The 57,671-nt window shown below is 70.3% G+C and carries 46 protein-coding genes and 1 other RNA gene (1 of these 47 running past the window's edge); 22 read left to right on the top strand and 25 right to left on the bottom strand.

Annotation, left to right across the window (positions count from 1 at the left end; translation table 11 throughout):
- On the top strand, positions 1–1,969 hold the 3' portion of the coding sequence (locus AC559T_RS12115; protein WP_498868758.1) for an MMPL family transporter. The gene continues 290 nt to the left of window position 1, outside the view; only the last 1,969 of its 2,259 coding nucleotides appear in the window; its start codon lies beyond the left edge, outside the window; its stop codon occupies positions 1,967–1,969.
- Positions 1,970–2,143: 174 nt separating this feature from the next.
- On the opposite strand, the gene AC559T_RS12110 is transcribed toward AC559T_RS12115, so the two are convergent.
- On the bottom strand, positions 2,144–3,484 hold the full coding sequence (locus AC559T_RS12110) for an aspartate aminotransferase family protein (protein ID WP_498868783.1): 1,341 nt from the start codon (positions 3,482–3,484) through the stop codon (positions 2,144–2,146).
- Positions 3,485–3,667: 183 nt separating this feature from the next.
- Here AC559T_RS12110 and AC559T_RS12105 point away from each other — a divergent pair, with 183 nt between their 5' ends.
- A complete protein-coding gene (locus AC559T_RS12105) occupies positions 3,668–4,861 on the top strand; it encodes a glycerate kinase (RefSeq protein ID WP_498868757.1) in 1,194 nt (397 codons plus the stop codon).
- Between the two features lie 82 nt (positions 4,862–4,943).
- A complete protein-coding gene (locus AC559T_RS12100; protein ID WP_498868756.1) occupies positions 4,944–5,120 on the top strand; it encodes an FxSxx-COOH-like cyclophane-containing RiPP peptide in 177 nt (58 codons plus the stop codon).
- An 82-nt stretch (positions 5,121–5,202) separates the two neighbouring features.
- Here the strand turns inward: AC559T_RS12100 and fxsT (AC559T_RS12095) are convergent, their stop codons facing one another.
- Together fxsT (AC559T_RS12095) and AC559T_RS12090 are read right to left on the bottom strand one after the other, a co-directional pair.
- Entirely contained in the window at positions 5,203–9,132 is a 3,930-nt protein-coding gene (gene fxsT, locus AC559T_RS12095) for an FxSxx-COOH system tetratricopeptide repeat protein (RefSeq protein WP_498868755.1), read from the bottom strand.
- Between the two features lie 3 nt (positions 9,133–9,135).
- The gene (locus tag AC559T_RS12090) at positions 9,136–10,572 is read right to left on the bottom strand and encodes a TIR-like protein FxsC (RefSeq protein WP_498868754.1); all 1,437 of its coding nucleotides are present in this window, start codon (positions 10,570–10,572) and stop codon (positions 9,136–9,138) included.
- Positions 10,573–11,373: 801 nt separating this feature from the next.
- Here AC559T_RS12090 and AC559T_RS12085 point away from each other — a divergent pair.
- Together AC559T_RS12085 and AC559T_RS12080 are read left to right on the top strand one after the other, a co-directional pair.
- On the top strand, positions 11,374–12,618 hold the full coding sequence (locus tag AC559T_RS12085; protein WP_498868753.1) for an FxsB family cyclophane-forming radical SAM/SPASM peptide maturase: 1,245 nt from the start codon (positions 11,374–11,376) through the stop codon (positions 12,616–12,618).
- Positions 12,608–14,452: an HEXXH motif domain-containing protein gene (locus tag AC559T_RS12080; protein ID WP_498868752.1), complete on the top strand. Its 1,845-nt coding sequence runs from the start codon at positions 12,608–12,610 to the stop codon at positions 14,450–14,452. Before AC559T_RS12085 ends, AC559T_RS12080 begins: the two co-directional genes overlap by 11 nt.
- Before the next feature lie 45 nt (positions 14,453–14,497).
- Here AC559T_RS12080 and fxsT (AC559T_RS12075) read toward each other — a convergent pair whose 3' ends face one another.
- Positions 14,498–17,002: an FxSxx-COOH system tetratricopeptide repeat protein gene (gene fxsT / locus AC559T_RS12075; protein WP_498868751.1), complete on the bottom strand. Its 2,505-nt coding sequence runs from the start codon at positions 17,000–17,002 to the stop codon at positions 14,498–14,500.
- Positions 17,003–18,177: 1,175 nt separating this feature from the next.
- On the opposite strand from fxsT (AC559T_RS12075), the gene AC559T_RS12070 reads away from it, so the two are divergent.
- The gene (locus tag AC559T_RS12070) at positions 18,178–20,289 is read left to right on the top strand and encodes an nSTAND1 domain-containing NTPase (protein WP_498868750.1); all 2,112 of its coding nucleotides are present in this window, start codon (positions 18,178–18,180) and stop codon (positions 20,287–20,289) included.
- 105 nt (positions 20,290–20,394) lie between these two features.
- Here AC559T_RS12070 and AC559T_RS12065 read toward each other — a convergent pair whose 3' ends face one another.
- From AC559T_RS12065 to AC559T_RS12050, 4 genes are all read right to left on the bottom strand, one after another.
- Positions 20,395–21,456 carry a TIGR03842 family LLM class F420-dependent oxidoreductase gene (locus tag AC559T_RS12065; protein ID WP_498868749.1) on the bottom strand — a complete coding sequence of 354 codons (1,062 nt, stop codon included), beginning with the start codon at positions 21,454–21,456 and terminating at the stop codon, positions 20,395–20,397.
- A gap of 79 nt (positions 21,457–21,535) precedes the next feature.
- Positions 21,536–22,975 carry a dihydropyrimidinase gene (hydA, locus tag AC559T_RS12060; protein WP_498868748.1) on the bottom strand — a complete coding sequence of 480 codons (1,440 nt, stop codon included), beginning with the start codon at positions 22,973–22,975 and terminating at the stop codon, positions 21,536–21,538.
- A 70-nt stretch (positions 22,976–23,045) separates the two neighbouring features.
- Positions 23,046–23,885: a nitrilase-related carbon-nitrogen hydrolase gene (locus AC559T_RS12055; RefSeq protein WP_071060368.1), complete on the bottom strand. Its 840-nt coding sequence runs from the start codon at positions 23,883–23,885 to the stop codon at positions 23,046–23,048.
- 195 nt (positions 23,886–24,080) lie between these two features.
- Positions 24,081–24,884: an NUDIX domain-containing protein gene (locus AC559T_RS12050; protein WP_235015086.1), complete on the bottom strand. Its 804-nt coding sequence runs from the start codon at positions 24,882–24,884 to the stop codon at positions 24,081–24,083.
- A 288-nt stretch (positions 24,885–25,172) separates the two neighbouring features.
- Between AC559T_RS12050 and AC559T_RS12045 the strand changes: the two genes are divergently transcribed.
- The 3 genes from AC559T_RS12045 to AC559T_RS12035 all read left to right on the top strand — a co-directional run bounded on the left by AC559T_RS12045 (position 25,173) and on the right by AC559T_RS12035 (position 27,302).
- A complete protein-coding gene (locus tag AC559T_RS12045) occupies positions 25,173–26,060 on the top strand; it encodes a pseudouridine synthase (protein ID WP_498868782.1) in 888 nt (295 codons plus the stop codon).
- A gap of 224 nt (positions 26,061–26,284) precedes the next feature.
- A complete protein-coding gene (locus AC559T_RS12040; protein ID WP_498868747.1) occupies positions 26,285–26,998 on the top strand; it encodes a 3'-5' exonuclease in 714 nt (237 codons plus the stop codon).
- Positions 26,999–27,032: 34 nt separating this feature from the next.
- Positions 27,033–27,302, top strand: coding sequence for a hypothetical protein (locus AC559T_RS12035; RefSeq protein ID WP_498868746.1), 270 nt, complete (start codon positions 27,033–27,035; stop codon positions 27,300–27,302).
- Here the strand turns inward: AC559T_RS12035 and AC559T_RS12030 are convergent.
- The gene (locus AC559T_RS12030; RefSeq protein WP_131626575.1) at positions 27,286–28,047 is read right to left on the bottom strand and encodes a TetR/AcrR family transcriptional regulator; all 762 of its coding nucleotides are present in this window, start codon (positions 28,045–28,047) and stop codon (positions 27,286–27,288) included. The two genes, AC559T_RS12035 and AC559T_RS12030, sit on opposite strands and share 17 nt — an antisense overlap.
- 85 nt (positions 28,048–28,132) lie before the next feature.
- On the opposite strand from AC559T_RS12030, the gene AC559T_RS12025 reads away from it, so the two are divergent.
- Positions 28,133–28,540: a VOC family protein gene (locus tag AC559T_RS12025; protein WP_112109311.1), complete on the top strand. Its 408-nt coding sequence runs from the start codon at positions 28,133–28,135 to the stop codon at positions 28,538–28,540.
- Between the two features lie 121 nt (positions 28,541–28,661).
- Here the strand turns inward: AC559T_RS12025 and AC559T_RS12020 are convergent, their stop codons facing one another.
- From AC559T_RS12020 to AC559T_RS12010, 3 genes are read right to left on the bottom strand one after another with little or no spacing between them, the layout of a single operon-like run.
- Positions 28,662–29,699, bottom strand: coding sequence for a HEAT repeat domain-containing protein (locus tag AC559T_RS12020; RefSeq protein WP_498868745.1), 1,038 nt, complete (start codon positions 29,697–29,699; stop codon positions 28,662–28,664).
- Positions 29,693–30,520, bottom strand: coding sequence for a HEAT repeat domain-containing protein (locus AC559T_RS12015; RefSeq protein WP_498868744.1), 828 nt, complete (start codon positions 30,518–30,520; stop codon positions 29,693–29,695). Before AC559T_RS12015 ends, AC559T_RS12020 begins: the two co-directional genes overlap by 7 nt.
- Positions 30,521–30,578: 58 nt before the next feature.
- Positions 30,579–31,001: a winged helix-turn-helix transcriptional regulator gene (locus tag AC559T_RS12010; protein ID WP_498868743.1), complete on the bottom strand. Its 423-nt coding sequence runs from the start codon at positions 30,999–31,001 to the stop codon at positions 30,579–30,581.
- Here AC559T_RS12010 and AC559T_RS12005 point away from each other — a divergent pair.
- The 4 genes from AC559T_RS12005 (at position 30,988) to AC559T_RS11990 (ending at position 36,268) form a co-directional block, all read left to right on the top strand.
- Entirely contained in the window at positions 30,988–32,016 is a 1,029-nt protein-coding gene (locus tag AC559T_RS12005) for an NAD(P)-dependent oxidoreductase (RefSeq protein ID WP_498868742.1), read from the top strand. The two genes, AC559T_RS12010 and AC559T_RS12005, sit on opposite strands and share 14 nt — an antisense overlap.
- Positions 32,013–32,708, top strand: coding sequence for an NAD(P)-binding domain-containing protein (locus AC559T_RS12000; RefSeq protein WP_498868741.1), 696 nt, complete (start codon positions 32,013–32,015; stop codon positions 32,706–32,708). The genes AC559T_RS12005 and AC559T_RS12000 overlap by 4 nt, the downstream gene beginning before the upstream one ends.
- A gap of 362 nt (positions 32,709–33,070) precedes the next feature.
- On the top strand, positions 33,071–33,823 hold the full coding sequence (locus AC559T_RS11995; protein ID WP_498868740.1) for a hypothetical protein: 753 nt from the start codon (positions 33,071–33,073) through the stop codon (positions 33,821–33,823).
- Positions 33,824–33,997: 174 nt separating this feature from the next.
- Positions 33,998–36,268, top strand: coding sequence for a TerD family protein (locus tag AC559T_RS11990; protein ID WP_498868739.1), 2,271 nt, complete (start codon positions 33,998–34,000; stop codon positions 36,266–36,268).
- Positions 36,269–36,357: 89 nt separating this feature from the next.
- On the opposite strand, the gene AC559T_RS11985 is transcribed toward AC559T_RS11990, so the two are convergent.
- Both AC559T_RS11985 and AC559T_RS11980 read right to left on the bottom strand, forming a co-directional pair.
- Positions 36,358–37,032, bottom strand: a complete 675-nt coding sequence (locus tag AC559T_RS11985; protein ID WP_498868738.1) for a toll/interleukin-1 receptor domain-containing protein — start codon at positions 37,030–37,032, stop codon at positions 36,358–36,360.
- 181 nt (positions 37,033–37,213) lie between these two features.
- Entirely contained in the window at positions 37,214–37,456 is a 243-nt protein-coding gene (locus AC559T_RS11980) for a hypothetical protein (protein ID WP_498868737.1), read from the bottom strand.
- Between the two features lie 135 nt (positions 37,457–37,591).
- Here AC559T_RS11980 and AC559T_RS11975 point away from each other — a divergent pair, with 135 nt between their 5' ends.
- Both AC559T_RS11975 and AC559T_RS11970 read left to right on the top strand, forming a co-directional pair.
- Positions 37,592–39,205: a hypothetical protein gene (locus AC559T_RS11975; protein WP_498868736.1), complete on the top strand. Its 1,614-nt coding sequence runs from the start codon at positions 37,592–37,594 to the stop codon at positions 39,203–39,205.
- Positions 39,206–39,245: 40 nt separating this feature from the next.
- A complete protein-coding gene (locus AC559T_RS11970) occupies positions 39,246–40,553 on the top strand; it encodes a hypothetical protein (protein ID WP_498868735.1) in 1,308 nt (435 codons plus the stop codon).
- A 681-nt stretch (positions 40,554–41,234) separates the two neighbouring features.
- Here the strand turns inward: AC559T_RS11970 and ssrA are convergent.
- Positions 41,235–41,608: a transfer-messenger RNA gene (ssrA, locus tag AC559T_RS11965) on the bottom strand.
- A 321-nt stretch (positions 41,609–41,929) separates the two neighbouring features.
- Between ssrA and AC559T_RS11960 the strand changes: the two genes are divergently transcribed.
- Entirely contained in the window at positions 41,930–42,397 is a 468-nt protein-coding gene (locus AC559T_RS11960) for a VOC family protein (RefSeq protein WP_071060361.1), read from the top strand.
- A gap of 204 nt (positions 42,398–42,601) precedes the next feature.
- Here the strand turns inward: AC559T_RS11960 and AC559T_RS11955 are convergent, their stop codons facing one another.
- The 4 genes from AC559T_RS11955 to ftsE form a co-directional block, all read right to left on the bottom strand.
- The gene (locus AC559T_RS11955) at positions 42,602–44,065 is read right to left on the bottom strand and encodes a THUMP-like domain-containing protein (RefSeq protein ID WP_498868734.1); all 1,464 of its coding nucleotides are present in this window, start codon (positions 44,063–44,065) and stop codon (positions 42,602–42,604) included.
- Positions 44,058–44,534 (bottom strand): SsrA-binding protein SmpB, encoded by a 477-nt coding sequence (gene smpB / locus AC559T_RS11950; RefSeq protein WP_071060358.1) that lies wholly within the window; start codon positions 44,532–44,534, stop codon positions 44,058–44,060. Before smpB ends, AC559T_RS11955 begins: the two co-directional genes overlap by 8 nt.
- Positions 44,535–44,611: 77 nt before the next feature.
- Positions 44,612–45,484, bottom strand: a complete 873-nt coding sequence (gene ftsX / locus AC559T_RS11945) for a permease-like cell division protein FtsX (protein WP_020463238.1) — start codon at positions 45,482–45,484, stop codon at positions 44,612–44,614.
- A complete protein-coding gene (gene ftsE, locus AC559T_RS11940; RefSeq protein WP_020463239.1) occupies positions 45,484–46,230 on the bottom strand; it encodes a cell division ATP-binding protein FtsE in 747 nt (248 codons plus the stop codon). Before ftsE ends, ftsX begins: the two co-directional genes overlap by 1 nt.
- A 226-nt stretch (positions 46,231–46,456) precedes the next feature.
- Here ftsE and AC559T_RS11935 point away from each other — a divergent pair, with 226 nt between their 5' ends.
- The 3 genes from AC559T_RS11935 to AC559T_RS11925 all read left to right on the top strand — a co-directional run bounded on the left by AC559T_RS11935 (position 46,457) and on the right by AC559T_RS11925 (position 48,631).
- Positions 46,457–46,639 carry a hypothetical protein gene (locus tag AC559T_RS11935; RefSeq protein ID WP_020463240.1) on the top strand — a complete coding sequence of 61 codons (183 nt, stop codon included), beginning with the start codon at positions 46,457–46,459 and terminating at the stop codon, positions 46,637–46,639.
- A gap of 193 nt (positions 46,640–46,832) precedes the next feature.
- Entirely contained in the window at positions 46,833–47,999 is a 1,167-nt protein-coding gene (locus tag AC559T_RS11930; RefSeq protein ID WP_498868733.1) for a PQQ-dependent sugar dehydrogenase, read from the top strand.
- On the top strand, positions 47,996–48,631 hold the full coding sequence (locus AC559T_RS11925; RefSeq protein WP_498868732.1) for an AAA family ATPase: 636 nt from the start codon (positions 47,996–47,998) through the stop codon (positions 48,629–48,631). Before AC559T_RS11930 ends, AC559T_RS11925 begins: the two co-directional genes overlap by 4 nt.
- Positions 48,632–48,638: 7 nt before the next feature.
- Here AC559T_RS11925 and cobA read toward each other — a convergent pair whose 3' ends face one another.
- The 3 genes from cobA to AC559T_RS11910 form a co-directional block, all read right to left on the bottom strand.
- Positions 48,639–49,454, bottom strand: a complete 816-nt coding sequence (cobA, locus tag AC559T_RS11920) for a uroporphyrinogen-III C-methyltransferase (protein WP_071060355.1) — start codon at positions 49,452–49,454, stop codon at positions 48,639–48,641.
- A 115-nt stretch (positions 49,455–49,569) separates the two neighbouring features.
- On the bottom strand, positions 49,570–49,830 hold the full coding sequence (locus AC559T_RS11915; RefSeq protein WP_498868731.1) for a hypothetical protein: 261 nt from the start codon (positions 49,828–49,830) through the stop codon (positions 49,570–49,572).
- Positions 49,814–50,548 carry a polysaccharide deacetylase family protein gene (locus AC559T_RS11910; RefSeq protein ID WP_373693963.1) on the bottom strand — a complete coding sequence of 245 codons (735 nt, stop codon included), beginning with the start codon at positions 50,546–50,548 and terminating at the stop codon, positions 49,814–49,816. Before AC559T_RS11910 ends, AC559T_RS11915 begins: the two co-directional genes overlap by 17 nt.
- Before the next feature lie 10 nt (positions 50,549–50,558).
- Between AC559T_RS11910 and AC559T_RS11905 the strand changes: the two genes are divergently transcribed.
- Complete coding sequence (locus AC559T_RS11905) at positions 50,559–50,714, top strand: hypothetical protein (RefSeq protein WP_241831266.1); 156 nt, start codon at positions 50,559–50,561, stop codon at positions 50,712–50,714.
- Between the two features lie 406 nt (positions 50,715–51,120).
- Here the strand turns inward: AC559T_RS11905 and prfB are convergent, their stop codons facing one another.
- A complete protein-coding gene (gene prfB, locus AC559T_RS11900; RefSeq protein ID WP_071060442.1) occupies positions 51,121–52,221 on the bottom strand; it encodes a peptide chain release factor 2 in 1,101 nt (366 codons plus the stop codon).
- 1,178 nt (positions 52,222–53,399) lie between these two features.
- Between prfB and AC559T_RS11895 the strand changes: the two genes are divergently transcribed.
- A complete protein-coding gene (locus tag AC559T_RS11895) occupies positions 53,400–54,527 on the top strand; it encodes a hypothetical protein (RefSeq protein ID WP_498868730.1) in 1,128 nt (375 codons plus the stop codon).
- Positions 54,528–54,595: 68 nt separating this feature from the next.
- Here the strand turns inward: AC559T_RS11895 and AC559T_RS11890 are convergent, their stop codons facing one another.
- On the bottom strand, positions 54,596–55,045 hold the full coding sequence (locus AC559T_RS11890) for a pilus assembly protein TadG-related protein (protein ID WP_112104743.1): 450 nt from the start codon (positions 55,043–55,045) through the stop codon (positions 54,596–54,598).
- 220 nt (positions 55,046–55,265) lie between these two features.
- Positions 55,266–57,671 (bottom strand): molybdopterin-dependent oxidoreductase (locus AC559T_RS11885; protein ID WP_498868729.1); only part of this gene is annotated, 2,406 nt, incomplete at its 5' end.

Here is a 57,671-nt window from a genome sequence, read left to right as displayed (position 1 = left end):
GCCCCACGTCGCCGAGGTGGTCAGCCCGTTCACCGCCGACGGCGAGGGCCAGACCAACCCCGACGGCACCACCGCCTTCGCGACCGTCGCGCTCGACCTGCCCGGCAACGAGCTGCCCCTCGACGACATCGAGCGCCTGGTCGACACGGCCCGCTCCTATGACTCCGGCGCGCTGCAGGTCGAGCTCACCGGGCAGGTCGTCGCGATCGTCGAGCAGCCGCAGCAGAGCGCGAGCGAGCTCATCGGCGTCGTCGCCGCCGCGGTCATCCTCTTCCTCGCCTTCGGCTCCCTGCTCGCGGTGACCCTGCCCCTGATCACCGCCATCATGGCGCTCGGGGTCGGCATGGCCCTCATCGTCCAGGTCTCGCACCTGACGACCGTCGCCGAGTTCAGCACCATGCTCGCGACGCTGATCGGCCTCGGCGTCGGCATCGACTACGCGCTGTTCATCGTGAACCGCCACCGCATCGGCCTGCGCGCCGGCCGCACGCCGGAGGAGTCCGCGGTCACCGCGGTCAACACCTCCGGCCGCGCCGTGATCTTCGCCGGCATGACGGTCTGCATCGCGCTGCTGGGCCTGTTCGCACTGGGGGTGACCTTCCTCTACGGGGTCGCCCTCGCCGCGGCCCTGACCGTCGCGATGACGATGCTCGCCTCGGTCACCCTGCTGCCCGCCCTGCTCGGCTTCTACGGGTCGAAGGTGCTCAGCCGCCGGCAGCGGCGCCGGATGGCCGAGCACGGCCCCGAGCCGGAGCAGCCCTCGGGATTCTGGTGGCGGTGGGCCAAGGGTGTGGAGCGCCGCCCGGCGGTGCTCGCGGTGCTCAGCGCCGGCGTGATCGTCCTGATCGCGATCCCGTTCCTGTCGCTGCGGCTCGGCTCGTCCGACCTCGGGAACGGCGCCGACACCAAGACCAGCAAGCGCGGCTACGACCTGCTCGCCGACGGCTTCGGCCCCGGCTTCAACGGCCCGTTCATGCTGGTCACCGAAATCAACTCGCCGGCTGACCTGCAGACCATGAACCAGGCTGTCGAGGCGGCCCGCAAGGCGGAGGGTGTCGCCTCGGTGACCCCGCCGCGCCAGAGCCCGAACGGCCACGCCGCGATCGCCACGCTCTACCCGACGACGAGCCCGCAGGCGGCCGAGACCGCCACCCTGCTCGACCGGTTGCGCGACGACGTCATCCCGGCGGCCACCGGGGGCGCCGCCTCACCGGTCTACGTCGGCGGCATCACCGCGGTCTTCGAGGACTTCTCCGGAGTGCTGTCGAGCAAGCTGCCGCTGTTCATCGGGATCGTCGTGGTCCTCGCGTTCCTGCTGCTGGTCGTGGTCTTCCGCAGCCTGCTCATTCCGCTGACGGCCTCGCTGATGAACCTGCTGGCGGTGGGCGCGGCGTTCGGCGCCGTGGTGGCCGTGTTCCAGTGGGGCTGGCTGTCGGACCTGCTCGGCATCAGCCCCGGGCCGATCGAGTCGTTCCTTCCGGTCATGCTCTTCGCGATCCTGTTCGGGCTTTCCATGGACTACGAGGTGTTCCTGGTCAGCCGCATGCACGAGGAGTGGACGGTCCGGCGGGACAACCGCATCGCGGTCTCCCTGGGCCAGGCCGAGACGGGCCGCGTCATTTCCGCCGCAGGCGCAATCATGACCCTGGTGTTCGCCTCGTTCATTCTCGGCGACGACCGCGTCATCAAGCTGTTCGGCCTCGGCCTGGCGCTCGCCATCCTGCTGGACGCGTTCCTCATCCGCACGGTTCTGGTGCCGGCCCTCATGCACCTGTTCGGCCGTGCGAACTGGTGGCTGCCGAAGGGCCTCGACCGGGTCCTGCCACGGGTCTCCGTCGAGTCCGCGGAGGACATCGAGGAGATCCGCCACACGCCGCTGCCCGCGGACGCGGTCGGTGACACCGTTCCCGCGCAGCCGCACGGCCCCGCCGACGGCCGGGACGCCACCGAGCCCGAGCGCGCCCACTAGGCGGTCGAGCCGGCTCGCTGGTTCCGAGTCGGCTCGGTGGTCCTGATTCCCAGCCGGTGCCCGGTCTGGTTCGCCCTCCGACAGAGGCGGACCAGGCCGGGCATCCGCCGTTCAGAGCCCGGCCGGCTCCGCCTCCGTCCTCGGCCGACCGATGCCCCGGTCACCGGGCACCGGTCACCCGGTGTAGTAGCCGTCCGCGACGGTCAGGGCCTCGTCCAGGATCGACAGACCGAGCGAGACGTCCTCGGGACCGGTGGCGCACGGCGGCACCACATGCACCCGGTTGAAATGGATGAACGGCCACAGGCCGCGTTCCCGGCAGGCCGCCGTCACAGCCGCCATCGGCGCGGCCGCGGCACCCGTCGCGTTGAACGGAACCAACGGTTCCCGGGTAACCCGGTCACGGACTAGCTCGACCGCCCAGAACACCCCGAGCCCGCGCACCTCACCCACACTGGGATGCCGCTCGGCGATTTTCGCCAGCTGCGGCCCGATGACCTCGGACCCGAGCGCGCGGGCCCGACCGAGAACATCCTCGGATTCAAAGGCTTTTATGGACGCCACCGCCGCCGCGCACGCGAGCAGATGCCCCGAATAGGTCAGCCCGCCGGGATACGGCCGCCGCGCGAACAGGTCCGCGATCCGCTGGGAGATAATCACCCCGCCGAGCGGCACATAACCCGAGTTGACGCCCTTCGCGAAGCAGATCAGATCAGGCACCACATTCCAGTGGTCGATCGCGAACCATTCCCCGCACCGCCCGAAACCCGACATAACCTCGTCGGCGATCAGCAGAATCCCGTGCGCGTCACACAGCTCCCGGACGCCGGCGAGATACCCGTCCGGCGGCACCAGGATCCCGTTCGTCCCGACGACCGGTTCGAGGATCACCGCGGCGATCGACGACGGCCCCTCCAGCTCGATCACCTCGGCGAGGTGCGCGAGCGCCCGTTCCCCCTCCTGAGCCGCGTCGGCGGCGTGGAACGACGAACGGTACGGATAGGGGCCGAAGAAGTGCACCACACCGGGGATACCCGGTTCGCTCGCCCAGCGCCGGGGCTCCCCGGTCAGCGTGATCGAACCGCCGGTCGAACCGTGGTACGACCGGTAGGCGGCGAGGATCTTGTTCCGCCCGGTGGCGAGCCGGGCCAGCCGCACGGCGTTCTCCGTCGCCTCCGCACCCCCGGTGGTGAAGAACACCTGGTCCAGATCGCCGGGAGCGCGCTCGGCGATCAGCCGCGCCGCCTCCGAGCGCACGGCGTGGGCGTGCTGTGGCCCGACCGTGGTCAGCTCCCGGGCCTGCGCCACGATCGCCTCGACCACCGCCGGATGCTGGTGACCGATGTTGGCGTTCACCAGCTGGGAGGAGAAGTCGAGGTACCGCTTGCCGCCCTCGTCCCAGAACCAGCTCCCCTCGGCCCCCGCGACCACGAGGGGGTGCGACGTCTCCTGCGCCGCCCAGGAGTAGAACACGTGCTCGCGGTTCTCCGTGTGGGCCGCGTTCGCCTGCGTCATCATCGTCTCCCTGTCTGCGGACCGACCCGGCTCGCGGCGGCCGTCCCCCGCGCCAACTGCCAGGCAGTATTTCCCGCCACCAGCCCGATTTCCCGCCACCAGCACAGCCCGGCCCAGCCCTTCCCCGCCTGGCCGGACCGCTCACGGCAGGCGATCATCGGTCCAAGCCCTTCCCGGAGTGTCATGATCTCCTCACCTGACGCGGTGCCCGGCCCGCCCACCGCGCCATCCGGCGGCCCGCTGCGGATCGTCATCGCGCCCGACTCCTTCAAGGGCTCGCTCTCAGCCACGGAGGCGGCGACCGCGCTGGCCCGAGGCTGGCGCACGGTACGCCCGGACGATGTCGTGCTCACCGTGCCGATCGCCGACGGCGGTGAGGGCACGCTCGACGTCTTCACCGCGGCCGTCCCGGAAGCCGTCAGGAACACACTGGACGTCACCGGCCCCGACGGCCGGCGGGTGACCGCCGGGTGGCTCGCGCTGCCCGGCGGGACAGCAGTGGTCGAGCTGGCCCAGGCGAGCGGCCTTCCCCTCATGGCGGACCTGGACCCGCTGGGCGCCCACACCGTCGGGCTCGGCGAGACCATCGCCGCCGCCCTCGACGCGGGCAGCCGCCGCATCCTCGTGGCCCTCGGCGGCTCCGCGTCCACGGACGGCGGGACCGGCCTGCTGACCGCGCTCGGCGCCCGCTTCCTCGACGCCGCCGGCCGTCCGCTGTCCCCCGGCGGCGGAAGCCTCCGCTCGCTGACCGCAGTGGATCTGACCGGCCTGCACGCCGTTCCTCCCGACAGCGTCCGCTGCCTGGTGGACGTCGACGCGCCCCTGCTGGGGCCGACCGGAGCCGCCGCCGTGTTCGGACCGCAAAAGGGCGCCGGGGCGGCGGAGATCACCCTCCTTGACGCGGGCCTGGCCCGGCTGGTCGAAATCATGGAGCAGGCTGGCGCGCCGACGGGCCTCGCCACGCTGCCCGGCGCCGGCGCGGCGGGCGGCACCGCCTACGGGCTCGCGGCCGCCCTGGGCGCTGCGCTGGTACCCGGCGCAGCCACCATCGCCGACCAGGCCGGGCTGCCGGCCGCCCTTGCCGGCGCGGACCTGCTGATCACCGGCGAGGGTCGTTTCGACCACACGTCCCTGGCCGGGAAGGTGGTCGGCGCGGTGTCTGCATTGGCAGCCGGCGCCAGGCTGCCCCTAGTGGTGGTCGCTGGTCAGATCGCCGCCCGCCCGCCGGCGGGCGGTGACGCACTCGCGCTCGCCGACCTCGCCGGCGGGAAGGCCGCGGCGATGGCTCATCCCGTCCATTGGCTGGAGCAGGCGGGCGTTCTCCTCGCTCGGCGTAACTCGGACGGCGTGACGAGAGCGGTAATCCGGCAGCCGTAGGCTTCGTTCTGGCGCAGGGGACCCCCGGACCAGGCGCGGTATCCACGTGATTCGAGCCGGAACGGACGGAAGCGAGCAAGACATGGGCGACGGACCGATCGAGATCGAGTCGGCACTGCCCGACCTCTGCGGTCTTGATCTAGACGCTCTCGACAGTCTCGAGATCCCAGCCCTCACCCGTGCCACCGAACGACTCCGGAAGGAGGCGGTCGGTCCGGACAAGTCCTGGGCCGGATTCTCCTCGAGCGCCCAGGTGTAGGCCCGTGCAGCGGGCGGTCACGATCCGTTCCCCGGCAGGGGTCAGGATGTCTTCTCCGCGTCCCCGTGATCCGGGAAGGCGCTCACGAGGGAGGAGGGTCGATGTCTAGGTCGACCCTCCTGCCCTGCCGGAGCACCACGACGACGGGATGCTCCGCGCCCAGTCTCTCCCCGAGCTGACGAAGCAGGCCAGACCGCTGGGCCCGCACGTTCTCGGCATCCCCGCTTCGCTGCTCGTCCGCCGTTAGATTCACCGCGGCGATCAGCGCCACCGGATGGTCCTCCCCCAGCTTGGCCTGCAGGACGTTCCACGCCTCCTGGTCGAGTTCGCGGGCGGCGGCGATCCGCCCGGCGTCGGCATGGCAGTTCGCCACATTCATCGAGCAGAAGATCGTGTAGGGGTGCGTGGCCGAAAGCGACGATCGCAGGCCGTCCAGCGTCTGCTGACCCAGCGCCTCGGCGACCGCCCCTTCCCCGCACCGACGGCTGGCCATTACCAGGCTGTTCGCAGCGGCCAGCGTGTAGATGTTCCGGTCGCCCAGTCTGGACCGGGCCCGCCGGTGGGTCTCATCCGCCAGCCGCCGCGCGGCCGCGATCTCGCCGACCTGTAGGAGGACGCCGACCAGGCAGGTCGCGACGGCAAGCGCCTCTGGCTGCCCGGGGTCAGCGTGGGCACGGCACCTCGCGTGCGCATCCTCCGCGATCTCCCGAGCGCGGCCTGGGTGGCCGGCCCAACGGAGCGACACGGCGTAGTTCGACATTGTCCGCAGCCGGTCCAGGTGATCGTCGCCCAGCGCCTCGCGAGACCATTCGAGCGCGCCTTCAAGGAGTGCCAGCGAGGCCGGGTACCTCCCGTTCTCTCGAAGGTCCCGGGCATAACTCTCCAGGTACAGGAGCGCCGGGACGTCGTAGTCCCCCATGAGCCTGCGGTGGCGCTCGTAGACCTCCTCGCTCATCTCGAGCGCCAGCTTGAAATCACCCAGGAAACGCAGAGACACGGCCAGGTTGTTCGCGGCGTCAAGCGTCTCCGCGTTGTCGAGCCCGGCTGTCTCCCGGTAGCGGGCGTAGGTGTCCTCATCGAGCATCCGGGCCGTCTCGTAGTCCCCGACGCCGCGGTAGTCACCGCCCAGCGCCATCGCGGCGCGCAGGCTGAGCGGATGGTTGGGGCCGAGGAGGAGGATCAGCCGCTCCCGCGCGCGGAGGTCGAGCACCCGGGCCTGTTCGGCGTCGCCGAGCGCCCGGTGGCTGTCCGCCAGGTCCAGGGCGAGTTCCAGCGTGCGCTCGTCGTCGTCCCCGAAGCGCTCTCGCCACAGGACGAGCGTCCTGCTCGCGAGATCACGGCAACCGCTGTGATCACGCTGCAGGTACAGACATCGCACCTGGTTACGGATGAGGCGGGAGACGTCCTCGCCGCGAGCGGTCGGCGCCCGGGTGGGTTCCAGGTGCGGGCGGATCAGGGCGTAGCGCTTCCAGTGCTCGGGATCGTCCGGGTTCCCCGGATCGGCGGCCGCGAGGATCGCGTACACCCGGGCCCGGACGCCGGCCCGTTCGGTGGGGGTCAGCTCGTCGCGTATCGCGGTCTGCACGAGGCGATGCATCATCAGGCTTCGGTCGGTGGAGTTCACCCGCGCGAGCGCGTGCTCGCTGATCTGCCGCACGGCCTCGGCCAGCGTGAGGTCGTCCCGCAGCGTCTGGTCCGTGACGTCGGCGAGAACGGCCAGGCCGTCCCCCGCGAACAGCTCGAGGCTGATCGGTTCCGGCCCGAAGAAGGCGCAGAGCTGTGCCAGCCGGGCCGACGTGGGGGCGCGGGAACGCAGCCGCTCCATCGACAGCAGCCAGGTCATGGCTACCGGCCGAGGGTAGGTCGGGACCTCACCCTCAAGCAGCAGCGGGCCCGGGCTGCTCTCAAGCAGCTGCAGGTAGCGCTCCGCCGGCATCCCGGTCTCCGCATGCCAGGCGCCGGCGTGCTCGAGCGCGAGGGGAAGGTCGCCCAGCGCCTCGGCGAGCCGGGTCGCGACCTCGGTCGTCAGCGCCGGCGAGCTCCGCTGGAGCAGCTCGATGCTTTCGTCCCGGTTGAACACGTCAATCTCCACCGGGGACTGCCGACCTCGCCAGCGCTGGTTACGGGACGTAACGACCACATGCCCGGAGCCGTTCGGAATCAGGGGGAGGATCTCGTCCGGGGTGTCCGCGTTGTCGAACACGAGGAGCCAGCGCCGGTACGGCACTCCCTTGCGCAGGGCATCGACCAGGCTGTCCACCGGATCCCGCCCCTGCCGGACGGGCAGGCCGAGGGTGTGGGCGAGTCGGGTCATGTCACTGCGCGCCAGCGCCGCCTGATCGCATCCGATCCAGCAGACGAGGTCGTAGGTGGAACCGAAGCGGAAGACGTACTCGGCGGCGACCTGGGTCTTGCCCACGCCGGCGAGCCCCTGCAGGACCAGGGTGTGGGCCGCGGGCTTGTCGGCACCCACGAAACGGTTCCGCATGTCCATCAGCAGCGCGTCCCGGCCGACGAACATCGGGTTCCGCGCGGGCACCCCCTCCCAGACTGCCGGGGGGGAGCCGGGATAGCGGACATCGGTCGCGTCCGCCGGCCGCGTTCGGGTGGTGACCGCCAGGCGGGACGGACGACCGGCCGCGGTCACCAGGGCTCGGCGGGCCGGCGCCTCGGCAAGCCCCACGAGATCCGCGTGGTCACGCGCGGCGCCCTCCGGCGGCAGGCGGACCTCCTCGACCCGGACCGGGACGAGCAGGCGCTGGGCCCCGTCCGGATCGAAGGTCAGGCTGCGCCGCCACCGTTCCATCGCCTCGGCCGAATGGAGGTAGGCGGCCGACACGATCGCCACCATGCGCCGGATCGGCTCCGGCTCCGTGCCGTCCTTCCAACCGGCCCCGGGCTGACCGATCTGTTCAAGGATCACCTGGAACCCGGCCGTCTCGAGCTCGGCGGCGACCCACTCCGCCCAGGGGCGGTCGGTCGAGGCGTGGCTGACGACCATGTCAGTCGGGATCGACACCCTCGAACGCTCGAAAACCGCGAGAGTGCTCCGGCGCCGGGACTCGTCCTGCGGGGGAAGCGCGGCGACCACGCCGTCAGTCAGGTAGGACGCCAGTCGCTCGTACGCGGCCAGCAGGGTGCCCTCCTGGAGCGGCCGGTCCCCGAAGACGGCGAGGATCTCCTCATACGCGTAATAGGGCTTGTAGGGGATCTCGACGTCACCCCAGTAATGCTCTTTCGTACGTTCATCGAAGTCGCGCAGGAAAGGATCGAATGCCACCCGCGCGACATCACGACCGAGCTCGAGTTTTCGCTGCTCGCCGTCTTCGACCCGCATCGGGACCGGCAGCTGAAGAATCTCGCGCCCCTCCTTGTGCGCCGCAATGGAGCGGGAGACGGCGACCGCACCCTCGATGCTCTGTGTGCTGAGGGTGAAACAGTTGACCACGATGTCGGGCAGCTGGACGGTGCAGATTCCGGCCGTGTCACTCAGCCCGGTGCGGCTGTCGATCAGGATCCACTCGTAGGACGACCTCATGTCCTGGCGAAGCGCGTCGACGAAGTCCCCGCCGCCCTTGTCCGCGTAGAAGGCGTTCCAGTCGAAGGTGCCGACCCGCTGGGCGTAGGCGGCGTCGTGCCGACCGGAACAGACGAAGTCCACAGTTCCGCCGTCAGGAAAAGGCCAGTTCAGCGACGCCGCGTACGGGGTGATCGCGGTCGACCGACTGAACCAGTCGTCGTCGTTCGGCCCCTGCGGCGACATGACTGTCACCGTGAACTCCCAGATCATGTCCATGATCCCGGGAGTCGACCGGAGGTCGGGATCGTGGAGGAAGGGATGGAAGTAACGATGGAGGCCGGGAGCCTCCAGGTCCCAGTCCACGACCAGCACCCGGCAGCCGCTGCTCGCCAGCAGCCAGGCAGTGTTGGCGAGCGCCATGGAGCGGCCGGTGCCACCCTTGTAGGAGTAGAAGGTGACGACGGTTCCGAAATCCGTACCAGACACCGACATCGCCTAGGGCCCGTCGAGCCGGGGAAACCGGCGGGGATTGTCCCCGGTCCGCCGCAGGGCCCGCCGATACTCGAAGATCCGTGCCTGCGACTCGACGATTATCTGGACCAGGGCCATGTCGAACTCCTCGCGGGACTGCACGTCCATGCGGAACAGCTTGTCCCGGCGGACGAAGTTGTTCCGCAGCGCGGTCGCCAGTACCTCTGTGAGATGCGCGGAGTTGGCATGGGTCTCCAGGTCGTGCGGGTTCACCGGCACCAAAACACCCGACGTCGGCTCGTTGCGAACGTCGTAGGTGGCCAGCGCCCGGCGTACGTTCTCCAGCTTGGCCGCCCACATGTCCACGATGAGGATCACGATCTCGTTGCTGACCTTTGACCGTTCCAGCAGATCGGAGACGCCGTGGTCCAGCGGAACGATGTTCGAGACTAGTCCCTGCCTGGCGGCGACCATCTGTGCGATCACGCAGACCCGGTCGTGGGCCCGGGGCTTGTACGGCGTCCACTCCTCGAAGGTCTCGCCATAACAGTCGAGCTGACGACGCAACGCGGCGATCTCCTCGGCCGACGTCGAGGCGAACACGAAGGTCACGCGGCCGGGCCCGCCCACGATGGGCGGTAGCGTCTCCTGTAGCGGGCGGGGCGGAGTCGGGGGCCGGGGCGGATTCGGCGCCGGTGCCGTCCGCGGATCCGGTGACGGCGGTTCACCAGACTCCTTGTCCGCCACGGGGACGTAGTCCTCGGCCCGGTCGGCCCGCGGCGGGTCGGGAACAACCGTCGCCGGTATCTCGGGCGGCACATCTTCCTCATCCGGCGTCGACGGCGGCCTGGCGAGTACGCGGAATGCGTCAGGAACCTCATGGAGGGGCGGGATCTCGGACTTCGGGGCCAACGGCGAGTCCTCAGCGAGTTGGACGATCCGGACCGCTAATGTCAGCACGAACTCCTGGTACTCGTCATGATTGCGCTTGAGCTGCATGAGGTACCGCAGCCCGAACTGCGTATAAGTCTTCCCCAGCCCGTTGTGATCGTACTGCAACCGGGCGAGCAGCTCCGGCGGATCGCGTAACGGCGTCCAGATCACGGGAAGCAGCGCCGCCGGGCAGGCCTGGCTGGACGCGGCGGCGGAGCGCAGCCGCCCGTCGAACATCCCCCATTCCCGGCCGCAGTACTCACTCGCGAAGAACGAGGGTGAGCACATCGCCACGAAGGTTCGGCACCGGCACAGTGCCGCGCCAAGCTCCGTCGACCAGGCCTCCCCCGGCTGGATGCTGCGCTGGTCGAGGAAGCCGACGGTGTCCGGGTCCGGATGACCCACCCGGCGGCGCACCTCGGCCCTGAGATCACGGAAGAACCGCTCGAGCAGCGGGTCGTCACGGCTGTCCGCCCGGGCATAGCTGAAAAAGAAGTACAGCGGCCGCACGCTCCAGGCTTCAGGCATGCCGGCCGGCGTCAGCCGATGCAGGTACCCGTGCTCGGGTGCCCCGGCAAAACCCCGCGAGGTCGTCTTCCGTATGAGACCGACCCTGCGCAAGCCCCCGCCCGACACTCTCCCCCGACACCGAATGGCCCCTCTCCCGCGGCCCGGCGTGGCCGCGCCGCGTAGGCCGGCTCAAGTAGGGTGCACTCGGCCGGATCCATCCTCCCGACGGGCGAGAACAGATTCTACGTCGTCTCGCGGGTACACACCGGCCGCGGATTGCTGATCGACACCGCTACGGAAGACGCAGTCCACCATGACCGGGAGCGAGCCTTCCCCGAAGCACGGCATCGACAGGTTACGAAACCAGCAAAGGACGGGATCGCTTCCGTCATGCGCAGGCCCGGCAACCGACCGCCGAAACGGCGGACTTCAACAGGAGCGAAGCACCTGAGGGCAACACCGGCTAGATTGGAGGACCGGGGACGACGGAGGAGGACACCAGATGGACGACTCGTCTTCCGACATCGAGACACGTCTGCCCGACCTGGGCGTGTTGCGACTTGACGAGGTAGCCGCGACAGGGAACCGCACTCTACGGCGAGTTGCCCGCCGTCTAGCCAAGGAGGCTTCGAGAGCCGGTCTACCCCATGCCGGATTCCAGTCCACCGCTACGGAATTTGACGAGGCAGGCATACCGGGGAACGGAATCCTACGGAACGACCTTCAGACAGAGGGGGAATCCTCGGGATTTCAGCGGCCGGCGGCCGGGTTCACCTCTTCCGTCATCGCAGCTTTCTAACGCCTGAACGACGAGATCGTGTGATCGACCTCCTCGGCACGACCTACGAAGATTCGGCGGCCGAATGGCCGACCAACGAACTCGACTTCCACCAGCTGACCGCCACGGGCTGGCAGCCCACGCCCTTCCGCCAGATCATCCTAAAGATCAACAGTAGATGCAACCTGTCGTGTACCTACTGTTACGTCTACCACCAGGCCGACCAGAACTGGCGGACGCAGCCTGTCACGATGAGCCCGGCGGTGGTGGAGGCCACGGCACACAGGCTCTCCGCGCACGCGAGGAGGCACGAACTCCCACGCATGCAGATCATCCTGCACGGCGGTGAGCCGCTCCTGGTCGGTCACGACTATCTCCGCGACATCGCGGAGCGCGTGCTCGCCACAGTAGGCACCGACACCGCTGTGGAGTTCGTCCTCCAGACCAACGGCACTCTGATCGACGAGGTGTTCCTCGAGCTCTGTCGGGAGTTCCGCATCCAGGTCGGGGTCAGCGTCGACGGCGATCTGGCGGTCAACGACCGGCGCCGGACCCATCGCAACGGGAGCGGGAGCCACGCCGAGATCGCGCGAGGCCTGCACCTGCTCACCTCGGAACGTTTCCGGTCGATTTTCGCCGGGCTGCTCTGCGTCATCGACCCCACGAGCGATCCCGGAGAGGTGTACGAGAGCCTGCTGGCGTGGCGGCCACCGAGCCTCGACTTCCTTCTTCCACACGGGAACTGGACGGCCCGCCCACCGGCCCGGGACAGCGATGAGACGTCGACGCCCTACGCCGACTGGCTCGGCAAGGTGTTCGACCGTTGGTATCCGGCTCCCAGCCACGAGACGGACATCCGCCTGTTCCTGGAGATCATCTCGCTGATCCTCGGTGGCCACAGCCGCATCGAGACGGTCGGGCTCTCGCCCTCGTCCGTCGTTGTCGTCGAGACCGACGGCTCGATCGAACAGGTCGACGCACTCAAGTCTGCTTATCACGGCGCGGCATCCACCGGCCTCACCGTTTCGCGCAATGACCTCGACGAGGCGCTGCACCATCCGGGTATCATTGCTCGACAGATCGGCGCCGCCGCGCTCGGTCCCGAGTGCACGCGATGCCCGGTGCACCGCGTGTGCGGAGGTGGATATTACCCCCACCGATATCAGGCCGGCAGCGGCTTTCGGAACAGATCCGTATACTGCCCGGATCTGTTCGCACTGATCACACGAATCGGCAAACAGATCCGGGCAGATATCGAAAAGGCAAAGCCGCAGGGTGAACATTGAATTCCATCGGCTCGCGCTGGCCGACTTCGACGACCTCGCGGCCGGTGGCGGGCGCACGGGGCTCGTGCTCGGCCTGCGCAGAACGCAGCTGAGCAAGCGGCTTCTCGCACTCCACGCGGTGATGATGGACGCCGACGAGCGGGCTCCGGAGGCCGTCGCTGCCGGTGGCCTGGCGAACGCCTACTGCGTGATCGCCGCAGCCCAACGGAAGGCCCCGGAGGCAACCGAGGCAATCCTGCTGTCACCGGGCCTCGGCTTGTGGGCGATGCACTGCCTGCGTCGACTCCACGGGAACGCCAGCCCTGCCATGCCGCTGGAGGAGGATCTCGGGATCCTCGGCAGCTACGCCGTCGCTGCAGCGCTGCGCGCCGGGCTGTGCGCAACGGTGGCCGTCCCCCTCCGGGACGGCGACCTGCTCATCCCGGCGGTCGGCCGGGTCCAAGTCGGCCTGGCCGGCTGGGCCACGGTCCGGATCGAGGGGGCGGTCCTGCACCTGGCCGCCGGCCATGTCGACAACATGCAGATCGAGTCCATGGCGTTGGAGATCCCGAGCGGCCCGGCCGCGAAGCCTCCTCCCCCGGCTCAGTCGCAGTACAGCCAGTGGCGCATGGTTCCGGAGCTGGTGAGCGTCGCGAACGGCCGGCGCATCGCCCTTCTACTCGACGATGTCGACCCGGCCCGGGGGCTGCTCGAGCTGCCGATGGCGCCCGACACGGCGACCGAGGACGTCGACGTCTGGCAGCAACGTCTCGACGACGGCTGGCGCATCCTCGGCGACTACGACCCACGGACCGCGGAAGCCGTCGCGGCCGGGCTGGCGACCATCTTTCCGCTGGCGTCCTCGTCGTGGGCCGAGGAGCTCAGCGCCTCGTCCGGTGAGGCCTTCGGCGCGGTGGCCCTCACTCTTCCCCGGAACGGGCTCTCCTTCGCCGCGGCGCTGGTCCACGAGTTCCAGCACACGAAGCTCTCCGCGCTACTCGATCTGGTGACCCTGGTCAAGCCGGCCGACGAACGGCTGTTCTACGCGCCATGGCGACGTGACCCGCGTCCCCTTCCGGGTCTGCTGCAGGGCGCCTACGCCTATCTTGGATTGACCGAATTCTGGAATTATCGACGACTTGTGGAAAGTGGGGACGAGTTCGCCCACTTCGAGTTCGCGCGATGGCGGGACGAGGTTTGGCGGGTCCTGAGCACGCTCCGCTTTTCCGGCGCAATGACATCGCTCGGTCTGCGTTTTCTGGACGGCATGCAGTCCACCATCTGGGCCAGTCGTCAGAAATCGGTTCCCAACGGGCCTGGCGAACTCGCACGTAGGGCTTCTGACGACACGAGAATTACCTGGAGGCTCCGTAACGCCGAACCCGTGCCTGCTCAGATCACGCTGTTGGCCAAGGCCTGGATCGAGGGCGGCCAGCCACCACCGGCCACGCGGGTACCGACGCGCATCGTCCCAGGTCATCGCGGCCTGGTAACCAGCTCGCGGCTTGCGCTCACCCAGCTTCGCCTGCTGGACCCGAAACGATTCGAGGCCGCCCGACAGGGCGTACCCCACGTTCTCGACGCCACCGTCTCCGCGGCCGATCAGGCCCTCGCGTTCGGGGATCCCCATACTGCGGCCCAGGCGTACAAGGACGAAATAGGACGTGAGCCCGACCTGCTCGATGCCTGGGCCGGTCTGGCGTTGTGCCGGCGGCAGCACCGCTCACCGGGATCGCGCACCCTGGTCGCCCGGCCGGAAGTCGTCCACCGGCTGCACCGGAGAATCGAGGAGTTGTCCGGCATCCGCGCCGATCCGGACGCCGTCGCTTCTTGGCTACCCGAACCGGTACCATAACCGGCTAGATCCATCGCGCACGGGGCGGACGAGCCCCCCGGGGGCTTACAGCGGCGGCGGCTCGAAGTCGAAGTCGAGCCGCTCACCCCGCTCACCGGCCCGCACATCGGGATGCTCGGGCCCCAGGACCCGGCGGTAACGAGCCACGGTATCGGCGGCGAGCTTCTGGGACTCCTCGTCCCGGCCAAGCTGGGCCAGGTCCAGCGCAACATTCGTCGCGCACACCAGAGTATGCGGATGGTCGGGTCCGAGGAGATCCCGGAAATGTGCTAGCCCTCTCTCCCCCATCTCCAGGGCTTCATCGACCGCGCCCTGCGCAGACCGGGCGGTGGCCAGATTCGCCAGACAGGTGAGTGTGAAGTGGTGGTCCGGACCGAGCCTGTCGTCCAGACCAGCGAGCGCGTTCTTGAGGAGACGCTCGGCCTCGTCGACCCGGCCGAGCTGACGATGGACCAGGGCGAGATTCAGATAGCATCCATAGGCGTAAGGATGATCGGCACCGAAAACATCTTGATAACGACTGACGGTCTTCTCGATGCGTTCCGCCGCCTCGTTGGGATCACCGGCGACCCGCTGCGCATTTCCCAGATTGATCGCGGCGGCGAGAGCGTCGGGATGCTCCCTTCCAAACTGTCGGCTATCCGTGTAACGGCCGTATACCTGCTCGGCCAGCTCCAACGCCTCGGGAAAACTTCCGGCCTTGCGCCGGGCGACTGAAAGATCTTTCGCCTGCCCTAGTACTGCAGGATGATCATTCGCTAGCTTCCCATCATTCACTAGATCTTCGTAAACTCGATAGGCGTGCTCCGCCGCATCCCGAGCTTTTAGATAATGCCCCGCCTGCCGCAAATCGCGAGCAATGGCGGCGAGCGAACCAGCCACCCATGGATTGGTATCACCGCCCCATAGGTCCCTCCTACCAGAGAGAGTCTCCTGATCCTGCCGCAACGCACGCTCATAGGAGCTATTCAGACTGTAGTCCACCGAAAGATTGTTGGCCACAATAAGTGTTTCGTGGGTATAGGTACCAAAAGTGCGTTCGTGTCGAGGAAGGGAATCCTCATCGAGTTCGAGAGCGGCTCGGAACTCGCCGCGAGCACGCAGGTCGGCGCCATGGCCATTCAGGATGACGAGGGTTTCCTCGTGATCCGGCCCAAGGACCTCGGTGATCGCTTCCAGCGTGGGCCGCCGAAGATTATAGGCGTCCTGATGCCTACCCAGCACCCAGAGGATGTCCGCCTTGATCCCCTTCAGCACGAGCACGTCCGGATCGCGCTCGCCGGAAACCTCCTCCCACCGTTTCAGGGCGCGATCCGCCTCGTTCAGTCCCGTCGTGAAGTCGCCGACGTTGTACAAGTACCTAATCAGGTGCTCGATGAGCTGGCGAGCCTGAACTTCGCTGGACTCGAAGACACCGGACGGCACAATGTGCGCGAGCAAATTCTCGAACGCGGCGCGGTTCTCGGTTTCGGAGTTCCCGGGGTCCGCCGCGATGAGCAGCGCATGCACCTCGCCCCGCATGCGTACCTGCTCCTCGGCAGGAAGCTCGTCACGGATGAGCATCTGGACTAGGCGGTGCACCTGCACCGTCTTCCGACTGGTGTCGATCTTTGCCAGCGCGTAGCGGCCGAGTTCCCGCATGGCACGGCTTACCAACAGCCGGTCCTGCATCGAGCGGCCGAAGTCTGAGCTCAGGGTGTATTTGCCGCGGTCGAGCATCTCCAGCGAGATCGGCTCTGGGCCGAAGAAGGCGCAGCGCCGCAGCAGCTCGAGCGCGAACGGCGCCTGGTCCCGCAGCCGGGTCACCGACAGGCTCCACGCGGCGGCCACCGGCTTGGAGTAGTCGGACGGCGGGTTCTCCGCCAGCAGCCGGCTTGAGGCCTCCTCCAGAAGCTGCAGGTACTCCTTTACGCCCATGCCGGTCTCGAACTGCAGCGCCCCGGCCTGTTCCAGCGCCAGTGGTAGGTCTCCCAGCGCGTCGGCCAGCCGGTTGGCGTCGGCCTGCACTATGCCGGGAACCCGGCGGTCGAGAAACTCGAGGCTCTCACGGCGAGCGAAGACGTCGACCTCAATCGTGTCGACGATGCTCTGCCAGCGTCGGTTACGTGAGGTGACCAGCACGTGACCGGGGCCGTGCGGCATCAGGCTGCGGATCAGCTCCGGCTGGTCGGCATTGTCGAAGATCAACAGCCATCGGTGGTAGGGCTCACCCCGGCGCAGGGCGTCCAGTACCGCGGCGACCGAGTCCTCGACCCGCAGCAGGCCGCCCTCGGACAGACCCAGACGCGGCGCCAGCGCGGCCAGGTTGGACCGCACGAGCGCCGGCTGGTCGGCAGGGATCCACCAGATGAGGTCGTAGTGCGACTGGTATCGGTACGCGTACTCGATGGCGAGGTGGGTCTTCCCGACACCACCCAGGCCCTGGAGGGCGTGCGGCAGGACCGCCGTGACGTCGGTCTGGTCGGAGGAGACACGGCGACGGAGCTCGGTGAGCTGGCTTTCTCGCCCAGTGAAGTTCTTGTTCCGCTGGGGTACGCCGCCCCAAATCATCGGAACACCTCGACTCGGCCCACTCGCCGAGTCGAACTCCACTACCGAAGCCACGTTCCTCCGCCCCCGCCCGCCCGTCGGTACAGAACAGCCACCGAGCATACGAGCCGCAGAGACCTTGCCCCGTACACATCTGGCCGGCGCGCCGCAAAATCTTCGGCGGCACGCCTGATGATAACATCGACCAGTGGCTCTGGCGCCATTCCGCAGGCCCGCCCGCGAGTCGGTCGGGCGATGCGGACGACCACCTTCCGGCCCAGGCCAACCTACCAAAGACGGGCCCGAATGTCGGACGCACGACACGTCCACCCTCATTGCCAAACGGCCAGGTCATCGAGGGCACCATGACGGCTCGCCGACCGACACCTCCGTACACGTCGACCCACGATGCCCTAACGGCTCCATAGCATCTTCCGAACTGCACGTTTCCGCAGGTCAGAAGCTATTTTCAGCGCTGGCCGGGGAGCGCGGCATCGACAGCAGATACCCAGGCGCCCGGCCGAGGCGGGGCCGGCGGAGCCGCCTTCCCTCCAGGCCGAGCCCCCGGATCCGCGGCCGGCAGAGCGGACCGACCAGCGGCTGGCCGCCTGACGGAGACCGCGGTCCGGCGCGCCGCCAGCCGGCAGCTTCCGGCCAGTCCGGAATGTGCCCACCGATCGGGAGGGCCGACTCCGGAACAAGGACGGCGAAGACTGCACGCACTCGATCACCCGGGCTGTCCCGCCCTGCCCGAACCAGCGACAGCGACAGCGACGACCCCCCGAACTGCGAAAATCTTGCCATGTGGAGAGGTCGGCTCACAGTGGCCGCCAAATGTCGGAGAATGATGGGGACGGTCCAGGACCGCGCGACGGCAGAGCCGGGCCGGGCCAGGTGGATACCATTCGCGGGCACGGTCGCGTCAACGCCGAAAGGCTATCAGCACTGTTGAATACCTACTATCCAACCCTCGCCGCCAAATTTCCGCCAAAAGGCACAGGAAGCACTCGGATCTCCCCGGAGCAGTCAACGACGACGACAATCCGCCCGCCAGCCACCCAGGTCGGAGCTGGATCCGCCATCGGCGGCGTACTCGCGCTCACCCGGTACCGGCTGCCCTCGGGGTCGATACGTCCCGAGATGACCCGCTCCGCGGGCGGGTCGTCGTCGCGGCGGCAGTGGGGCCGGGCCGGCGGATGGTGACCCAACTTCGGGCCGATCTCCCCTACGTCGGGCTGCGCCCGTTCGAGGAGGACGAGGCCGGGTCGTTCTTCGGGCGGGACGCCGAGGCCCGTTCCCTGTCAGCCGCGTGGCTGCGCAGCCGTCTCGTGATCGCGCACGGCCCGGCCGGGGCCGGCAAGACATCTCTGCTGCGGGCGGGCGTCCTGCCGGACCTGGCCGGCGCGGACGCCGATGTCCTCCCGGTCGGGCGGATCACCAGCCCTGGCCTCACGGCCGCGAGTCTCGACGGGCTCGAACCGACGATGGTGGGGCCCGGGAACCCGTTCACCCGGGCGCTGCTGCGGTGCTGGGCCCACGACGACGAGTCGTTGTCCCTCCTGGAGGCGCTCCGGGAGCGGGCGGAGCGGCGGCGCCCGCGCGGCCCGTCCCGGCCGGTTCTGCTGGCCATCGACCAGTTCGAGGAGTTCCTCTCGCCGCGGTCGCCCCGGCTGGCTCCGCTGCGGTCGCAGTTCGTCGAGGCGCTCGCCGGGGCGGCCACGGAGCTGCCGAACCTGCGGATCCTGCTGGTGCTGCGTTCCGACCATCGCACGGCGCTGCTGCCGTACCGGCGGACCCTGCTGGCGGCCTGCGCCGATCAGGCCGGCTACGAATCAGCCATGCCGGTCACCGAGGTCGCCGTCGCCCCGTTGAGCCCGGAGTGCGCCGTGACGGCCCTCGTCGAGCCGTTGCGCGCCGCCGGGATCCGGTTCGCCCCCGGCGCCGCCGCGGCCTGCGTCGACGACCTCACGACCAGCCGGACCGTCGACGCGACCGGCTCCGAGTCGCTGCTGGTCGCGGAGGCCGTCCAGCCCGTGTTCCTGCAGCTCGTGGCGACGGCGCTGTGGCGGTCCCGGCCCGTGGCGGACGCTCCGGTGACCGCGTCCTGGCTCGGCCCGGTCGGGAACGTCACCGCGGTCCTCGAGGACTACCTGACGCGCACGCTGGTCACGATCGCCCACGAGCATGATCTCGACGAGGACGAGCTGCGCGCCTGGCTCACCCGGACGTTCGTGACCGAGCGCGGGCGTCGCGGTGTGGTCGACGAGGGTCTCACCACAACCGCCGGCATGCCCACGCCGGTGCTCGACGCCCTGACCGAGCGCTATGTGTTGCGCTGCGAGCACCTGTCCGGCTCCCGTCGCTTCGAGCTCTTCGACGACCGGCTACTCGAACCGCTGCAGCGGACGTCCACCCCGTGGACGGGCGGCAGCGGACCGGTCGCCGAGATCGGGGCGGACGACTACCTTCGGGCGGCGCAGGTGAGTTTCGCGGACGGCGATCTTGCCGCCGCATGCGCCCACGCCGAGGAGGCGCTGCGACGCGACCCGGCGCCTTCGCTCACTCGGGCGGGCACCCAGGCGTTGCGGGCACAGCTCTTCCAGACCGAGGGACGGCTGGACCAAGCCGAGTCCTGCCATCGCGAGGCCGCGGAGATCTACGAGTCGCTCTCGGACACCGAGGCCTCCGGGCGGGTGCTGGCCGCTCTCGGCCGGCTCCTGCTGGACGCCGGCCAGGTCGGGCGGGCGGTGGAGGAGCTGCAGGCCGCCGGGGAACGTCTGCCGGGTGACGCGGACGTCCAGTCGGACCTCGCGCATGCGCTCTGGCGGGCCGGTCAGCCGTGGGCGGCCGCGGCCATCTTCTCGGCGGTGCTCACGATCGCCCCCGACGCGGTAGCGGCGCTGGCCGGACGGGCCCAGCTGCGGGTCGAGCTGGCCGACGACACCGGGGCGATCGAGGACTTCGACCGGCTCGCCCGCACGACGTCCGCGAAGGCGGGCGGAGTGTCGGCGGCGGGCGGGGTCTCGGCGGCGGCAGGCGCGGCGGAGCTGCGGGCGGCGCGGGCGCTGGCGCTGGCCCGCCTCGGCCGGGTCACCGAGGCGTCCGGCGAGTCGACGATGGCGCTGCGGGACGCACCGGACAGCGGCCCCGTGTTGTGGCGGGTGGCGGAGGTGATCCGCGCCGCCGGGGACGAGCACGGCGCCGACGACCTGCTCCACCGTTCCCTCGGCGCCTCGGAGCCCTCGCTCGCTCCGGATCAACGGGCGAAGGTGTCGCGTCTGCTGCGGCGTTCCGGCGCCCTGACCTGAGACACCAGCGGCCGGCCGTGCCCCGGCCGGTCGCCACCGTTACGGCCGGCCGGGTGTCGGCACGGCAGGTCGGCAGGGTCTAGGTCACCGCGGACGGGGCCTCGGTCATCGCGCCTTCGCCCGGACGGCGTCGCTGACCGCCGGGATGACGGTCTCGCCGTAGGCCTCCAGGGTGGCGTGCTTGGCGTCGTGCTGGAGGTAGACCGCGAACTGGTCGACGCCGAGGCCGGCGAGCTCGGTGAGTCGCTCGATGTGCGCTGCCGGCGGGCCGAGCAGGCAGAACCGGTCGATGACCTCGTCGGGGACGAAGTCGGTGTGGGTGTTCCCGGCGCGGCCGTGCTCGTTGTAGTCGTAGCCGTGGCGGCCGGTGATGTAACTCGTCAGGGCTGACGGCAGCGCCGTGCCGCCTGCCGGAACAGGGCCGGCCGCGGCCGGGGTGCCGTAGCGGGCGACGAGGTCGGCGACGTGGTTGCCGACCATCCCACCGAACCAGCGGCACTGGTCGCGCTGGTGGGCGAGGGACAGCGGGTCGGCGTCGCCGACGTAGGCGGGCGCGGCGACGCAGAACCGCACCGATGCCGGGTCGCGGCCGGCCTTCTCGGCGGCCTCGCGCACCACCCGGATGGTCCAGGCGGCGATGTCGGGGTCGGCGAGCTGCAGGATGAACCCGTCGCCGATCTCGCCGGCCAGCGCCAGGGCTTTCGGGCCGTAGGCGGCGATCCAGACGTCCAGCCGGCTGTCGGTGCCCCACGGGAAGCGCAGCTTCGCGCCGTTCACCTCCGCCTCCCGCCCGTTGGCGAGGGCGCGGACGACGGCGACGCACTCGCGCAGGGTGGCCAGTGTCGTCGGCCGGCCGTTGAGGACCCGGACGGCGCTGTCGCCACGGCCGATCCCGCAGATCGTGCGGTTGCCGAACATCTCGTTGAGCGTGGCGAACAGGGAGGCGGTGACCGTCCAGTCGCGGGTCGCCGGGTTGGTGACCATCGGGCCGACCTTGACCTTGCGGGTGGCCGCGAGGATCTGGCTGTAGATGACGAACGGCTCCTCCCACAGGAGGTGGGAGTCGAAGGTCCACACGTGGCTGAAGCCGAGCGTCTCGGCCTGCCGGGCGAGTTCGACCACCCGGGACGCGGGCGGGTTGGTCTGCAGCACCACTCCGACATCCATCAGGGACCTGCCTTCCGACTCGCCACCGACACGCCCGCCACCGGCGTTCTCATCGCAGGCACGCCCGCCACCGTCACGCTCATCGCAGGTACTGGGACAGGCCGCGGCGCAGGTAGCGCCCGTGCCCGGCCCGCCCGTGGAACTCCCCGCCGGCGACGACGACCGTGCCGCGGGAGAGGACGGTGTCGACCTTTCCCGCGACCTGGAAGCCCTCCCACGCGGAGTAGTCGAGGTTCATGTGGTGCGTCGACGCGGAGATGGTCGTGCTGGCCGCCGGGTCGTAGATGACGATGTCGGCGTCCGAACCGGGGGCGACGATCCCCTTGCGGGGGTAGAGGCCGAACATCCGCGCCGGGGTGGTCGCACAGGTCTCCACCCAGCGTGGCAGGGAGAGTCGCCCGCTGGCGACGCCCTGGTAGACGAGGTCGATGCGGTGCTCGACGGTGCCGATCCCGTTCGGGATCCTGGTGAAGTCGCCGCGGCCGAGCTCCTTCTGGTCCCGGAAGCAGAACGGGCAGTGGTCGGTGGAGACCACGGCGAGGTCGTCGGTACGCAGGCCGCGCCACAGGTCGTCGTGATGGCTGGCCGTGTTCGTCCGCAATGGTGGCGAGGCGACGTATTTCGCGCCTTCGAAGCCGGGGGCCCCGAGATGTTCCTCGAGGCTGAGGTACAGGTACTGCGGGCAGGTCTCGGCGAACACGTTGTGGCCGGCGCCGCGGGCCGCCGAAACGACCGCCAGCGCCTCGGACGCCGACATGTGCACGAAGTAGAGCGGGCAGTTTCCGGCGACCCGGGCCAGCACCGCCGCCCGGTTCGTCGCCTCCCCTTCCAGCTCGGGTGGACGGGTGTAACCGTGGTGAACAGGGCCCGTCCCGCCACGGGCGAGCGCCTGGGCGGCGAGGACGTCGATCGCGATGCCGTTCTCCGCGTGCATCATGACCATCGCGCCGGATTCGGCCGCCCGTTGCATGGCCCGCAGGATCTGGCCGTCGTCGCTGTAGAACACTCCGGGGTACGCCATGAACAGCTTGAAGCTGGAAATGCCCTCGTTGGCGACGAGGTAGTCCATCGCCTTGAGCGCCTGGTCGTCGACACCGCCGATAATCATGTGGAAGCCGTAGTCGATGGCGCACTGACCTTCGGCCTTCGCGTGCCAGGCGGTCAGCGACTCCTCGACCACCTCGCCGGTGCGCTGCACCGCGAAGTCGATGATCGTCGTGGTGCCGCCCCAGGCCGCGGCGGCCGTCCCGGTGGCGAAGGTGTCGGACGCCGAGGTGCCGCCGAAGGGCAGCTCCATGTGCGTGTGGACGTCGACGCCGCCCGGGATCACGTACTTCCCGGTGGCGTCGATGACCCGGTCGACCGAGGAGCCGGGGCCGTCGCGCAGGCTGCCGCGCAGGCCTTCTGGCAGGCTGCCGGGCACGAACAGAGCCGTGACGGTCTCGCCGTCGACCAGGATCTCGGTGGGCGTCGCGCCCAGCGGGCCGACCAGCGTCCCGCCGGTGATCAGCGTCCTCACGTCGTCTGCCCCTTCACCGGACCTGCTTCCCACCTGGCTGCCGGCCCGGGTCGGGACGGCACGCGACCGGTCACGGCGCGGTGAGGTCGCCGTAGGTGTCCGGCCGTCGGTCACGATAGAACGCCCACCGGTCGCGCACCGTGGTCAACAGGCTCATGTCCAGGTCCCGGACCAGCAGCTCCGGTTCGTGTGCGTCCGCGGTGCCGTCGACGAACGTCCCCTCGGGGTCGACGAAGTAGGAGGTTCCGTAGAAGTCGTCGTCGCCCAGGTCCTCGACACCCACCCGGTTCACCGCGCCGACGTAGTACTCGTTGGCGACCGCGGCCGCGGGCTGCTCAAGCTTCCACAGGTAGTTCGACAGGCCGCGGGAGGTGGCGGACGGGTTGAACACCAGCTCGGCCCCGTTCAGGCCGAGCGCGCGCCAGCCCTCCGGAAAATGACGGTCGTAACAGATGTAGACCCCGATCCGGCCGACCGCCGTGTCGAAGACCGGATATCCGAGGTTCCCGGGCCGGAAGTAGAACTTCTCCCAGAATCCGGTCACGTGCGGGATGTGGGTCTTGCGGTACTTGCCGAGAAAGGAGCCGTCGGCGTCCACGACCGCCGCCGTGTTGTAGAGGATCCCGGGTTGCTCCTGCTCGTAGACCGGCAGAATCATCACTATCCCGAGCTCCGCGGCGAGCGCGGCGAACCGGTCGACGATCGGCCCCGGCACCGACTCCGCGTAGGAGTAGAAGGCGGCGTCCTGAACCTGGCAGAAATAGGGCCCGTAGAAGAGCTCCTGGAAGCAGATGACCTGTGCGCCCAGCGCGGCGGCCGACCGCGCGTGCTCCTCGTGAGCCTTGACCATCGTTTCCCGGTCGCCCGTCCACCGCGCCTGGACAAGCGCCGCTCGGATCGTCCTGGACATGCGTCACTCCTGTCAGCCGCGCTGGCCGGGTGCAGGCGGCCGCCTGCCGACCGTCCGCGAGCTGGCCCGGTGCCCTGGGGGCCAGCTCGACAACCGTCAGCCACGCGTGGCGAACGCCGTCCCGTGCCGGCATCATCGCCCCCCGCGGCCCGGCCGGCATCTCCACTCGCGGAGGGACCGTCGCCGCGGATGCGGCTACTCCCCGGAGCCGTCCGCGGCGAGCGCCGGATCGGACGGCACCAGGTACCCGCGCTCGAGATAGCCGGCGCCGTCGCCCTGCCCGCGCCGCTCGGCGGCGGCCCGGACCCGCCGGGCGTGCATGACGGGCAGGACGTCATCGACCTCGGAGATCGGGGTGAAGGCGCAGTTGATGATCTCGTCCATGTCCACCCGGATCCGCTCCCGCCACGGCTCCGGCAGCAGTCCGCCGTCGAACACGAACAGCAGCATGTCTCCGGCGATCTCGTCGGAGGCCCAGTCGACCGCCAGCAGCGGTCCGATCGGCGGGACGATGCCGATCTCCTCCTCGACCTCGCGGACGCACGCCGCGTACGGCGACTCGCCGGGTTCGATGAAGCCGCCGGGGATGTCCCACCCCGGCTTGTAGGACGGCTCAACCAGCAGGACCCGGCCCTCCTCGTCGAAGAAGAGCGCCCCGGCGGCGGCCCGTGGCCGCGCCATCGGCGGCGCACCGCCCAGGATCCCGTTGCCGGCGGCCGGCGCGTGTGTGCTCCCCGTGACCTCACCGGGCCCGGCCGCCACTTCCACGGGCCTGCCGCCCGGGCCGTCCTCGGCACGGCGCGCGCTTTCGGCGCCGCGCGCGCTCTCAGCGCTCCCCGCGCGCGTCCCCACCTCGGCGGGAGCCCCGGTTCGGGCACGGGCCTCGCCTCCCCCGGACACGGCCGACGGCTGGCGGGGCACCGCGGCGGTCTTCCCGGGCATGAACGTCGAGCCGGCTGCGGATGACGTGCGGTCAGGCTGACGGGGGCCGGCAGTCATGATGGTCCCTTCTGCTACGGGCGAAGTAGCTGGTACTGGGCTTATTACACGAAACAAGGAAGATTTCCGACGTCAGGTTGCGCACGGCCGGCCGGGTAGCCGGCCGCGGCGCCGATCCGGCCCGGCGATCGGCACCGGAGCCAGGCTCCCAGGGCCGCCTGGAAACATCGACAGGACGCCCGCGTCGGGCAGAGCGGACCGCCTACCTCGGGAGGATCCCGTCCGCCGGCTCTCCGTGTGGCGAATACTTGAATTGTGAGCATCGGCACTGTGGGGGCGGGCGGTCTCGTGACGGAGTGGACAACGATCCGGGAGAGTCGGAAGATCTTCGAGGACGAGGCGGTGCTCGCACTCGACAAGCCGGTGGGCGTCTCGGTCATGGGCGAGCGCCACGACACCGACCTGGTGTCCATGGCACGGGACGCGGGTGAGGAGCTGTTCCCCGCGCACCGCATCGACAAGGTCACCTCCGGCGTCGTCCTGTTCGCGAAGGAGCTGCGCTTCCACGGCGACCTGACCCGGCAGTTCAACCGGCGCACGGTGGAGAAGACCTATCTGGCACTGACCCGCACCCGCGGGTTGCCGGCGCTGGCCACGATCGACCTCCCGCTGAGCGTCGGGCGCAAGAACCGGGTGCGGATCGCGGCCAACCGGGCCGACATCGTCGCCTGGCCCGGCCCCGCCGGAACACCCACCCCGGACGGCCCCGCCGGCACGCCCGGCTCCGACGGCACCCCCGGCTCCGACGGCCCGGCCGGCAGCGGCGCCCGCGGCCCCGCGAGCTGGACGGTGCCCGCCGCCCGGACGTTCCCGAACGTCCGGTCCTACCCGTCCGTCACCCGCATCGCCCGGGTGTGGGAGGGCGCGGAGCACACCCTGGTCGCCGCGTACCCGATCAGCGGACGGCGCCACCAGATCCGGGTCCACCTGGCCTGGGTCGGACATCCCATCGAAGGCGACCCGTTGTTCGACCGTGCGCCGGTGACCCGGACGTTCCTGCACTCCTGGCGGCTGTCCTTCGACGCGGCCTGGGACGACGGCCGCAGGACACACGCCGAGGCCACACCGGGGGCGGACTTCTGGTCCTCGCTCGGTGCGGAGGAGGCCGCTGCCGCCGCGGCCGCCCTCACGGCGTCCACCCTGGCGCCGACACCGACACCGACACCGGCGCCGTGACGATCTGACGGAACCGACCCCCGGCCGGCCGGCCGCTCCTGACCGAGTGAGAGTGGCGTCTTCCGGGCAGACTGGCCGGGGTGGCGACAACACCGCGACAGCGAAGACCCAGGGAACCACCAATCCCCTGCTCCGGGCCCGCGCGGTCCGGTGGAATGACGGTGTTCACCCCCTGGCCCCGGTGTGACGGCGTCCCCGGGCTGTTCCGAGGAGACGACCGGACGATGGCGTGGTGGCAGCGCCCGATGGCCGTGCTCGATTTCGAGACGACCGGAACCGACGTGGAGACCGACCGGGCTGTTCAGGTCGCGCTCCTGAAAGTCGGCCCGACCGGGGTGCTGAACCAGCTCTGCCAGATCATCGATCCGGGCGTCGACGTCCCGGAGGCGGCGGCGCGCATACACGGGATCACCACGGAGCGTGCCCGCCGCGAGGGTCGCGATCCCGCCGAGGTGCTCGGCCGGGTCGGCCAGGCGCTGGAGGGCGTGTGGCGCGACGGCATCCCCGTCGTCATCATGAACAGCTCGTTCGACCTGACGCTCCTCGACCGCGAGCTGCGCCGCCACCACGGCCGCGGCCTCGCCGAGGTTGACATGCTCGTCCTCGACCCCATGGTGATCGACCGTGAGCTCGATCCGCGCCGGCCCGGCAAGCGCACGCTGACCGCGCTCGCCACCCACTACCGCGTCCGCCAGGACGGCGCCCACGACGCGCTCGCGGACTGCCTGACCACGGCCAGGATCGCCTGGCGTCTCCCGCGGATGCATCCCGACTGGGCCGCGATGGGCCTGACCGCGCTCCAGGGCTGGCAGGCCGACGCGCACCGCCGCTGGGCCGAGGACTACCAGTCGTACCTGCGCCGCCGCGGCGGGCGGCCGGACGCCGTCATCGACACCAGCTGGCCGTGGCGCCCGCGCGACGTCACCGCGGAAGTCTGAACGGGGCCCGAACGGCACCATCCGCATCGCCACCGTGATCGTGGTCGGCCTGACGTTCCTCTTCGGCCTCCGCAACGTCACCACACTCGACATCCACCTCGGAGTCCCGACCTACATCGCGATCCTCGTCGCACCCGCCGTCGACCTCTCCGTCATCGCCCTCGGCGCACGCCACCTCACCCTGTACGGCGGACCAGCGGGGGCCGTCCGGTCAGCGCCGAACCCCTCATCACCGGCCACTACGGCGAACCTCGTAATTCCGAGCGAGGCCGGCCTGGTCCGGTGTGTCAGCAGCGTTCGATGAGGGGGGCCAGGCCGTCGAGAAGGCGGGCAAGGCCGAAGTGGTAGGCGTGGTCGGGATCGTGGGCGCTGCCGCGTGCCTGGCCTGCGGCCGTGCCGACTCGGCTGGCGAGCGGATAGCGCTGCTCGTCCAGCACGCGGGCCAGGAGGGGGCCGACCCGCGCCCACCACCGCGTGTCGTCACCGTCGGGGCCAGCCGCCGCGCCGGTCGCTTCGTGGGCCGCACGGGCGTTGGCCTGGACGAAGGACAGCAGGTAGGTCAGGCAGTCGTCCATTTCGGTGTCGGAGAGGCCGAGGGCGTCGAAGGCGGACAGTTCATGCTCGTACTTGGCCATGAGGCCCGGTCCCAAGGGAGGGCGCAGGGTGGAGACCTCGGCCGCCCAGGGATGCGCGGCGAACAGGGCGCGGTTCTCGTCGGCGACGGCGGTGAGCCGCTCCCGCCACGGCGCGCCGGCGGTGTCCGTACGCGACATCCGAGCGTAGGCCGCGTCGAGCATCAGGTCCAGCAGCTCTTCCTTGCCCGGCACATAGGTGTAGAGCGTCATGGGGACCACGCCCAAGGCACGGGCGACAGCCCGCATCGTCACCGCGGCGAGGCCCTCCTGGTCGGCAAGATCGGTGGCGGTCCTGACCACGGCGGCGAGGTCCAGCGCCCGGCTCGGCCCCCGGCGGGATGCCGTCGACGCCTCTCCCCACAGCAGAGCCAGTGTGCGGGCCGGATCACCGGCGCCCGATCGTTCAGCCGTCACGTAGCCATCATCGTCCGCGAAACTTTGTACTGTGTATTATGTACTGCGTACAGAGTTAGTCGCACCAGGTCTCGGAGGATCCCCCATGAAGATCAGTTCGTCCGCGGTGTCGCTGAACGTCGACGACGTCGCCGCTTCGGCGGCCTTCCTCGCCAGGCACTTCGGCTTCACGGAACTGATGGCGGCCGACGGCTTCGCCTCCCTCGGCCGCGATGACGCCGGCATGAACGTCGTCTACCTGCGCCGCGGGCTGCCGACCCTGCCCGCCGACCAGCGCGACGACCACGCGACAGGGCTGATCCTCGCGTTCGTGGTGGACGACCTGGAGGGTGAACTCGCCCGACTTCAGGGCGAAGGCGTGGCCATCACGATGCCACTGACGGTCGAGGAATGGGGAGAGCGTGCCTTCCAGGTCCGCGATCCCAACGGCATCATCGTCCAGCTCGTCGACTGGAACGGCCCCGGCGGCCACCCCACCACCGAGAACGCCTGACCCGCGCCGGGCATTGCGCGGCCGACCGGCGGTGCGGTGTCTGCGGCAACCCGCCGGACCACGGTTGGCGACCTGCCAGACGGGTTCTGGGCATTCCGGTCCACACCTCGGTCGCGCGCTTTCAGGAATCCTCGTCGCCTCGGCCTTCAGGGGACCGTTCTTCGACAGCTTCGACGAAGACCGAGGCGACGAGGGCGACAGTGCGGTCGCCGTCGTGGGTCAGTTGGCGCAGGACCTCCCGCGCGGCGGTCCCCGGCAGCTCGACCAGCGCCTGGGCCAGGCGTATCCGCACCGCGGAGTCCGCAGCGTGCGCGGCGAGTTCGTCTACCAGCGCGCTGATGATCCGGTCCGCGCAGCCGGGGTCCAGGGACAGCGTTCCCAGGACCTCCGCCGCGTCGACGTCGTTGACGCCCTCGACCACCATGCCGACGAGTACCGGCACGGCCGCGGTCCCGCCACGGCTGCCCAGCGCCAGCGCGGCGTGCCTGCGCACCGTTGTGTCCGGATCCCCGAGCGCGTCCGCAAGCGCAGCGGTCGCATCCGGGGCCTCGGAGATCTCGGCGATCGCCCGCACCGCACGCTGCCGGATGCCGACATCCTCCGAGTGCACGCCGGCGGCCAGCGCTGCCACGCCGTCGGCGCCCGATCGGGCGAGCGCCCAGCGCAGAGCGCCCGCGACGTTGGGGTCGGATTCGGCCAGGACCGCCTTGACCAGCAGTTCGGCGGGAACGGACACGCCCTCCGGTCGGGCCAGGACGGACTGCTGCCTGCGCGCAGCGCTGGTCGAGTCGAGCCCCTGGATGAGCTCGACAATGCGCAGGACGTCCTGCCAGCCGGTGGGCGCCGACGCGTCGATCGCGCGGAGCCGCTCGAGCAGCTCCTGTTCCCGCTCCAAACGGTCTTCGGTCCACCGGATGAGATCGCTGACCAGGGCGGACGGTGTGAAGGCCGGATCCTCCAGCGCACGCCCGATCTGCTTGAGCGAGAGCCCGAGGGACCGCAGGCTCTCCACGTGGAAGATTCTCCGGACGTCCTCGGCGGAGTACTCGCGGTAGCCGCCGAGGGTGCGACCGGTCGGTCGCACCAGGCCGAGGGCGTCGTAGTACCGAAGCATCCGGGTGCTCACCCCCGAGTGGCGGGACACGTCGCCGATCAGCAATCCACGGCCTCCACGGCATCCACAGCCCCCGTCGATTCGGTCGTCTCCGTGGGCTCGCCGATCGCCGCGACGCAGGCAGCCTTCGAAGGCTCGGCGACCTCCGAAGGCTCGGCGACTCCCGCCGCGGCCGCGGCAGCAGCGGCAGCCGCAGCGGCTCGTTCCGGGCCGAGTGCGATGACCCGCCTCGCCTCATCGATGGCCGCGTTGAAACCGGTCTCCGGGTCCCGCAGGAGCAACTCGGTGGCACGGGCATGCGCGGCCACAGCCGGGTCGGGATTCGCCGCGGCCTTCTCCAGGGCGGGCTCGATCACGTCGCCGAGGTCGACGAGTGCCCGGCTCAGGCTCAGCTGCACACTGCGGTCGCCGCGGCCGAGCTGCACAACCAGTTCGTCGGCCAGGGCCTTCTTCTCGCCCTCGGGCACGAGGGCGACCGCGACGCGCCACGCGGTCCGCGCGACCTCGTCGTCGGCGTCGCGCAGCATGTCGCGCGTGATCCAGGCCCACGCACCCTTGTCGCCGATCTTGCCGAGCGTGTGCAACGCCTGACTGCGGGCCTGAGCGCGCTCGGAGTCGAGTTCCTGGCGGATCCGGGGCAGGGTGATCCGCGGCGAGAAGCGGGTCAGCGCCCAGGACAGCATGTCTCGCACGAAGAAGTCCGGCTCGACCGCGCACCGCTCGACGAGCGTCTCCAGGAGGCCGGGGTCGGGGTTCGAGCCGACCGCCAGGGCCGCCTGAAGCCGGACCGACGAGTCCTTGGCGCCCAGAGCATTGGCCACGCGGGTGTTCAGCGGGGTTCCGCTTGTCGTGTTGATCAGGACCACCTCCGGTACCCAGTGGAAGCCCTATCACCATGTCAAGGTCAAGCCCGTGACCGACGGATCACACGATCGCCTGACCCGGGTGCACCGGCATGGTGGGTGACGCTTGGCGAGGCGCGGCTGGTGACGTGGATGTGAGCGCCTCCTCGGCGGCGAGGCGCTCGCGACGTCGCGTCCCCCACTCACCCAGCGGACGGAGGGCCTCGTTGAGCGATGTGCCGTGCTCGGTGAGGGAGTACTCGACCCGGGGAGGCACCTCGCGATACATCTCGCGGCGGACCAGGCCGTCCTCCTCCATCTCGCGCAGGTGCTGGATGAGCATTTTCTCGCTGACGCCAGGAAGGCCGCGCCGCAGCTCTCCGAACCGCCGGATTCCGTGGTTGTTCAGCTCCCAGAGGATCAGCGACTTCCACTTCCCTGACACCACGTCCATACCGGCATCGATGCCGCAGACGTAGGGACCGCGCCGCGTGCTCGTCACCATCAGACCCTCCACCTGGCCCCAGCTGGACACTAACTTCCGGGTAAGTATTGAACAAAATAGTAGGTACTTGCCGGTGGGAAAGGTTAGCGGGGAGGGTCGGGACAGCGCGCCAGTCAGACCACCGAGCGGAGCAAGGGACGATTTGATGACGACCCGTACGACCTTCCTGGGCCTGGGTGCGATGGGCAGCGCGCTCGCCGCCGCGGCTCTCGACGCCGGCCGACCCTCCGTGGTGTGGAACCGCACCCCGGGCAGAGCAGGAGCACTCGGCGAGCGCGGCGCCACCATCGCCAAGACCGTCGACGAGGCGATCACCGGCGATGGACTGATCATCCTGTGCCTGCTCGACCATCAGTCGGTGCACGCCGTGATCGATCCGGTCGCCGCCAGCCTGACCGGACGTGCCGTGATCAATCTGACGACAACAACACCGAACCAGGCCCGCGAGCTCGCGGCCTGGGCGACGGAGCACAGCATCACCTACCTGGACGGCGCGATCATGGCCGTACCTGAGATGATCGGCCGTCCGGATGCGGTGATCTTCTACAGCGGTGCCGAGGCCGCCTTCGAAGAGAACCGGGAACTGCTCGATCTGTGGGGGCAGAGCGACTACTTCGGGACCGACCCCGGTATGGCCTCGCTCCGCGACATGGCGATGCTCGTCGGGATGTACACGATGTTCGCCGGCTTTCTGCACGGCGCGGCGATGGTCGGTGCCGAAGGGGTGTCGGCTGCCGAGTTCACCCGACGGCAGACACCTTTCCTCGCCGCCATGACCGGCCAGCTGGCCGGTCTCGCCGCCACAGTGGACGCCGAGGACTACGCCGGGGCGGGCCAGCAGAGCCTTGAGTTCACCGAAGCCGCACTGGCCTCACTGGTGACGGCCAGCCTCGAAGCGGGCGTCCATGTCGACGTGCTGCGGCCCGTCCACGACATCGTTCGCCGGCAGATCGCTGCCGGCTACGGTCGGCAGGGCACCGCCCGCATCTTCGAAGAGCTCAGGAAGTCCCGATGAGCGGCGAGGACGGCCTGTCTCCTGTGACGGTCATCGGCCTTGGCCCGATGGGCCGAGCGATGGCCGCGTCCCTGCTGCGGTCCGGCCATCCGGTGACGGTGTGGAACCGCACCGCGCGGCGCGCCGACGACCTCGTCGCCGGCGGCGCCACGCTCGCACCAACTCCGACGGCCGCGGTCGCCGCCAGTGGGCTGACCATCCTCAGCCTCACCGACTACCGGGCGATGTACGACATCCTCGGCCCGGTCGCCGAGAGTTCGGGGCCCTCCGGTGTTCTTGACGGCAAGGTCCTGGTCAATCTCAGCTCGGATACGCCCGACGCCTCCCGGGACGCGGCGGCATGGGCAGCCAGACACGGAGCGACCTTCGTGACCGGAGGCGTGATGGTGCCCGCGCCCGCTGTGGGCGGCCCCGGGGCATATGTGTTCTACAGCGGGCCGCGCGCGGTGTTCGACGTCCACGAACCGACGCTCGGACTGATCGGCGAGCCCAGGTACCTCGGGGAGGACCCAGGCCTGGCCCAGCTCTTCTACCAGGCGCACCTCGACGTCTTCCTCTGGACGAGCGAGAAGGCGGGCATCGACACACGGCTACCCAAAGCCGTCAAGGCGCACTACGACCAGGCCGTCAGCGCCGGCCGCGGCACCGAGAACTGGACCGTTCTCTACGAGATACTCAAAGCTGGCGGCTGAGCAACGACCAGAACCGTGGTCCTACGACCAGGAGACGAAGCTGCATACCTGGCGCCGGCCGACCCCCTGTCACTACGCCGTGTAGTCGAGGCCTGTTGGTGCACTTGGGGAATCGAACCAACCGATCAAGACCCCGACCTGGACATCTTCTATTCGATCAACCTCTGATCTCATAGGGTTCATCAATTTGCCCAGGTCAGGGCATTGTTACGCATCGTGGTGGACCCAACGTGTCACCAGAAGAACCGTACGATCATGGTTCAGGGCCCCGAAATCACCGTCCGCCCAGTCGCCACGCGACTCCTGACCAGGGGCGATGACCAGTGAGCTCTCGGCCGACAACATCATCCACTGAATCGAACATGCGTTCCGCAGGTCTGGCGGTTCCGGACGCCGCGGTCCGTCTGGTGACCTTGCTCGTAGGGATTTTCGTCGGTTTGACATTCCTCTTCGCGTTCGGGAATGTCGCGGCACTCGGGATCCGTTTGGGGGTGCCGACGTACGTCGCGTTCCTCGTGGCGCCAGCGGTCGACCTGTCGATCGTGGCCCTGCTTGTCGGCACGCGCCAACTGGTCCTGCATGGCGGGCCGGCAGAGGTGGTTCACGCGGCCCGGCGTCTGCTCATCTTCTCCAGCACGGCCACGCTCGCGTTGAACATCGCCGAGCCCCTCCTCGCCGGCCACTACGGTAAAGCCGCCTTCGACGCCGTCGGTCCGCTCCTTCTTATCGGGTGGGGAGAGGTCGGCCCTCGCCTTCTCCATGCCATGCAGACTGCGGAGGCCGATACCCGTCGCGTCGATGAAGAGCCGGCTGCTCCGGTGGCAGACGGCCATTTGACGACACCCGCCCCGGTGGACCGAACCGCGCGCGTCGGTATGCGAGTGAGGCGCTCGCCATCCAGCGGGGCCGACAGCGAAGCACGTCGCCAGGACCTACGTCATCGAGCCCGCGCGGAGGACGTGCTTCATTGGCAGCAGTACCAACGTCCGATCTCGGCCGAGACGCTGCGTCGGCGGCTGCATGTCGGCGCGGGCACGGCCCGCAGCCTGGTCTCCCAGTTGCGCGCCGACACTCACGGCGTGCTCGACGGCCAGGTCGATCCGGCGACACCATAGGTTTCTGTGATCTTGCAGGAATTTGCGACGCTCGTTGACGCGAGGTCGGAAGATCGACAGTCTGAGTCTGCGCCGAGGCGGCACCCGCGCTGGGGCTGTGTTGTGCAGGAACGCGCGGGAGCGACCGGACCATGGTGATGTTCGCTGGCTAACGGGGGAGAGACAACGATGGGCGTGAGCGCGACCAGGGTGTTGGTCAAGGGAGCGAACGCTCCGCTGCCGGCGGCGGACAGCGTTCGAGTGGTGGTTTCCTCGTCAGTGGCGCTCGACGTGGCGGCGCTGTTAGTGGCGCCGGTGGGCACAGTGCGGTCGGACGCCGACTTCGTGTTTTACAACCACCGCGACGGCGCGGGCGTGCGTCTCCTGCCACCGGCGATGCTGGAGATCTCGTTCCCTGCACTCGCCGCGGACATCGACAAGGTGATCGTCGTGGGAAGCCTGGACGGCTCCGGTCCAGCGACGTTCGCTGAGGTGAACGAGCTAACGGTGACCGTACGCGATGGCCGCAACGACGGCGAGATCGCCCGCTTCGACCCCACTGGTCTGAGCACTGAATCCGCGCTGATCCTGGTCGAGGTGTACCGGCGCTCGGGGGCGTGGAAGGTTCGCGCCGTCGGCCAGGGTTATGAGTCGGGGCTTGCTGGTGTCGTGACCGAGTTCGGGCTCACCGTCGATGACACGTCCTGCGTGCCGCCTGCCCCGGCGACTTCGATCGAGCAGCCGCCGCAGGCTCTGGCCGCGCCGACGGGTTCGCCTGGGCAGGATGGTGGTACGAAGCGGGGGCAGGCTCCGGCGCTGCCGTCTGCCGTCCAGGTTCCCGCGCAGATCGAGCGACCTGCCGTGCCGGTGGTCAACCTGGATGAGGCGCTCGCTGCTGGCACGGCGACCAGGCGAGCGTGGGCGGCTCCCGCTGGGCCTGTGTCCAGCAGAGTCGGGTCGGCCTTGGTGTTGGTCGAATGTCCCCGGTTCGCTGACAACGACCCCGACAACGGCATGACGGCGGTTATCGCTGAACGTGGTCACAGCGGTCGTCTTGTCGCCGTCGGCGCCGACGGTCGGCGTGTCACCACCGACCGCTTCGTCGACCGGGACATCGCGTTTGCTGCCGACGGCACCGTCGCGGCGGCGCGTCGCCTCACGGCCGAGGCAGTCGGGCTCCCTGCGGGCGGCGACTACATCCAGGCGCACGATCCGGACGCATACCTGCGTCCGGGGTCGCGCTGGGAGCGAGCCGACTGGATGCCCCGGTACCAGGCGTACGTCGGGGTGGCCGGAGACCGCCCCCGGCACAGCCGTGCGATGTTCGAGACCCTGGCCGCGGCGGTCACTCCCGACGGGTCCCGCGCCGCTTTTCTTGAGTTTCAGCTGCCCGATGATCCTGACTGTGCACTGTGGGAGTACGACGTGGCGGGCCGTCAGTGGCGGTGGGTCACTGCGACGCCGCGCGGTCGGCACTGGCAGGTAGCTTCGTTGAGTTACAGCCCGTGTGGCCAGTGGCTGCTCGTGGGGGCGGGTTCCGGTGAGACATGTCTGGTACGGGCCAGCGACGGCGTGATCGTTCCGTTGGACGCGGACGTGTTCGGCGTTGATGCCCTCGATCACGGTTGGTGGCCGGATCGCCCTGGTCACCTCGTCGCGATCAGCCGTGCCGGAGAGCATGAATCGAACGTCCTCGACCTTGACCTCGGCGCGGGCACGGCAAACGGTGTGTGTGTTCTCAGAGGAACGCACACCAATGTCGGGTTGATCGCTCACCGGCCGCGGATCTCGGCCGATGGCCGCTGGCTCGCTCTGCTGGCCATGCTGGGTCGTGACCCGGTCGCGCATGCCGGGAGGGGCAGCGGCAACCGCGCCTTCGTCGTGGACCTGGCGTCGTTCACGTCGGAGGTGGTGCTCGACCCCGCCTATGCCTCCTGCGGCATCGAACGGACTGTCGAGGCGCTGACCTGGGTCGACCAGACGCCACGAGCCGGCTCCTTCGAGCCGGGTCCTACACTGATGGCACGCTCTATTCCTGCGTTCGGGAATCCGGTCCTCAATGAGTGGAAGGCCGAGCGCATCCTCCAGCGGCACACGAGGGCAGCTCAGTTCCATTTCGAGGCCGTGGACCTGCATGGGGTTGATCCGATGCTCGTCACCGAAGAGATCCGACGGTTCTCCGCGGGCGCCGTCGACGTCGAACCGAGTTTCCGCGAGAGTCTCGATGACCCGCAGAAATGGTGCTTCGGACGATACGTCGAGGAAGGCGCCCCACACGATGACCGCAACGGTTGGCTGGCGTTGTCACGCGACCTCGGCCGCCTCGTCGATGGTGAGCCGATGGAGGTGGACGTCACGGGCGAGCTTCGGAACGACTGGCGCGACCGAGCTGCGAACCAGAACACCCCTACCCCGGAAGCAGACGCCAGCAAGCGACGCGGACGATTCGGACGCCGCCGAACGTGACGAGCTGTCAGCGAGCACGTCGAACTCACCGCTGACAATGGTTGCCAGGGTAAGCCCACCAACTGTGTCGGAGAGTTGCGGGGCGCTGTCTAGAAACGTCGGCGCCACCAGCGTCGGCTTGTGCCAATCACCATGAATAGTAGGATCAAGAGCACCAGCGACCTTTGCAGGTCGGCATTGTTGTCGAACTCGTACGGCAGTTCACTGTAGGCGTAGGCGAGCCAGCTTCCAAACAGCAGCCACAGGAAAATCAGCATGCGCGTGTCGCCGCGCATGGCCTTCGTTCCCGGGAACGCGGGAGCCGCGCGTCCGGGGAAGCCCGGTGCGTTGGTCGGCCGAAGCCGACGTTCCAGAACGCCTTCGCGCAATCGGTGCTTTGCTTCGTCTTCGCGGACGCCGTGCACGATCACAGGTTCAAGAGCCTCTAGAAGACCACCCTTGGCCGTCGCTTCTATCTCGACGGGAAGCAAGCGGCGTTGCGCGTTGATGGGATCTGCCCGAAACACCGCTGACCACTCACTCTGGCTGCGTGGATCGACGTGGTAATTCGGCGAGAGGACGGCGATGACGCGGTTCGCGGCCCGGATCGATGTGTTTGCGGCCAGTATCGAGTTGGTGCCCGCCATCGCGTGGTCCCAGGCGTGAAGGCGCACGACGTAGCCTTCGTTCTCCAGGTTCCAGGCTATCCATTCTGCCCATTGGAGGTCCGGCGGAGCGTAGGAGACGAAGAAGTCGATGCTTGCACCGTCATTCTGACCTGTCACACGGCCCTCGCAGTCTGTTTTTCAAGTGCCCCACCCCCTGTCGGCGCGAAAGGGGGCATGTGGTCCGCTGAATCCTCATTCGACCAAGCCACCGATGCGCGAAAACTCCTGCCGAGAGAGCGAAGAGAACGGCTTGCCCGCGTCATTTCCCAATCCTGTTCGGTCGCTGCGGGCGTCGAGATCAGGCGCTCTCCAGATGAGTTCTGCGCACGTCGGAAATCTCGACACCGTTGTCCCATCGGATCGCGAACCATCCGTTATGAAACGACGTGACCTTGGTGACGGTGCCTTTCATGCCGGGTTTAACTCCTCGACCGAGATCCGACTTGCAGACCACACGGTCGCCTGGATTGAGGTTCGCCATTTCGTCCCCGTTTCTGTTGGCCCCGTTCTTGGGTGCATCGTGCGCGAGCGGTCGGCGCATACGGCTCGGATGCCGCCCGTCGCCCCCCCACGACGGACAGATCGTGTCAGGGCTGGTGCATACTGTCCACGGGCGTTGCAAGATCCGGAACGGTCGGGGGACGGGGTGGGTCGGAACCGCGGGCTCGCGGGTGCGTTGTGGGCGTGGCGCAAGCTTGTCCGCGCACAGCAGCGCTGGCTGGAGATTCCAGCCAGCGCTACCGACGTGTTCCTGGAGGGGGGCGAGCTGCGCCCGCTTTCCTTGATCGAGGCGGAGCTGGCCAGCCTTCTCGACGAGGTCGCGACGTCGTCGCGGCAGAGTGCGGCGGCTCGGGCTTTCTACGGGCTGGGTGAAGCTACGGCTACAGCGAGCGAACTTGCCGGAACATACGGAGTGACCACGCGCACGGTCTCGAACTGGACCTCGCTCGGTGGCTCCCGCCCGGTGCCCCGTATGGTTCCGGACCCGCATGAGCCGATTCGGGTGGAGGCGCCGCCCTACTGGGAGATGATCCGCGCCGCAGCGGTGACCGGCCCGGGGGTGGCCGCGCTGTGTCGGGCCTACAACCGCGCGTGGGCTCGGTGGCGGCCTGGCCGAACCGACGGAGATGTGCTGGCGACCGGGCTGCTGTCCATCGAGTTCCTAGCTGGCGCACTTTTCGAGGACGCGGCGGCGGAGGTCGGCCGTTCGGAACGAAAACGCGCCCGGGACATGGCTGCGGTCGCGGTGCTGACCAGCCTAGACAAGGTCAAGACAGACACGGCGCACCGACGGACCGGGCAGCAGGGCGAGGGCTCGTGCTTGGCCGTCGCTTCGGACCCGCTGTGTCTGCTGTGGGAACTTGCAGATCCCACCCACCAAGCCGACGTAGTCGAAACCTTGGTCGCCAGTGGCGGACCCGAGGCCGCTCTTGGCGGTCAAATGGCCCGCCGGTACGCCCGGGACACCCGGCTACCGCTGGCGCTGCGCGCGCGATTCCAGCTCGCCGTGGTCACCTGCCACCGGCTTGCCAACAGCGCGGCCGGTCTCGGCGAGGCGCTCACGGCGCGACGGATCGTCGCCACCGCAAGCCAGTCGCATGTCGATCTGACAGTGAACCGCACCCTGCTCCTCACCTATGCGGCGCGACGTCCGGATACGGCGCTGGTCACGGCTAAGAACGGGCTCGCGTCAATCCCGCCGGACGCGGCGCGCCGGTACGGCCCGCGAGCGGCTGCTGCGGCTCGTCACCAGCTCCTGCTCGTCGGCCTCAACGCCGCCTATCAGAAGGCTCGGGCGATGTCCGTGCCCCGCGACGACCCGTATGGCGCCCTCGCCGCGATCGACGAGGCACGGCGCTGGGCGGACAAGGCTGTCACCGAGATCGACAACGCCGCGGGCAGCCCTTACCAGGTAGGAGGCGGCTCGGCACAGGCGGAGATCTTGCTGGGCCTTCATCGCGCCATCGGCCAGATACAGGAGCTGAAGGCGGGCGTAGCCCACCGCATCGGCGAGCCAGCAGTCGCGCACACCGCACTGTCGCAGGCCGCTGAGCGCCTCGCGCCGTCATCAACGCAGCGCGCCGCGCTGTCCCCACCGACCCTCGCGCAGAGCCTGACCGCCGAGGCCGACTTCGCGTGGCAACATCCGGACGTCGCCCGGCGCCCGCTGACCGCCGTCGTCGCGGACCTGGAAGCATTCGCCGGGCGCCACCGCCTTCACCCCGGGCTCGACATCCCGTTGATCCGTTACCAAGCGCTGGCGGAACGCAGCGCCTCCCGCGATGGCTGACTCACCGCCCGGATCGTCCACGTCGACATCAAATCCGGCGATGATCGATGTCGTCGTCCTGGCGGACCTCGGCAGCGACGCCGCCCTCACGGCCACCCTGCTGTCGGTGCGAGGCCAGACACAGGCGCCGAGACGTACGGTCGTGGTCGCGGCTCGACCCGGCGGAGTCGCATGGCGCGACATCATCAACCACGCCTCCGCGCCCTGGGTCGTGACCTGCCGGGCGGGAGACCAGCTCACGCCCACCTACCTGGAGGCCATCACCTCGTCCGCCGCACACGCGGGTGACACGGTAGCTGCCCTGTGTCCGTCCGTCCGGCACACGCCGACGGCCACAACGACGCACCCTGGGCCGCTCGACTACTGGGCCCTGCGTTCATCGATCGCGATAGAGACCGGCGTCGCCTGGCGACTCGAAGCAGTGAAGCTGCTCGACCAAGCGGCGCTGCCGACGACCGGGCTGCCCCAGTACGAACTCGCGCTGAGGCTGACTGAACGGGGATGGGGGCTGGTCCCAGCCACCACAGCCGTGATCACCCACGGCGAGGTCACCGGCGTGGACGCCGGATGTCCGCTCACAACTCCGCCGAGCGCGGCCGTAAGGCAAGCGGCGTGGCGTGCGCGCTCCCACGCGATCATTACCTTGTTCGCCGGACGCGGGCAGGTCCTCGACCACTGGCGACGCTTTCTCAGCGAGGCTGAATTGGCGCCGCGCACCAGCCTGTACGTCGTCGACAACAGCGCCTCCCCCGAGTTCGCGAGGAGCTTGGCGGACGCCGCTACTTTCATCACCGATCGTCGGAAACTCCTCAAAATGGTCTCTATCCGGACGGGGCGTCCTCACACCCCCGCGCGGGAAGAGCCGTACATGGCGGAGGGACGACACAGGCACGTCGCGAGGCTCTACGCGGAAGCGCTACCGCAGGTCGGCGAAGACATCGTGGTGACCTTGGAGGACGACGTGCAGCCTCCTGCCGACGCGCTGCCCCGTATCGGGGAGCTACTCGGTTCCCTCGGAGGCGCTGCGGTAGGGGCGGTCGCCGCCGCCTACTCCACACCACAGGACCCATCTCTGGTCTGCGCCGCCTGGCCAGTCGAAGGCCACGCCTGGGGTCGCACGATCCGATGGGACGAGGCAGCGGAGACTCCGATCCCGGTGGCCGCCGTCGGAGGCGGATGCACCGCCTGGGCCAACTGGATCAACCGGCCCGCGCCGACCCGCATCCGCTGGGACGCCGAATGCGGATGGGACGCCATGAAAAGCGCAGCGATCCGGGCCTCCGGTGCAGAGGTACTCCTGCACGGCGGCATACGCTGTGCCCACCACCGACACGGCAAGCTCAGCTGAGGGACAGACGACCGTTCGCGATTCCAGCGGTCAGCGGCAGAGTGCAGGCACGCCGAGTTCCGCGGCCCCACTACTCCCCGCGCCGGCCCGAGACTGGGGATCGTCCCACAGCGCCGCAGCGCCTCCGGTTCGAGCTGGCGGTCCAGGTTGCCGCGGATGCCAGCGCCACGCCATGGCTTCATCCACGCCTCGCTGGCCGTCCTGCCGGGTGCTACACCACGGGCAGATCACAGCCGGCACGGACGCGGGCACGGTAAGCTGCGCGCGGCACGGCCGCCGGGATCTGCCCGAGCGCCAGCGGCGGCGCCGCTGACCGGGACACACGGCAGTGTCACAGGGCGGCTCATCGCCGAGGACAACACGCGGATGCGCGTTGCGGCACACCGCGCAGACAGGCTCCGAAGGCGCGGCGACGAACGTCGGATTCGCTTTGGTCGCAGAGATGATCTACCGATGGCTGGAGTGCGGCGTGGCACCGCCGCAGACATCACAGTGCAGATAGAGATCCGAGGCCCCTTGACAGACCGACCCATGCCACTACGCCACGTAGTCGAGACTTGTCGATGCGCCTGGGAATCGAACCAAACGATCAGTGCCCCGAGCTGGACATCTCTATTCGATCAACGATCAGATTTCATAGATTTTAACTATTTGCCCAGCTCAGGGCATTGTTACGCATCGTGGTGGAGGTGGCGGGAATCGAACCCGCGTCCTCCGGCCCCGACACAGGGCTTCTCCGGGCGCAGCCTGCTTGTTTTTTCTCAGCCCCGCCGGTCCCGCAGGCAAGCCGGCGCAGGCTCAGTCGCTGTTAGATTTCCCGACCTACCCCGCGACCGGGTGGGACGGTGATCCTCCTGTCGACGCCAGATCCTGGGCCGGAGGAACTCCCAGGCTGACGGCTAGTTGGTCTCTACTCAGGCCGCGAGGGCGAAAGTGGAGCTAGCAGGCTGCGTCTTAGTGGCAGCTGTGTTCTGAACGGATCGTTAACGAGATAACCGCTCATCCTCGGCCCGCTTCCCCTGCCTCGACGTCCGGAGTCGAAGCCGGTCACCCCCTGGTATGTGCCGTGTTGGTGCATGCGTGCTGTTCTGTGCCAGCCGGACCCGCCGACGACTCGCCAGCGTGCCCAGACGGTCCAACGTCGACCGCCGACCACATGTTCCCACACGGCGCCGCGGCTCGACCACCCGATTACGGCGCGGCGGCCCGCGGGCGGCACCGCCGCTCGCCCGCGGGCCGGGCGAGCGCACCACCACCGACGGCCGACCGGAACGGGTGGCGAACGGGCGGCGAACGGGCGGCGGGAGGACGGAACAGACCAACCGTCCATATAGTTGAACGTTCAAGACAGAGGCAATGTGATCAGGGGGAACGCAATGGAGATCAAGGAACTGGGACATCTCGTGCTGTACGTACGCGAACTCGAGCGCTCCGTCGCCTTCTACCGGGACGTCCTCGGCTGGCGGCAGGTCTTCCCCGAGGTTGGCGGGCCGGCCGGTCTGGGCATCCCCGCGGCGGCGTTCTCCTCAGGCCGCACGCACCATGAGCTGCTGCTGATCGAGGTCGGGGCGGACGCGGCCGCGCTGCCGCCCGGTCGGCGCGTCGGGCTCTACCATTTCGGGCTGAAGGTCGGCGACAGCGACGACGAGCTTCGGGAGGCGCTGGAGCGCATCGAGCGGGCCGGTGTGCGGCTCGTCGGCGCGTCGGACCACACGGTCACCCACAGCCTCTACATCTCCGACCCGGACGGGAACGAGATCGAGCTGTACATCGACGTGCCCGGGGTCGACTGGCGCGGCAACCCCGCCCTGATCGCGGCGCCCATCCGTCCGCTCCGCCTCTGAGCGGCCCGGGCGCCGGCGGTCACCGCGCGTCACGGGCCGGGCCCGGCGCGGGTGGGCCCCGGCAGCTGGCCGGGCCCGTGGTGATGTTCGCGAGCGCCGGCGCCGGCGCGCTGGGTTTCCTGCGCGTGGCGCCGCTGCTGCCGCTGTATGCCGGGCTGACGCTGGTCGCGCTCAACCTCGCGCTCGCCACCGCCGGCTCCGCGTTCAGTCCCTGGCCGGACCGCCCCGGGCCCCAGCCGTCCGGTCCGCCAGATCCGGCGGATCCGCCCGCCCGGCCCGATCCGCCGCATCAGCCCGATCGGCTTGATCCGCCCGAGCGGTCTGCGTGACGTCGGTACACAGAAGAGCCCACGGCTCGTCCCGCACCCGGGTCATCACCACCGTCATGGTGCGGCCCCCCGGGACCAGGTACCGCCGGGCCGGCATCAGCCGCCGCCGGATGGCGTCCACATCCCCGGCGAGTCCGCGCCGGCGCACGTCGAGTGCGCCGATGCCGGCCTCGCGCACGGCCGCCGCCACCCGGCGCACATCGAAGGCCATCTCGGCCTCGACCCGCAGCGTCCGCGCGAACGGGGTCGCCAGCGGCCGGTCAGCGCCGAGAAACGCGATCCTCGGGTCGATCTGCCACCCGCCGACCAGGCGGCCGAGCGTGCCGACCAGCCCGGCCCGGGTGACGGCGGGATTGGGGTCGAAGAGGTACTCCCCCGGCGGCCGGACCGGGAGCGGGACGGGCCCGCCACCGCCGCTGTGACCGCCGCCCGGGCGGCCGTGGTCGCGGTCGTCACCGACGGGGTCCGGCTCACCGGTCAGCGTCACCACCCGTGGCCCGGTGGTCCCGGGCACCGACCGGTCACCCGGGCCGAGCAGCACCGTCGCCCGCCGGGACGCCGTCGCGAGCGCGGGCGAGAACAGCACGGACTCCTTGAGGCCACGTCTGTCCGCGACGAACTCGATCTCCCAGCCTGGCGGGACGAGCTCCACCGGGAGCCCCGGAGCCGCCTTGACCGCGACGGCCTCGACCCGCTCGGTCAGCCCGAAGCACCAGGCCAGCGGGGGCTCACCGGCGCCGGCGGACATCCGCCGCTCGCCGCCCCGCCGCGCGGGATCGACGAAGACGCCGTCGACGCCCGTCAGGCCGACATCCCGGACGTCCGCCGCAAGGGCCTCGACCCCACCGGACCCACCCTCCCGCCCGCCGCCCCGGAGCGCGTGCGCGTTGTGGACGGCCATCCGCAGGTGCAGTGGGTCGCGGTCGACGGCGAGGACCGGGTGCTCGGCCGCCAGGGCGAGGAGGTCACCGCCGATACCGGTGCACAGGTCGGCGAGGCGGCCCAGGCCGGCGAACCTCGCCGCCCGGTGCGCCGCCGCCCGTTCGGACGAGGCCTGCTCCAGCCCATCGCGGGTGAAGAACATCCGTTCGGCCTGGCTGAACTTCGCCGCGGCCCGGGCCCGCAGCTCGGCCTGGGCGAACGCGGCGGCGACGAGGTCGGGAGGATGGCCGGCGGCGCGCAGCCGGGAGCCGGCGCGCAGCTCCGTGCCGTCGGCATGCGCCACGGCCGCCGCGGCGAGCAGCTCCGCTCCCGTGGGGGTCAGCAGCGCGTCGAAGGTGGCGAGCGGACGGGCCGCCTGTTCGCCGTCATGGTCCGGCGCCGCGGGTCGGTCAGACACGGCCCTTCGCCTGCCGGCCCATGATCCGGCTCATCTCACGCGCCGCGTCCCGCTCGGCGAGGGCGTGGCGCTTGTCGTAGTTCTTGCGGCCGCGGGCCAACGCGATTTCGACCTTCGCCCGCCCGTCCTTGAAGTAGAGCGAGAGGGGGACGACGGTGAGGCCGCCCTCGCGGGTCTTGCCGATCAGCTTCTCGATCTCGGCGCGGTGCAGCAGCAGCTTGCGCCGCCGCCGCGGGGCGTGGTTCGTCCACGTGCCCTCGGTGTACTCCGGGATGTGCACGTTGTGCAGCCAGATCTCACCGTCGGCGATCTGCGCGAACCCGTCCACCAGCGAGGCGCGGCCGGCGCGCAGCGCCTTGACCTCGGTACCCATGAGGACCAGCCCGGCCTCGTAGGTGTCGAGGATCTCGTAGTCGTGGCGGGCGCGCTTGTTCTGCGCGATCAGCTTGCGCCCGGTCTCCTTCGGCACTGCTCCTCAGCCCTGCTTCCCGTCCGTAACGTTCCCGTCCGTCGTCCCATTGTGGGGCGCCGTGTCGTGGGACGCCGTCACACCCGCAGGTGCCGGCGCAGCGCGACGGAGGCCATCCCCGCCGCGGCGGCCACCCCGACGGCGAGCACCACCGCGACCGCCGTCCACACCGCGTCCCATCCGAACAGAGGGAACATTGTCTGATGGGCGAATCGTCCGTCCACCAGATATATCTTGGCCAGCACCAGGGCGGCTGCCGCGAGCAGCCCGCCGAACAGGCCGGCGAGGGCGCTCTCCAGCACGAACGGCGCTCGGATCGTGGCGTTGGTCGCGCCGACGAGCCGCATGATCGCGGTCTCCTTCCGGCGCGCGTGGGCGGAGATCCGGATCATCGTGTAGATCAGCGTGAACGAGGCCACGGCCTGCGCCGCCGCCAGGGCGAAGGCTCCCAGGGTGAACGCGTCGAGAAAGCGGTAGAGCGGCCCGAGGAGGGCACGTTGATCCCGAACGGCCTCGACGCCGTCCCGGCCAGTGTACGCATAGACGATCTCTTCGGCATCCCGTGGATCGACCAGGGTCAGCCGGAAGGAGGCGGGGAGGTCGTCGGGGCCGATCCCGGCCACGACGTCCGGGGAGCTCCGGAAGTCACGGCGGAACCGCTCGTAGACGTCCTTCTTGGTCTCGTAGGTGACCTTCGTTACCAACGGGTCGGCGGCGAGCTCGGCGCGCAGCGCGGAACGGTCGGCGTCGGTGAGGCCGTCCCGCAGATCCACGACCACCTCGATCTGGTCGAGCAGGAACCGGTCGACGGTGCGTGCCTGAGCGCGCAGCAGCAGGCCGGCGCCGAGCAGGGCCAGGCAGATCGTCACGGTCACGACCACCGCGCAGGTCATCGCGAGGTTGCGGCGCAGGCTGGTGGCCAGCGCCGCCAGGAGCGGGCCGGGCCGCATCAGCCCGCCGCCCCACCGGCCGGGCGGACGGGCTCGGTCCGCTGGTCGGGGATGGTGACCGGCCCCGCGTCGTAGCCGCCGCGGCGCTCGTCGCGGACGAGCGTGCCGGCGTCGAGCTCCAGGACCCGGCGGCGCATCGCGTCGACCAGGCCGGCGTTGTGCGTGGCCATGAGCACGGTCGTGCCGGCCTGGTTGACGTCCTCCAGCAGCTCCATGATCTCGGAGCCGGTGGCCGGGTCGAGGTTGCCGGTCGGCTCGTCGGCGAGCAGGACCCGCGGGCGGCCGACGAACGCCCGGGCGATGGCGACCCGCTGCTGCTCGCCGCCGGACAGCTCGTCCGGGAAGCGTTTCTCCTTGCCGGCGAGGCCGACCAGCTCGAGCACCTCGGGGACAACGGTTCGGACCACATGCCGAGGCCGGCCGACGACGTCGAGCGCGAAGGCGACGTTCCCGGCGACCGTCCGGTCCGGCAGGAGCCGGAAGTCCTGGAAGACGCAGCCGACGGTCCGCCGCAGCTGGGGGACCCTGCGGTCGGGGATACGCGCGACGTCCCGCCCGGCGACCTCGACCAGGCCCGCGGTCGCCCGTTCCTCGCGCAGCAGCAGCCGCAGCAGGGTCGACTTACCGGAGCCGGAGGGGCCCACCAGGAACACGAACTCCCCCACGCCGATCTCGAGGGTGACGTCCGAGAGGGCAGGTCGGCTCCCGGTGGCGTAGCGCTTGGTCACGGAGGCCAACCGGATCATCAGGACCTCCCCATCCTCAACGCAGCAGACCCATCACGATACGTAGTCGGATGGGCCAGGTCCCGCACCTCGGGGCGCGCGCGTCCGTGGTGGCCCGTCCCGCCCGGTGGCTTACGGCGGCGCAGCGCATCAGCCGGGCGTACCGTGGAGTCGTATCGCGTCCAGCCGGTGACGGACCAGCGTGCGCTGGTCCGTCGGTTGCCGGACCGGGCCGAAGGAGGACGGCATGTGCTGCGATGACCTGGTCTGCGCGAGGTGTGCCGCTCCAGTCGCCGAGGGGCGCTGCCCGGCGTGCCGCGCCGCCCGCGAGTCCCTGCACCACTCCTCGTTCACCGTCTCGCCACAGCTGCTGATCGCCCTGCTCACGGTGCTGCTCGCGCTGATGCTCCTGGCCGGCTACCGCGTCTGAGCCCGCTCGGCGGTAGCGGTCGGCCTGCCCTGGGACGTCGCCGTCCGTAGCGGTGGTCCGGTCGCTCGATGTGGCACACGGGGCCGGGCGGGCACGCTCGGCGGCTGGTGACCGTTTCAGGTGTAGAGCCCGCCCGCCGATACCGCCGTCAGGCCGATACCGCCGTCAGGCCGATACCGCCGTCAGGAGCATCATGCGCGTTCCGTCCGGTGCCCCACGGCTGCTCGCGGCGGTCGTCGCCGTGCTCGCTCTGCTGGTGGGCTGCGGCTCCGCGGACACGGACGGGCCGGTGGGTGCGGGCGGCCCGGGGGAACCGGAGCCGTCCGCGACCGGGCCCGCCGGCGGAGCCTCGGCTGCGGCTCCCCCGGCCGCGTCCGCGGGCGGCGCGGGCGGGCTCGGGGAACCGTCACCGGTGGTCACCGGTTTAGCGGCGCCGTGGGGCCTGGCGTTCCTACCCGACGGGCGGGCCCTGGTCGGGGAGCGCGACAGCGGCCGCGTCCTGCTGGTGCCCGCGGGCGGCGGCACCCCGGTGGACATCCTCACACTGCCCGTGACGCACCGTAGCGAAAGCGGTCTGCTGGGCCTCGCGATCTCCCCACACCACGAGACGGACGGCCTCGTCTACGCCTACTACACCTCGGCATCGGACAACCGCATCGCGCGCTTCCGCCTCGACGGCGCCCGCGCCGGCGCCGTCGAGGACGTGCTCACCGGTCTGCGCGCCGCGCCGAACCACAACGGCGGGCGAATCGCCTTCGGGCCGGACGGCCTCCTCTACGCGGCCGTCGGCGATGCCGGGAACCCGGGCGCCGCGCAGGACCCGTCCAGCCTGAACGGGAAGATCCTGCGGATGACGCCGGAGGGCGCGGTGCCCGCCGGCAATCCGACGCCGTCCTCGCTGGTCTACAGCCTCGGGCACCGCAACGTGCAGGGCCTCGCCTGGGATGCCGGCGGCCGGCTGTGGGCATCGGAGTTCGGCCAGAACACCTTCGACGAGATCAACCTGATCACCCCGGGCGCGAACTACGGCTGGCCGGCGGTCGAGGGAACCGGTGACACCGACGGCGGCCGCTACACGAACCCGCAGGTCACCTGGACCACCGCGGAGGCGTCCCCGAGCGGGATCGCGATCCGGGACGACATCCTCCACGTCGCCGCGCTGCGCGGGGAGCGGCTGTGGGTGGTGGAGCTCGCCGACGGCCGGGTCACCGGCGAGCCGAAGGCGCTGCTCGCCGGCGAGCTCGGGCGGCTCCGCACGATCGTGACGGCGCCCGACGGCGGGCTGTGGCTGACGACGTCCAACACCGACGGCCGTGGCAGGCCCGCCACCGGCGACGACCGGATCGTGTCGCTGAGATGAGCGAGCGCGTCGCCAGCGCGGCATCCGATCACGACCCGGGCACCGGATGGTCGATGGTCGTTCCAGCCGGCGGCGTCCTGGTCGTCGCGGGCATCCCGGGCGCGGGCAAGAGCACACTGATCCAACGGCTGTACCACGGTGCCCCCGCCCCCGGCCGCGGTGCCGGGCCGGCGGGCGGGCGGGCGGACGACCCGCTCGTGCTGGATTCCGCGCAGGTGCGGGCCGCGCTGGCCCGGCGGCTCGGGCATCTCCCGTACGCGCTCTACCGACCGGTCGTGCACACCGTCCACTACTGGCGGATCGCGGCCTGGACGGCCGGTCCGCGCCGCAACCTGGTGATCCACGAGTGCGGCACCCGGACGTGGGCCCGGCGCACGGTGGCCGCCCTGGCACGGCTGCGCCACCGTCCCGCCCACCTGGTCTTCCTGGAGACCTCGCCGGCCGCGGCGCTGGCCGGGCAACACGCACGCGGACGGGTCGTCCCCCACCGGTCGTTCCGGCGGCACGAACGGTCGTGGGCCCGGATGCGCGCCGCCCTGCAGGACGGGTCGCTGGCCCGGGAGGGCTGGACGTTCGCGCGCGGGATCAGCCGCGAGGAGGCCGCCCGCCTGACCGAGATCCGGTTCGAGTGAGCCCTGCTCACCCCACCTGACCGGGGCCGTCGTCCCGGGCAGGGCCGTCGTCCGCGCGATCCGGGATGCGACCCACGGCGAGCTGGTCGCGCAGGGCGACGACCTCGCCGATGACGATCACGGCCGGCGAGGAGACGTCCGCCGCCAGCGCCAGCCGGGTGATCTCGCCCAGCGGGCCGGTCACCAGCCGTTCGTGCTCCGTGCCGCCGGCGTGGATCACCGCGGTCGGGGTCTGCGGTGACCGCCCGCGCTTGATCAGCTCAGCGCTGATCCGGGGCAGCGCCGCGACCCCCATGAGCACTACCACGGTGCCGGGACCGGTCGCGAGCGCGTCCCAGTCCGCCGTCGAACCGGGGTGGGACGGGTCGAGGTGGCCGCTGACGATCGCCACGTCCTGGGTGATGCCGCGGTGGGTGACCGGAATCCCGGCCATCGCGGGCACGGCTACCGCGCTGGTCACCCCGGGCACCACCTCGCACGGCACGCCGGCGGCGGTGCAGGCCAGCGCCTCCTCACCGCCCCGACCGAAGACGAACGGGTCGCCGCCCTTGAGACGGACGACCCCGAGGCCACGCAGCGCCCGTTCCACGATGAGGGCGTTGATCTCGTCCTGGGTGAGGTTGTGGCCGTGCGGTGCCTTGCCGGCGTCGACGATCTCGACGTCCGGCCGTAGCTCGTCCAGCAGCTCACGGGGGGCGAGGCGGTCGACGACGACCACGTCGGCGCGCCGCAGCAGGCGCAGGCCGCGCAGCGTGATCAGATCACCCCGGCCCGGCCCGCCTCCGACAAGCGCTACCCATCCCGCTTGTGCGTCCACGCCCACTCCCCACCTCGCGTCGTCCCACCTCGTGTCGCCCCGCGCCGCGTTGCCCCACCGGGCGTCGCGCCGCGTCACGTTGCGGACCGGGCGCGGTGGCCCGGCCGCGGAGGCCGTGTGGTCAGTGTGCGTCCTGGCCGACCTCGGCGGCGACCGGTCGCCGCACCGGCAGCGGGTGTGACAACTCCGGCCCGCCTCGCGCGATGATTCGGTCGTACAGATCGTCATCGCCGTCGTCGACGACGACGACGATCTGATCGGGACGGTGTTCCTGAGCCGCGAGCGAATCAAGCGCCCGGATCAGCAGGTCCCATCGCTCGACAAGATGACAGCAGACGATGACCGCCGTTCTGGGCGGCCCGCGCTCACGCAGTTTCCACACCCAGGCGCCACCGGATCGAACGGTAGGCACGCCATCCGGCCCGGAGCCTGCGCCGCGCGGCGAGAGCCGCGTCGCGATGCCCCTCCGTCACGAGCCGCAGAATGTCGGCCGCGCCGACTGACCGGCCGACGATCAGGCGGCTGACCTGGAAACGCGAACGGCTCCGGCGATGGATTCTGTATCCGACCTCGCACGCCGAACCGAATCCGGCACTTTCGACGATTTGTCGGACACCGGGTGAATGGTAACCGAACGGATAGCAGAAACTGTCCGGACGGTGACCGGTCTCCTCCGCGATCGTGCGCATGCTCGCCGTGACGTCGTAACGCGCGATCGCGGGCGGCACGACGTCCAGCTCCACGTGCCGGTGGCCGTGGGCGCCGATCTCGATCCCCCGGTCGGCCAGCGCGGCCAGCGCGGGCCAGTCGAGCAGGGCCAACTCACGCTCGGCGTACGCCTCCAGCCAGCGCGCCCGCTGACCGACGTAGGCCGTCGGTACGTACAGGGTCGCCGCCGCGCCGAACTCGGCGAGAACGGGCAGCGCCCTGGTGACGAAATCCTCGAAGCCGTCGTCGAAGGTCACCGCGACCTGGCGCTCCCGCGGGTTCGCCAGCGCGTCGGACAGGCTGGTGACGGTGTAGCCGTGCTCCACGAGGCTGCCGAGCTGCTCGGCGAAGACCCCCGCGGGCACCTCCCACCTGCGGAAGTCGGCGCTCACCGAGTCACCGATGCTGTGGTACATCAGCACGGGGAGCGCGGACCGGCACGGCGCCGACGGCGAGCCGTCGCCCGGGGAGCTTGTGGGCCACGTTCCGTCCGGCGAAGCCGCCGTGGCCGTCGACATCCCGGTCATCGGTTGTCACGCCCCGAAGCGACTACCGTGAGTTCGGACATTCCACCCGCCGTATCGTCGAAGAAGCTCAGTCGGCAGTACGTGGAACGACAGTACTTCGACCGGGTGTGCCACGAGCGGCAGAACCGCGAATCCACGTGATGCCCCCATCCCGCGCCTACCGACCGGTCCGAGGGAACCACGTCGAGCGATGACGCCAAACGGAGCGTCACTCTACACGCGCAGAGCCGGAGAGCCAATCCCTCGATGTCCACCTCGACAGGGTGGAGGGTAATGGTCCGGTACGCAAACGTGGCCGGCCAAAGATCCGCTTCCCGTGCGGTGACCGATCTGTTCACGCCAGTGAACGGGATTGGCTGGGAAAAGTCCGCAGCTTTCCGACTGATAACGACCGGTGGGATTACCGAATCATGGCCGGAAGCCACGGAAAAGACCTGTCAGCCCTGCTTTTCGGTGGCCCTGCGCCACCTGATCTCACCGTCGATGAAGTCGTCGATATCCCCGTCGAGAACGGCGTTCGTGTTCGACGTCTCGACCTCGGTCCGCAGATCCTTGACCATCTGGTACGGGTGGAGCACGTAGTTCCGGATCTGTGAACCGAAGGAGACATCCTGCGGGCCGCCGGTGAGGCGCTGCTTCTCCGCGGCCTCCTCGGCGCGGCGCCGCTCGAGCAGCTTGGCCTGCAGGACCATCATCGCGGCGGCCTTGTTCTGCAGCTGGCTGCGCTCGTTCTGGCAGGTCACGACGATGTTGGTGGGCAGGTGCGTGATCCGCACGGCGGAGTCGGTGGTGTTGACGCCCTGGCCACCCGGTCCGGAGGACCGGAAGATGTCGATCCGGAGCTCCTTCTCGTCGATGTCCACGTGGTCGGAGACCTCGACGGCGGGAGTCACCTCGACGCCGGCGAACGACGTCTGGCGCCGGTTCTGGTTGTCGAAGGGCGAGATGCGCACCAGCCGGTGCACACCGTGCTCGCTGCGCAGCGTTCCGTAGGCGTAGGGGCACTTGACCTGGAAGGTGGCCGACTTCAGACCGGCCTCCTCCGCCTCGGAGGTGTCGAAGACCTCGGTGGCGTACCCGTGCCGCTCGGCCCAGCGCAGGTACATCCGCAGCAGCATGGCGGTCCAGTCGGCCGCGTCCACCCCGCCCGCGCCAGCCGAGAGCTGGACGATCGCGTCACGCTCGTCGTACTCGCCGGAGAGCAGGGTGCGGACCTCGAGCGTGGAGATGTCACGCGCCAGCGCGGGGAGGTCGGCGGCCGCCTCGGTGAGCAGGTCGTCGTCGCCGAGGTCGAGGGCGGCGATGAGGTCGTCGAGCCTGCGGCGCAGGCCCTCCACCCGGCCGATGTCACCCTTCACAGCGGACAGCCGCCTCGTCACCGCCTGGGCGCGATCCTGGTCGCTCCACAGGTCCGGGTCGGCCGCCTCCTGCTCCAGCGCCTGAGCGCGGCGACGCAGACCCTCGACATCGAGCACGGTCGCGATACCTGTCAGCGTCGCGTCGAGATTCTTGATCTCCTCGGAGAGGTCGACGGCCATGTGACCCAGCCTACCGGCGTGCACGCGGGAGCCGACGAACGGTTGATCCGGGCCCTCCACCAGCCCGCCCACGGGTTGCCGCGATCAGCCGGCGCCTCGGCCCGGAGCGGCTCTCCCGCGTCTCCCACGCGCGGGACCGGCGGCACCACCGGGCCGGATCCGCACCGCGGTGCCGGCTCCGCACCGCCGCGGGACGCAGCGCCTCCGCGCCGTCGCGCGGCGGTACCACCGCCCGTCGGCGGTCCCGTCGCGCCCGGGACGGACGGTCCGTTGGGACCGCCTTTCGAACCATCGAACACCCCGAGAAGCAGGTCACGGGGAAGAAACATGCAACGGCACGCCGAAATATTCGGTTAACATCGCGGCTCCGAGGTCACATCAAGCGCACTAAATCGAGCGCGATGTTTCCTGGACGGCAACGGGCAAGGTGCGTTCCACATCACGCCCCGCACCCGAACCACTCCCGAGACAGCGCGAAGCGATATCGTCGATTGCATCGCGGCGCGGTGAGAAGCCCGGGTACAGCTGGTGGAGCCTCGGTCCGACTCGGCAGATGGTCCAAACGGATCAGATCCGAACGGATCAGGGCGGCCTTCCGGGCCCACCCGGGCGACGCACGGCGCGGCGGTTCCCAAGCCGGTGGACAACGAGGTCCGCGGGCCCACGGAACCGCCGGGCGACATGGTGCCGGGGGGGAGCCCGCGCCGGTTGATGCCTGCACCGCCGCGGGCACCGTTCCGGTGGGTGACGGCATCGTGCACGGGCGATGAAGCCCTGGCGGCGACGAAGCCGCCGGATCGGCCAATGCGTCGAGGATGACGCCGACCCTTCCTTACTCGCGACATCGTGGGTTCTCGCGGCATTGTGGGACGCCAGGTGTTTCGGACAGCGCGCCGCGTTTTCGGACGGCGGCGCCGTCCGCGACGGCGGCGTCCGACGACAGTCGCAGCGGCCGGCGACAACAGACCTACCGCATCGGCAGCCGGCATCGGTCGGCGGCCACCGGCGGCGCCCCGTCATGGCGCGGCGCCTCCGTCACCGGCGACGGGACATGCAGACGACACAACGGCGACAGACGTGAGGTCAGCGGATATGCGCACTCGCAACAGCCGGCCGCCGACGCCCGGAAGACACCCGAGCGGGCACGGGCGAGCGGATTGCGAACGGAGGGTCCCCTCGTGTCGATTGGCGTCGATCGACGTGCGGTCCTGCTCACGACCGGCGTACTGGCCGTGGTCCCGATGAGCCCCGAGAGCCCGACACCGGCCGCCGGTCACGAGACCGCCTCGAGCCTGCATGACGCGTGCCTCGGGGCACTGCGCGCGGCCGTCGCGAACTACGAGACCGTCGATCTCGCCACCACCGCGTCCACCCTCGAGCCACTCGAGGAGACCAGTCGGACCATCCCGCAGCAGTACCGGCTGCGGGGGCGCGCCGCCATCGACTGGATGTGGCTGCACGCGGCGGTCACCACCGCTGCCGCCGCCGCCTCGTACGACCGGGGCCGGCACGGCGAAGCCGCGGCCCGCGCCGACCGCGCCGCGTCCCTGGCCCGCGCGGCCGGGGACGGCCCGCTCGCCGCCCGCGCACTGGCACTGCGCGCCCGGGTGGTGCGCCCGCACAGCCCGGCCGTCGCCCTGCAGATCGCCGGCTCGGCCGCGCGGATCGCCGGCCGCAGCCCCACCCGGGCCCTGATCTCGGGCAAGGTCGCCGCCAGCGCCTGTGCCGCCGCCGGTGACGCCGCGGGCGTGCGCGACTCCGTGACCCGGGCCTGGGCCACCATGGCGGAGCTCGGTGAGGACGTGCACGGACGTCCCGGGTTCAGCCTCGACACCTATTCACCTGCCGACCTGGCCCTCGCCTGTGCAGAAGCGCTCACCACCGTCGGCGCGGCCGACGAGGCGGCTCCCTACCTCGACCGGGCCGCGTCGCTCATCGCCCGCAGCGGCCAGACCGGCATGATCGTCTCGGTGCGGATGGCTCAGTCGCGGGCCGCGATCGCCCGCGATTTCCCGGACCGGGACGAGGCGGTCGAGCACGCCTCCGACGCGGTCGCCCTGGCCGCCCGCCGGCCGGCCGAGTGGGTCGCCCGCCTGGTGCGCGACGTCTCCGACCTCGCCGAGATCCGGACAGGTCACGGCTTCGACGATCTCGTGGCGGCCACCGCCGGGTGGATCGCGCTCCCGGCAGCGGCACCGAGCCCCGGCGACGAGGCCTGCCACGACGTGGCCCTGACCCACGCCGGCGGGTCGACGGCCGTCCCGTCGCCGCGCGCCGAGATGATGTCGGGCCGCAAGGACCTCTGAGCCGCGGCCCGGACCGCGGACTCGGTGCTCGGTGGACTCGACGCTCGGCGGGCTCAGGGCCGGCGAGCTCAGGGCCCGGCGGGCGGTCTGACCAGCGACCGGGCCTGCGCGCCCGCGCGCACCGTCACCGGGCCGACACCGAGGAAACCGACCACCGGCAGCTCCACCGTCCGGCTGCCCTCCACCCGGACGGTCGTCGCGTCGACGAGAGAAGCGTCCAGGGCGGTCCGGCCGGACGGGTCCGCCTGCGCCTCGTACTCGTCGACGGCGTCGACGATGTCCGACAACGGCAGTGCCTCGAAATCCTCGGTGGCGGTGTAGATCGCGTTCTCGTCGATACGCTGTACGGCCGCGAGGGCGGCACCATCGGCGGCCGACGCGACGGACCGACGGGCGAGATACAGCGCGGACACGTCGGTGACCACCACGGCGAGCATCGCGGCCAACATGAGATATCCCAATGTCAGGATGAGAATCGTCCCGCCGTCACGGTCGACCGGTTCGCGCGCGTCAGCCATCCCATGCTCCCCAGGTGCCATCCGCCGGTCGACGGATTCCCGGACCGGCCGCGGTACCGACGCCGGCCACCGCCGGGACGTCCGCCGCGCAGGAAACGAGCCGGACATCCACCGCCGTAAAGAGACGTGTCTGGACTTTAACGCCGCGGCGGCACGCACACGGCCCGCACCGGTGTGCCGGGTGTGCGCCGGCCCGAGGACGGCAGCCGGATTCCGGCGTTCAGCCCACCGGTCCTATCCACACCGGGATGCCGTTGAGCACGGCGGTACCGGAGAGCGGGTCGATCCGCGAACCGTCGGTGAGAATGTTCGTGTTCACTCCGGGGTGTCCGGCGGCGACCGACATCCGGGTGCCGGCGAGGCCGTGGCCCCAGCCGTGCGGCAGGCACACGACACCGGCCATCATCTCGTCGCTGACCTGCACCCGGACGTCGAGGGAGCCGGCGGTGGACGTGATCCGGGCGGACCCGCCGTCGCGGACGCCGTGGCGGGCGGCGTCGTCGGGGTGCACCAGCAGGGTGCAGCGATCTCGTCCCCGGGCCATCGCCGGGACGTTGTGCAGCCAGCTGTTGTTCGTCCGCAGGTGACGCCGGCCGATCAGGGTCAGTCCCGGGCTGCCCGGGCTCTCCGGTGCCTCTGGGGAACCCGGGGTCATGGAGGGCTCGCGGCCCTCAGCCGCCTCGTGGGCGTCGAGGGCGGCGCGCAGGCGGGCGGCGTCGGCCACGATCGGGTCGGGGCACAGCTCCACCGTCGCGCTGGCCGTCCGCAGCATTGCCGGGATCCGCGGCTCGAGCGGTCCCAGATCGATCCCGTGCGGGTTCGCCCGCAGCGTGGCCAGGCTCAGCCCGCCGGGCCGCGCACCGAACGCGTCACCGAAGTGCCCGGTGCGAAGCGCGATGTCGAGCAGGCGTTCCGGTGCGCCGTCGCCGTCCACGAGAGCGCCCAGTTCGGCGACGTCCCGCCCGGCGACAGGTGAGCCGGGCTCCGTGACCGCCCGCCGCAGTGCCTCCTCGATCAGGTACTCGTGGAAGGCCGCGACGGCGGTGTCGGTCCAGACCGCGGCATCGGCTGGCCGGGGGTCCTCGACCGGCAGCTCCGCGTCGGTTGTCGCGTCGGCATCGGCCGGCTCGGCGGCGAGAGCCAGGGCGATGAGGGTGAGGCGGGCCAGGATGTCGTGCTCGGCCATCCCGCCCGGGTACGGCGGCAGCGCCGGCGGCGAATAGGTCGCCACGGTGCGCACCGCCAGCGCGCCGAGCGCGAAGTCGTAGTGCCCGACCCGGGCCGGATCAGCCGGCGGCAGCACCACGTCGGCGTGCCGGGACGTCTCGTTGAGGTACGGATCGACGCTCACCATGAAGTCCAGCTGGGCCAGTGCCGCGGCGAGCCTGGCGGAGTCCGGTGTGGAGAGCGCCGGGTTGCCCGCGATGGTGAACAGCGCCCGTAGGCGGCCGTCTCCGGGGGTGTCCATCTCCTCGGCCAGCGCCGCGGCCGGCAGCTCGCCCATCACCTCCGGCAGACCGCGGACGCGGGTGTGCCAGCGCCCGGTGCGCCACCCGCGCCCACCGCCCCGCCCGCCGGGCACCCGGTCGGCGCGGCCGTGCGCACCCCGGCCGAACATGGCGCCGCCCGGGACGTCGAGATTGCCGGTGATCGCGTTGAGGGCGATCGTCAGCCAGCTGGTCAGGGTGCCGAACTCGACCGTGGTCGTGCCCATCCGCCCGTAGACGGCGGCTCGCGGCGCGGCGGCGAGCTCGCGAGCAGTCCGCCGGGTCGTCTCGGCCGGGATTCCGCAGCTCGCGGCGACCCGCTCCGGGGTGAACGGCGCGGCAAGCTCGGCGACGCTGTCCGCTCCGGACAGGTGCGCGGCGAGCGGGCCGAGGCGGACGAGCCCTTCGGTGGCGAGGACGTTGACGATCGCGAACAGCCACAGCGCGTCCGTCCCGGGCCGGATCGGCAGGTGCTCGTCGGCGAGGGCGGCCGTGCGGGTGCGGCGTGGGTCGACGACGACGACCCGCCCGCCACGCGCGCGGATTCCAGCCAGCCGGCCGGGGAAGTCCGGCGCCGTGCACAGACTGCCGTTGGACACCGCCGGATTGGCACCGAGCATCAGCAGGTGGTCGGTGCGGTCCAGATCGGGCACCGGGATGAGCGAGGGGTGGCCGAAGACGAGGCCGCATGCGACGTGCATGGGCATCTGGTCGACCGTGGAGGCGCTGAACGCGGCGCGGGTCCGCAGCGCCCGGGTGAACGCCGGCCTGTGCTGGGCGCCGGCCATCGAGTGCGCGTTCGGATTGCCGAGATAGGCCGCGACCACGGCCGGGCCATGGGCGGAGACCACCCGCCGCAGCCCGGCGTGGACGGCGGCGAACGCCTCGTCCCAGTCGACCTCACGGTGCTCACCGGTGGCCCGGTCGCGCAGCAGCGGACGGCGAAGCCGGTCGGGGTCGCCGAGTAACTGCGGCAGGGAGGCTCCCTTGGCGCAGAGGTAGCCACGGCTGAACACATGTTCCGTGTCGCCGCGGGCGGCCGTCACCCGGCCGTCCGTGATCCGTAGCTCCAGCCCACAGGTCGCCTCGCACAGCGGGCAGACCCGCAGGGCAGTCACCGAGCCGGCGGCCGTCCCCGT

Source organism: Frankia sp. Hr75.2 (assembly GCF_949319125.1).
Lineage (GTDB): Bacteria > Actinomycetota > Actinomycetes > Frankiales > Frankiaceae > Parafrankia > Parafrankia soli.
This window is presented reverse-complemented; position numbering and strand designations above follow the sequence as displayed.

Coding starts and splice junctions, on each gene's coding strand:
- AC559T_RS12110 (WP_498868783.1), bottom strand. CDS start 3,484: ATGACGCAGGCGAACGCGGCCCACACGGAGAACCGCGAGCACGTGTTC.
- AC559T_RS12105 (WP_498868757.1), top strand. CDS start 3,668: ATGATCTCCTCACCTGACGCGGTGCCCGGCCCGCCCACCGCGCCATCC.
- AC559T_RS12100 (WP_498868756.1), top strand. CDS start 4,944: ATGGGCGACGGACCGATCGAGATCGAGTCGGCACTGCCCGACCTCTGC.
- fxsT (WP_498868755.1), bottom strand. CDS start 9,132: ATGTCGGTGTCTGGTACGGATTTCGGAACCGTCGTCACCTTCTACTCC.
- AC559T_RS12090 (WP_498868754.1), bottom strand. CDS start 10,572: ATGCCTGAAGCCTGGAGCGTGCGGCCGCTGTACTTCTTTTTCAGCTAT.
- fxsT (WP_498868751.1), bottom strand. CDS start 17,002: ATGATTTGGGGCGGCGTACCCCAGCGGAACAAGAACTTCACTGGGCGA.
- AC559T_RS12070 (WP_498868750.1), top strand. CDS start 18,178: ATGGTGACCCAACTTCGGGCCGATCTCCCCTACGTCGGGCTGCGCCCG.
- AC559T_RS12065 (WP_498868749.1), bottom strand. CDS start 21,456: ATGGATGTCGGAGTGGTGCTGCAGACCAACCCGCCCGCGTCCCGGGTG.
- AC559T_RS12055 (WP_071060368.1), bottom strand. CDS start 23,885: ATGTCCAGGACGATCCGAGCGGCGCTTGTCCAGGCGCGGTGGACGGGC.
- AC559T_RS12050 (WP_235015086.1), bottom strand. CDS start 24,884: ATGACTGCCGGCCCCCGTCAGCCTGACCGCACGTCATCCGCAGCCGGC.
- AC559T_RS12040 (WP_498868747.1), top strand. CDS start 26,285: ATGGCGTGGTGGCAGCGCCCGATGGCCGTGCTCGATTTCGAGACGACC.
- AC559T_RS12025 (WP_112109311.1), top strand. CDS start 28,133: ATGAAGATCAGTTCGTCCGCGGTGTCGCTGAACGTCGACGACGTCGCC.
- AC559T_RS12010 (WP_498868743.1), bottom strand. CDS start 31,001: ATGGTGACGAGCACGCGGCGCGGTCCCTACGTCTGCGGCATCGATGCC.
- AC559T_RS12000 (WP_498868741.1), top strand. CDS start 32,013: ATGAGCGGCGAGGACGGCCTGTCTCCTGTGACGGTCATCGGCCTTGGC.
- AC559T_RS11995 (WP_498868740.1), top strand. CDS start 33,071: ATGCGTTCCGCAGGTCTGGCGGTTCCGGACGCCGCGGTCCGTCTGGTG.
- AC559T_RS11980 (WP_498868737.1), bottom strand. CDS start 37,456: ATGCGCCGACCGCTCGCGCACGATGCACCCAAGAACGGGGCCAACAGA.
- AC559T_RS11970 (WP_498868735.1), top strand. CDS start 39,246: ATGATCGATGTCGTCGTCCTGGCGGACCTCGGCAGCGACGCCGCCCTC.
- AC559T_RS11960 (WP_071060361.1), top strand. CDS start 41,930: ATGGAGATCAAGGAACTGGGACATCTCGTGCTGTACGTACGCGAACTC.
- ftsX (WP_020463238.1), bottom strand. CDS start 45,484: ATGCGGCCCGGCCCGCTCCTGGCGGCGCTGGCCACCAGCCTGCGCCGC.
- ftsE (WP_020463239.1), bottom strand. CDS start 46,230: ATGATCCGGTTGGCCTCCGTGACCAAGCGCTACGCCACCGGGAGCCGA.
- AC559T_RS11935 (WP_020463240.1), top strand. CDS start 46,457: ATGTGCTGCGATGACCTGGTCTGCGCGAGGTGTGCCGCTCCAGTCGCC.
- AC559T_RS11930 (WP_498868733.1), top strand. CDS start 46,833: ATGCGCGTTCCGTCCGGTGCCCCACGGCTGCTCGCGGCGGTCGTCGCC.
- AC559T_RS11925 (WP_498868732.1), top strand. CDS start 47,996: ATGAGCGAGCGCGTCGCCAGCGCGGCATCCGATCACGACCCGGGCACC.
- AC559T_RS11905 (WP_241831266.1), top strand. CDS start 50,559: ATGCTGTGGTACATCAGCACGGGGAGCGCGGACCGGCACGGCGCCGAC.
- prfB (WP_071060442.1), bottom strand. CDS start 52,221: ATGGCCGTCGACCTCTCCGAGGAGATCAAGAATCTCGACGCGACGCTG.
- AC559T_RS11890 (WP_112104743.1), bottom strand. CDS start 55,045: ATGGCTGACGCGCGCGAACCGGTCGACCGTGACGGCGGGACGATTCTC.